The organism is Actinomadura rubrisoli, from assembly GCF_004349215.1.
GTDB lineage: Bacteria > Actinomycetota > Actinomycetes > Streptosporangiales > Streptosporangiaceae > Spirillospora > Spirillospora rubrisoli.
Genome location: NZ_SMKU01000013.1, coordinates 1 through 57,671 on the forward strand (window position 1 = coordinate 1; position 57,671 = coordinate 57,671).

Consider the following 57,671-nt stretch of genomic DNA (forward strand, 5'->3'; position numbering starts at 1 on the left):
GGGTCCAGGAGATCGACCGGAGGGATGCGGGGCGGGGCGGTGATCAGGATGCCGTCGCCGCGGTCCTCGCGGCGGAACTCCCACCAGGGCAGCGCCCCGATCTCAAAGGCTTCGCGCAGTACCGCATGCGTCTGCCTGCGGAAGTGGGACCGGACGGCGTGGTCGCGATACCGAGGCCCGGACGCCACCACGTCCAGCGCCAGCAGCGTGGTGCGCGGCGCCGCTTCTGCCGGGCTGGTGAAGATGGCGGCCGGCGTCGCCTCGGCCCCACCGTCCGGGACGGCCGGCAGCGGATCGGGGCGGCGGCGCCGCGGACGGTCGGTGACCGACCAGAACAGGGCGGGCAGGGCAGTAGCGGTCATGAGCTTCCTCCACAGGCGGGCCCTGCACGGGCCCATTTCGGACGGGCGCCTGGCCCACCCGCTGCGGGGTGGGCCAGTGCGCGCCGGGATGCATGGCATGGAATGAGCCGGCCGACGGTCGTCGCGTCCCGCCGCGGCCGTCGGCCGAACGTCCCAGGGGGCACGTCGCTGCGGGAACCGGTTACGAACATGCCACCGGTGCCGCAGGCGGCGGAACAGGCCGCCCACATCCGCCCGCCGATCACCCGAGGTCATCCGGATGCGCGCGCGATCGTCCAGCGGGCCGCGCGATCGCGTCCGATCGCATCCGTTCGCGTCCAGCGGCGCAAGATGCCAACGGGCCCGCCGACATACGTCGGCGGGCCCGTCAGCACCCGCGTGAGGATCGGGTGTCGTTCCCGGCGAGACCTCCCGAACAGGCCCTGCCGCATACAGGTCGTCGCCCGTCAGACGGATCTCCGCCGGCCCCGGCAGGCCGCCCAGTCGCGAACGCCCTCCGAAAGCCACCACGAATGTGTCATATGACGTGGTGTGGCCTGTCCCATTATGACTGAACCGCGTTCTCATGTCCCACGATGCACGTGCATTAAGCAACTCTTCACTGATCCGCCACTGTCAGGTTTATAGCAATGAATCCCGAACGGCCCGTCTTCGTCCGCGTATGCCAGCTTTCATCCGGACGCAGCCGCGCCGGGGCCGCTGGCCTCGTCCGTCGCCCTCCTGACCGAGCTAAGCCAACATGGTGAAACATTCCGGTCACATCGTGATGAAAGCGGATATTTGGAAAACGTTCGCGCCGGACGCGCCTCTACACGAAATGATGTACCTGAGCGTCTTATTGACCGCATATCGATTTGTCGCTTGCGTGTAACTCCCCTGGACACGCCAGTCGCTGGAAACGTCCGCATACAGGAATCACCGGCGTGTGGCGGGGCCGTCCGGCGAGCACCGCCGGGCGGCCCCGCCGCACGTGAGAGTTCCTGTCCGTCCGAAGGAACGACCATGATCAACATCAAGTGGTGGCACAAGAAGAGCGTCGGCCCTGCCGGCACGCCCCGCCTGGACGTCGGCACCGCCACCCAGGCGAGTCCCGGCGTGGGCATCCTGGACGAGGACGCCGTCCACGAACCGCCCGCGGCCGGCTCCTCCAAGCCCGATCCCGCCGAGGTCCACACCGTGGCGCAGCTTCGCCAGGCCCTGATCCGCTACAAGTCCTGGGCCGACCTGTCCTACCGCGACATCGCCAAGACCTGCGACCACAGCCACTCCACCATCCGCACCGCCGCTACCGGCAACGGCACCACCCCGCCGCGGCTGGGGATCCTGCGCGCCTACGTCCGCGCGTGCGGCGCCGACGACACCGAAGTGGCCCACTGGGACGAGGCGTGGCGGCGCCTCAACCACACCAGCGAGCCCGCAGCCGATGGAACCACCGCTCCCGCAGGGCCCGTCCGGCACGGCGAGTAATCGGCCCCACCCGGCTCGGCCGGCATTGTCCGGGCCGACCCTAGGGGGCCTGTGGGTCGGCCCGGACGTGGTTGGGGGTTACCGCGCGGGAACGGTCGTCTCCTCATGGTCCAGGGACGGCTTCGGCGGGGAGGCCAGGCGGGGCAGGGCGAAGGCGACGAGCATGCCGAGCAGCATGCCCGCCGCGGCGAGGAGCACGGCGATGCGGCCGCCGTCGGCGATGGCGGCGCGCAGCCCTTCGCCGGTCCGGTCGCCGAGGTCGGCGTTGGCGATCGCGATCAGGACGGCGGTGCCGAGCACGCCGACGACGAAGCCGATCAGCAGGGTGGTGCGGGTGCCGATCCGGGTCGTCATGCGCTCACCGAGCTGGGTGCCGCCGGCGATCGAGGGGATGAGGAAGGCCAGGCCCGCCTCCAGGGCGGAGAATCCGTGCACGCTCTGGAAGAGGACCGTGAGGAAGTACGGAAGGGCGCCGAAGGTTCCCATGTAGATGGCCGTCACGACGACGCCCACCACCAGGTTGCGGTTGCCGAACAGGCGGAACGGCATGAGCGGGTCGGCGCTGCGGGACTCGATGGTCGTGAACGCCGCCGGTCGCCGTGAGGGCGCCCGGGATGTCGAACCGGCGCCTCTCGCGGGCGCGCGTGTCGCGCGGGATGATGACGAGCGCGGCGAGGGCGACGAGCCCGGCCAGGGGGACGTTGACGAAGAAGACGGCGGGCCAGCCGAAGCCCTGGGTCAGCACACCGCCGAGCAGCGCGCCCAGGGTCAGGCCGCTGGCTCCCGCGCCGCTCCAGGCCGCCAGCGCCCTGTTGCGCTTGGGGCCCTCCTCGAACAGGGTGTTGATCAGCGAGAGGGTGGACGGCAGGAGCAGCGCGCCGCCGTTTGGTCTTATGACGTAGCGACACCCCTAGTAAACGGGTTGATCGCACCGCAGTACGCCGGGGGGCGAGGTGATGGAGTATCAGCCTTCGGCGCCCGGAAATGAGGCGATTCGTCCTTCGCCCTAGGCAGATCGTTGTGGTGGTTCCAGACGATCGGTGGGGAGGGGCGTCCTGCTCATACGGGTGGCCTCGCGGCGGAGTCGTCGATGGGGATTTCGACATACGAGACGTGGTCCGGGTTCTGGACGAGGCGGATCGTCCCGGGGACGGCGTCCCGTGCGGTCTCGTCGATGGCGCGTCCTCCCGCCTGGAAGTTGGTCTGGTAGTAGCGGTGCGGAGGCCGGATGATCAGAGCGACGCGTTCGCCCGGCTCGATGCGCTGTGACACGAACGGGAAGTCGGTCAGGGTGACGGGGACGTTCGTTCCGGCCGGCCAGGGAGACGACCGCGTCAATGTGTCGCGGTAGCGGGCGCGGAAGACGGTCTCGCCGAGCAGCGGGATAGTGCCGTCGGCCCGGACGAGGTAGAGGCCGACCAGCAGGTCGAAGTCGGGCAGTTCGCTGGACAGCACGAGGTGCGCCCGGAAACGGCCCGACACGTCCATGGCGGCGCGCAGCGGCGAACAGGCGTACACGAGCGCGGTGCCGGTGTCGTCCGGCGGCAGCGCGGGGAGGACGAAACACTGGTCGGGCAGCGGCTCCTCCCGGTCCGGAGCGGCGGCCTCGCGTGGGTCGGCGGACAGTTCGGTGTCCTGCACATTCGAAGGCACGCAGGTGGACAGTTCGCGGTAGTGGCTCGCCGCCGGCCTTTCGGCCATCGGGTAGAGCGTCATCGACCCACGGCCTTGCGGGATCGCGTCGGCCGACCGCCACTGGTCTTCACCCGCGTGGAAATAGGCGACCCGCTTTCGCAGGAAGTCCGGCCTGGAGGCTTTGCCGAGGACCCAGCCATACCACTGGACGTGCAGGTCGATCAGGTCGATCGCGCTTTCCGGCGCGAAGGTGAGGCCGCCGAACGTTCGTGCTCCGCTGCGGGTGCCGTCGTGGTCCCACGGGCCGATGACGACCCGGTGGCGATCGGCGACCTCGGGCGGGACGGCGGCGATGTGCTCGTCGTGATAGCGCAGCGCGCCGAGTTGGTCGTCGTCGTACTGCCCGGTGATGGTCAGCACCGGAACGGTGATCTCGCCGTACTGCCGCTGCGTCGGGACGAGACGGGCCCAATAGGCGTCCAGGCAGGGATGCAGGAGCCATTCTTGGAACACTGGCAGGCGGCGTCCGACCGCCAGCAGATCGAGGTCCCGGTAGGGCCGGTTCCCGTTGATCTGGTCGTGGCTGGCCCTGTGCCATAACGCCTGGTCGGCGTGCGGTCCCTCGTTCTTGCGACGGCCGTCGACCAAGGTCAGCCAGCGGACGGTGTAGCGGAGCGGAACATTGCGCACCATCGGGAAGTCCAACCCGGGATACACCGCAGCGACGGGAGCGATCGCGCGCAGGTGTGAGGGGCCGGTTGCGGCGACAGCCCATTGCACGAAACCGCCGTAGGACCCGCCGTACGTGACGACGTCGCCGGTGCACCACGGACGCTCGCCGAGCCATTCGACGGCGTCATGCCCGTCGGCCCCGTCCGAGACGAATGGCGTGAATCGCCCGTCGGAATCTCCACGGCCGCGCACGTCGAGGCTGACGAAATTGAAGCCGTGCGCGGCGAATCGCATTCCGTCGCGGTGAAATCTGTCGGCACCGTAGGGCGTCAGGCTCAGCACGGTGGGTGCGGGGGAGAAGTCCGGTGCGTAGTGCAGCCCGCGCAGGACGCCGCCGCGCCGCGTCGGCACCTCGATCGTCAAATTGAACATCGGAGCTCCCCGGTCCAGTGAATGCGGCCGAAGTCAAGATCCCGGCGCGCCGCTTCGTGCACCTCTACCGGCACGTCCAAGCCGAGTAGGGCCTGAGCCCGCCGCGCCCCTGCCGTCCGAACTGGAGGTGCCGCCCGCCGACTCGGGACGTACCGGTAGAATCCCAGGTGAGAGGTGTCGGCGCGATGCGGCCGCGGCTCAAGTGTGGGGCAGGGTCTGCGGAGGCGGTGAGGCTATGGGCGCCCTCAAGCGCTTCTCGGTTCTGCGCTCCGCCGCCCTTGACGAGTTCAACGCGTGTGTGTCGCAGTACCTCACGCCGCATCGGCTGGTGCCCGCGGGCCGTGGCGGCGCCGAGATCCGGACCGACCTCTCCAAGGCCGATCTCGGTCCGCTTTCCCTGGTCTACGGGTGGCACCGCAACTGCGAGCTGAACGTCCAGCTGACCGAGGAAGTCGACTACTACGACGTCAACCTCTCGTTCGGCGGGTACAACCGCATCCGGTACGCCGCCGACGAAGTCCTCGTCGACCGCTCGACGGCGGCCATCATCTCGCCCCGTATGCGGGTGGGGATGCGGCTGAGCACCGACTACCGGCAGCTGCACGTCCGGATCGAGCGGTACGCCCTGGAACGCCGCCTTGAGGAGCTGCTCGACCGCTCGGTGCCCGCGCCGATCCGGTTCCAGCCGGACATGGACCTGCGCAGGCCCGCGGCGAACTCGTGGCTCCAGGCGGTCCGGCTGCTGGTCCGCGACCTCGACCAGCCGTCCGGGCTCACCGCCCACCCGGTGGCCGCCGGTCCGTGGGCGGGCATGCTGATGACGGGCCTGCTGCTGGCCCAGCCGCACACTTATTCCGAGCAGCTCGCCGATCGGGGCATCGGTGAGCACCGGCCCGCGCCGCTGCGTCGAGCGATCGCGCACATCGACGCCCGTCCGGAGGAAGAGCTGCCGATCGATCGGCTGGCCCAGGTGGCCGGGGTGACCGCCCGGTCCCTGCAACGGCATTTCCGCGAGCACGTCGGCATCTCGCCCCGCGAGTACGTCCAGCAGACACGGTTGGCGCGGGCACACGACGAGCTGCGGTCGGTTCGGCCGGGCTCCGGCGTCACCGTGGCCGAGGTGGCGTTCCGGTGGGGGTTCACCCATCTGCCGCGTTTCGCCGCCGCGTATCACGCCCGTTACGGTCAGTTGCCGTCCGCGACCCTCCGCGCCGGGACGTAGTCGCCGGGCTCCTCGCGCAACCGTTGTCGCCTGCTGGATCGCGCTGTCGTTCCCCGGATAGGCCCTCCGGCCCGCCGAGCCTACCGTCGTCCCATCATGCGGGGGCTTGGCTCGAAGGGACGTTTCAACCGTGAGTTTCGACTGCGACGTGGCGATCGTGGGCTACGGGCCGACCGGGCTGGTGCTGGCGTCGGCCTTGGGCAAGGCGGGTCACCGCGTGATCGTGTTCGAGCGCTGGCCGGGCCTGTACGGCCTCCCGCGCCTGACGCACATCGACGGCGAGACCGCCCGGATCATCCAATCGGTCGGCGACATCGACCACGCCCTGCGCGACGCCTGGCCGATCCCCGACTACCGCTACCTCAACAGTGCCGGTGAGCTGCTGGTCGAGCTGGACTGGCGCGGCAACAGCTGCGGCTACGCGAGCCACATCTCGATGTATCAGCCCGACATCGAGGACGCCATCGACATGCACGTGCGCGCCACCGGGAACGTGGAGGTCAACCAGGGCTGGTCCGTGGGCAACGTGCACCAGGACGGCGACAGCGTCCAGGTGACCGCGCGTCCATGGACCCAGTCGCGCACCGGGCAGTGGTCGCACAGCGGCGAGGAGCGCACCGTCACCGCGAAATACCTGGTCGGGGCGGACGGGGCCAACAGCTTCGTGCGCGCGGCCCTGGGGATCGAGCGCACCGACCACGGCGTCCACGACCGGTGGCTCAACATCGACACCCAGCGGCTGCGCCCTCTCCCGGAGCGATTCGACCGGCTCACCCAGTTCTGCGACCCCGCTCGGGGCCACATGTACATGCCGATCGGGCGCAGCCGCCAGCGATTCGAGGTGGCCGTGCTGCCCGGCGAGGACCCGGCGGCGTTCGAGGAGCCGGACTACGCCTGGACCTGGCTGCGGGACCGGCATGGCCTCGGCCCCGAGGACGTGAAGATCCTCCGCCAGGTGGTCTATGTCTTCCAGGGCCGCATCGCCCAGGCATGGCGGAAGGGCCGGACGTTCCTGGCCGGCGACGCCGCGCACACCACACCGCCGTACATGGGGCAGGGCGCGTGCTCGGGCATGCGCGACGGCATCACCCTGGGGTGGAAGCTGGACCTGGTGCTGCGCGGCCGCGCGGACGACGCGCTGCTGGACACCTACGAGACCGAGCGCCGGCCGCACGCCACCGCCCTCACCGAGATCTCCATCGCGCTGGGCAAGGTCGCCAATACCCACGACCCCGCCGAGGCCGCCGCCCGCGACGAGGCGTTCCGCTCCGGCGACGTCCCGCCCCCTCCGCCGTTCCCGACCATCGGCGCCGGTGTCGTCCACACCCGTCCCGACGGCACCCCGGCGCCGCTCGCCGGGACGCTGGCGCCGCAGGGCGTCATCGGCAGGGGCGCAGACCAGGGCAGGTGCGATGACGTCATCGGCGGCGGGTTCAGCCTGATCAGCCGTGAGGACGCCCGCCGCGCGCTCACCACCGACCAGACGGCCTTCCTCGACGCGCTCGGCATCCGCTGGGCCTGCCTGGCGGCCGGGTCCCAGGACACCGTCGCGGACATCGATGGAACCTACGCCGCCTACCTCGATCAACACGGGGTGGACGCGTTCATCGGGCGACCGGACTTCCACCTGTACTGGGCGGGGCGCCTCAGCGACCTGCCGCCGGTCGTGGACGGGCTGCGCGCCCGGCTGTCCTGGACGGCCGATCCCGCTCCGGTGGAGGCGGGCGCGTGAGACTCACCGGCACCCCGGCGCCGGCGGACGCGCTGTGGCGGGCCATGCCGTCGACGCGGATGCTCGACTGCGGCATGCTCTACGCCGACGTGCTCGCCCTGCGCCAGGCGACCGAGGCGGGCGATGCGTGGGACGGCGCCGCGGAGGCCCTGGCGGCCGGGCAGCTCGCGCGTGCGGACGCGGCGCGGACCGAGGGCCACATCGTCACCGCGGTCGAGGCATACCGCGCGGCCGCCGCCGACTTCCTGTTCGCGCAGATGGCGTTCAACTTCGACACGCCGCGGAAGATCGAGCTCTACGCCCGGTTCACCAGTGCGATCACCGCCGCGGGTGCCCTGCGCGCCCCCGCGTGGGAGCGGGTGGAACTGCCGTTCGCCGGCGGCCTCCTGTTCGGCTGGCTCGTCCGTCCGGCCGTCCCGGCGGCGGGCACGGTGATCGTCTTCGGAGGGCAGAGCGGATGGGGCGCGGCCTACCAGCGTCAGGCCGACGCGCTGGCGGCGCGCGGACTGGCGGCGCTGCTGGTGGAAGGTCCCGGCCAGGGGGAGACCCGATGGACCGGCGGGCTCCTGCTGGACTCCGACGTCCGCGCCGCGTACAGCACATTCGTGAGCCACGTGCGCGGCCGTCCGGAACTCGGGTCCGGCGTGGGCCTGTGGGGCAACAGCCTCGGCGGGCTCTACGCGGCCACCACCGCCGCGTCCGACCCGCGAGTCTCGGCGGTGTGCGTCAACGGCGCACCCGCCCGTCCCCGCCTGCTGGAGTTCCGCACCTTCACCGAACAGGCGGCCGCCATGCTCGGCACCACCGACCCCGGCGCGATCCAGCGCAACCTCGACCGGATCGCGCTCACGTCCGCCGACCGGATCGCCTGCCCGCTGCTGGTGCTGCACGGCGGGCACGACCCGATCGTCGCCCTCGCCGACCAGCAGCCGTTCCTCGACGCGGCCGGCGACGACGCGGCGATCCGCATCTGGGACGACGGCGAGCACACCATCTACAACCACGCCGACGAGCGCACCGCGTACGTGGCGGACTGGTTCGCCGACCGGTTCGCGCGGGCCTTCACCAAGGAGTGAGTCCCAGTGGACTTCAACGAGAGTACGGCCCTGAACGCTGTGCTGGACAGCTTCGACGGTGCCGCCGATCCGCGCACGAAAGAGATCCTCCTTGCCGTCGCACGGCATCTGCACGCGCTGGTCCGGGACCTGCGTCCGACACTGCACGAATGGGAGCAGGCGATCGCGTTCCTCACCGCGGTCGGGCACAAGTGCGACGACACCCGGCAGGAATTCGTCCTGCTGTCCGACGTGCTCGGCATCTCCATGCTCGTCGAGACCATGAACGCCGACCCGGCCGGGACCGAAGGCACCGTGCTGGGCCCGTTCCACATGGTCGAGTCGCCGGCACGGGAGAACGGTGACTCCATCGACCTCCTCGGCACGGGTACTCCATGCCTGGTGTCCGGCACGGTCACCGACACCACCGGAAACCCGATCGCGGACGCCGAGATCGACGTGTGGCAGTGCGACGAGCACGGTTTCTACGACGTGCAGCAACCCGGCGTCCAGCCGCCGGGCAACGGCCGCGGCCTGTTCCGCGCGGACGATCAGGGCCGTTTCTGGTTCCGTACCGTGGTGCCCAGCCATTATCCCATCCCGACGGACGGTCCGGTCGGCCGGCTGCTCAGCGCGGCAGGCAGGCATCCGTACCGACCCGCACACGTGCACTTCATCGCCGATGCCCCCGGATACCGGCCGGTGACCACGCACATCTTCGTCGCCGACAGCCCCTACCTCGACAGCGACGCCGTCTTCGCGGTCAGGAAGAACCTGATCGTGGACTTCACCGCAGACGGCCCGGACGCCGCAGCACCGTACCGGCGCGCATGCTTCGACATCCGTCTCGCCGAAGAGGCCACGACACGGTGACCGACGAGTTCGCCTACGACGCGCTGCCGATGCGCGTGATCTTCGGCGTCGGCGCGGTACACCGGCTCGCCGAGGAGACCCGGCGCCTCGGCATCCGGCGGGCCGTAGTCCTCGCCACACCCGGGCAGGCAGGCCTCGCCGAGCAGGCCCGCGGCCTCCTCGGCGGCATTGCTGCGGGGTCGTTCGTCCAGGCGCGAATGCACGTGCCGGCACACACTGTGGTGGAGGCCGGACAGGCCGCGACCCAACTCGGTGCCGACGGCTGTGTCGCGATCGGCGGAGGATCCACCATCGGCCTGGCCAAGGCACTCGCGCTACGGCACGGGCTGCCCGCCGTGGCCGTGCCCACCACCTACGCGGGATCGGAGATGACCCCGATCTGGGGGATCACCGACAACGCCCGTAAGCAGACCGGCCGCGACCGCGCCGTGCTGCCCAGAACCGTCATCTACGACCCGGAACTCACCCGCACCCTGCCCGTCCACGTGTCGGGGACCAGCGGTCTCAATGCGATCGCCCATGCCATGGAGGCGCTGTATGCACCGGACGCCTCCCCGGTCATCTCCGCTCTGGCCGAGCGAGGGATCCGCGACCTCGTCCGAGCGCTCCCGGCGATCAAGGCCGACCACACCGACATCACGGCCAGAAGCACCGCTTTGGAAGGCGCTTGGCTGTGCGGCGCGTGTCTGGGAGCGACCACCATGGGCCTGCACCACAAGCTCTGCCACGTCCTCGGCGGCCGGCTGGGCCTGCCCCACGCCGAAACCCACGCGGTCATGCTGCCGCACGTCGCCGCATTCAACCTCACCGCAGCGCCCGCCGCACGCGATGCACTGCGCCGAGCCCTCGCCACCGTCTCACCGGCCCGCGCACTCGCCGAACTCGCCGTCCGACTCGGCACACCCCGCACGCTCAAAGACCTGGGCGTCACCGGACCGGCCTTGCCCGGCGTCATCGACGAGGTCCTCGCCCACCCGTACGCCAACCCGCACCCTCTCAACCGCGAGTCGCTGCGAGCCCTCCTGCAGAACGCACTGGACGGGAGCGCCATCTGAACCCCCCACTCCAGCACCCCGACCGCCCGCGCAACAGCCGCAACCTGCCCCGCCGCGAAACGCCTCCCATGCCCAGAACCGCCGGGCGGGCGCTGCTGACCTTGCTCCTGCGTCCCGGCGTGCCACGTTCCTATTGGCCGGGGCTTATGTCGAAGCCGGCTCCCGTGAGGAGCGGGGCGAGGTCGTCGATCGTGATCGCGAAGGCGATGTCGGGCCGGCTGGGAGGGCCGGTCAGGACGCCCACCGCCTCGCCGAGATCGTTGAGCAGCGGGCCGCCGGCGGCCGCAGGGGGGAGGGTATGGCCGGTGCGGAACAGGTTGAGGTTCTGTTCCGGGAAGGACTCGAACGCGTCCACCACGCCGGGGATCAGGGACTGGTCGGCGGGGTCGGCGGCGTACACGCGGTCGCCGATCCGTACGAGCTTCGCGTGTCCCAGCCTCAGATGTGGCGCCGCGACGGGGGCGGTGAGCTGGAGGACGACCGTGCTGAGGTGCGGCGAGTCAGGGGTGAAGACGTGCTCGACCGCGTGCGTGCCGACCTGGGTCCGCACGTGGACGTCCTCGGCGGCGCCTTCACCAAGGCGCCGCCGGTCGGTGATCACCAGGCGGTCTGAGATCAGGAAGCCGCTGCCGCCGGCGCCGATCTGGACGAGTGCCGATCGCAGGTGCGGAAGGAACGCCTCGGTTCGCGTGGTGTCCAGCACGACGGTGTCCAGCCGGTCGGCGTTGTCGGCGAGGGCGCGCCGGTACTCCTCGGCCGCGCCGGTCTCGGCCAGGCAGTGCAGCCAGCGTCGCACGTCCTGGACGTCGTCCAGCCGGTCCGGCAGGTCGGTGCGCGCTTCGAGCGCGCGGACATAGTCGCCCGTGGCGTGCCGGCTCCGGAATCGGTGCCGCGGGTCGGCCGCGGAGTCGGCGAGCCGGGTCAGCACGGTGTTCCACAGCCTCACCTGGGCCAGCCCGGACCGCAGCCGGGCGACGCTGTCGTCCAGCATGGCCTGAAGGTGCCTGCCCTCGGCGAGGTCGGCGTCCTCGCGACCGAGGTAGGACCGCGCGGCGGCGACCAGGTCGAGCATGGGCGCCCGCAGCCCCAGCAACTCGGTCTCCAGCTCGGTCGGGGCAGGACCGTAGATCTCCGCGAGCACCCGCTCGGTCGCCTCGTCGGGCCGGCCGCGCGTGGCGCGGTGGTCGCCGAGCCGCGTGCGGAACTCCCGGAGGATCGCCTCGGGTTCGGCGCGGTCGGCCTCCTCGACGAGCCGGGTCAGCTCGTCCCGGAGCCGCGCCGCCTCCCGCCGCCTCGCCTCCCGGTCGATCTGGGCCCGGTGCCGCTCGGCCAGCACGCTGATCTCGTCGGGGGAGAGCAGGGTCGTGTCGCGTATCTTGATCGACTTGCGGCCGCCGGTCTTCTTGTTGATCGCGGTGACCTCCAGGACGCAGCTGGCGTCGATGGCGAACGTCACCTCGATCTCAGGCTCGCCCTTGGGCGCGGGCGGGATGTCCAGCCCGAACTGCCCGATCTTGGACTCCGGACGGAGATCGCCGTTGAACACCTCGATGTGGACGCCGTCCTGGTCGTCCCGGGTCGTGGTGTACATGCCGTTCTGGCTGATGGGGATCTTGCTATTGGCCGCGATCAGCGGGGAGAACTCCTCCGCGCCGGGCTCCGGGGAGATCTTGATTCCCAGGGCGATCGGGGTGACGTCGAGCAGGACGTGTTCCTTGAGCACGCCGCTGAGGACGGCGGCCTGCAGCGCGGCGCCCGTCGCCACGGCTGTCCGCGGATCGGCGAGCACCGTGCGCCGAAGCCCGAAGACGTCCTCGACCACGCCCGCCACAAGGGGCGACAGCATCGGGCCGCCGACCAGGACGAGATGGTCCGGCTGCTCCCGCAGCGCGGACCTCAGGCTCTCGCAGGCGTCGCGGAGCCGTTGAAGCCGCTCGGCGAGGATGCCGGCGAGTTCCTCCCGGTCCAGCCCCAGGTGGAAGCCCGGGTCCCCGTTGAATCCGGGCAGCGCGTACTCGGCCTCATGCTCCGCGGACAGGCGGATCTTGAGGGTCTCGGCGGCGATCTCCAGCCGGAGCCGGTCCTTGCCCTTGGCGGGCACTTCGATGCCGTCCCGGACGAGCCGGCCCTCCAGCGCCGTGGCGACCGCCGCGTCGAAGTCCTTGCCGCCGAACGCGGTGTCGCCGCTGACCTGGTGCACGTCGTAGACGTCGTCCTCGACGTTCACCGCGCTGATGTCCAGGGTGCCGGCGCCGAGGTCGACGACGACGACCTCGCCGGTCAGCCGCCGTTGCCGGGTCGCGGTGATGCACGCCGCGGTCGGCTCGTGGATCAGCCGGGCCAGCTCCACCCCGGCGATCTCGCAGGCATTGCGGGTCGCCCGTTTCTGGTTGTTGCGGAAGAAGGCGGGAATGGTCAGCACGGCCCGGGACCGTTCGAGACGGACGTCGTGATCGTCCCGCAACGCCGCCAGCCATTCGCTCCTGACCTCGGTGAGCTCGGCACGCGCCAGTTCGCCCACGCGCTCCAGCACGCGCTCGGCGAGGAAGTCCTCCACCATTTCACGCGCATGGGCGATCAATCGGGCGGCCACCTCCTCGGACCGGTAGACGCGGCCGCGGACGCGGTACTTTGTCAGGCCGCCGATCCGGCGCTTGGCGGCGCTGATGTGTCCTTTCACCCAGCTCGCGAGCATTTCTTCCCCCACGACACCGACACGTTCGTTGCCGTCCTCGTCGACGCTCAGGGTCGACGCGAAGTACGGGTGTCCCTTCCAGGGGCACAGCACCGGCTCGCCCTGTTCGGTGTCGTAGATGGCGGCCGCGGAGGTGGTGGTGCCGAGGTCGAGCGCCCAGATACCGGCGTAGCGCTCGTCGATCTCGCGCCGGGCCCTGGCCACCCACTCGGCGGCCCCCTCCTCGAACGCCGCCCGGTCGTCCGCGCTGAGCAGCTCCAGCCGCCGGCGTGCCTGCTGCTCCAAATGCGGCGGGACGAGAGCGTCCTCCGTCAGCCGCCGGAGCTCCTCGAACCCGGCCGTCCCCCGTCCGCGGACCTCGATGGCCCGCAGGCACAGTCCGACGAGCCGGTCGGTGTCGCCGCTGCGGCGCAGGCAGTCGATCAGCCGGACGTCCTCGATCGCGTCGTCACCGCGCCATTCGATCAGCAGGCGAGCCGCCTCGGCCGGACGGCCGGCCCGCAGGTAGAGCGCGACCGCCTGTTCCGAGCGCCCGGCCCCCGCGTACAGCTCCGCCGCGCCGACCAGGTCGCCGCCCGTCTCCCGGGCGGCCGCCCGGGCCTTCCAGCCGTCGGCGTCGCCGCGCAGCACGCGTTCGGCCTCGCCCAGCCGGCCGGCTTTCAGGTACAGCCCGTGCGCGCGGTACAGATCACCGCCGTCCTCGGCCTGCTGCGCGGCCGCGACGTGCTCGCCCGCGCCTTCCTCGAACCTGCTCCACCGCAGCCGGACCTCGTCCCGGGCGTCCGCCGCGGCGTCCTGGACCGCGGCGCGAAAGTGCAGCCGCCCCGCCGTCACGATCGCCTGGCGGCGGGCGGCCAGTTCCGCGCGGCGCCGCGTCAGGGCCTCGGTCGGTTCCGCGGCCCGGTCGAGGCACTCGATGACCTCTCGCGCCCGCGTGACCGCATCGGCGAACCTCCGTCCCTCGACGAGCGCGTCGACCTCCGGCCACACCTCCGCGGCCAGCCGTTCGAGCCGGGCCGGACGATCCGCCGGGCACGCGTCCAGCGCCTCGCCGATCCGACCGAGCCGCTCGTGGCACTCGCTCACCCGCTCCCACCGTCCCGCGGCCTCGAAGAGGGGTAGCGCCTCGGCCCACTCGCCGGCCCGGAACAGATACTCGGCGGCACGCTCCTGCAGATCGGCGAGGCTCGCGTCGCCCTCGCTGCGCGCCAGCTCGATACCGGCCCGCACGTCCTCGATCCGGGGCGACCCCGCACAGCAGCGCAGCGCCTCCTGCCGTTCGGCGGGCGTCTCCGCCAGCCGGACGGCCCGCGCGCCATGACCAAGGAAGGCGTGCACGGCGAACAGATCCGGCACCGACGACTCCGGCAGCCGCGCGAAGAACGCGTTCCACAGCTGCTCGTCCCGGCTCAGGGGCGACCTCCGGACATGTGCCCGCAACGCGTCCGCAAGGACGTCGCGATCGAGCAGCCCCAGCTCCTGCCAGCGGTTGAGTCCGGTGACCAGGCGGTCGGCGTCGCCCAGGTCGGCCAGCAGCCCGGCAAGCCGGTCCAGTGCGGTCCGCTGGAGATCGGGAAGCCTCAGCCGCGTGGCCGCCTCGAACGCCACGGTCAGCACCTTGGTGTCATTGCCCGAAGCGAACGCCGCAAGCCGTTCCCGGTCCCCGGGCCGGAACACCGACGCGTACACATCGGCGGGGATACGGCCGTCGAACTCGCTGAACAGGCGGCTTGCGACCGGCGGGTCGTCTTCTAGCGCCTGAAGGAGAACACGGACGTAACCGCGCGCCGCCTTCTCCATTCCCCTGCCGTTGAGCGAGGTCTCGGCGAATGCGGCCTCCAGCTTGCGCAGCCGCCGATCCCGACTCCGTCCCAGCCCCGGCATGGCCGCCACCTTCCAGATCTTCAGATGTGCAGTACCGCTGATGCTACAAAGCCGCTTTGGTCCGGGGTTGTCATCCTTGATCTTCGGCACGGTGGCCGGCCGCCCACTGGCCACCTCCGGCCGGGCGTGCTGGAACGCGAGCTCCTCCTCCCTGCAGGCTCGCCGGACGGGGCCTGCCGCCTTGGACCGCACTGAACAACCCCATCGAACGCGCCTCCGCCGCCTTGGTGGAACCGCCGTCAGGACAAGCACTGATGCGGACCGACGAACGCATCGCCGCCCAGGAACGGTCGGCCGAGCCTAGCTCCCGAGGCGCACCAGAGCAGTCGGAGTCCCGGTTCGCCCACCTCTGGGGCCGCCCTGCGAGTTGGAGATCCAGAGCGTTTCTCGTCCTGCCCGTGTCCGCCCTGCCCGCCGCCTCGGCCGACAAGCCGGGCCGGGCTCCGGCCCACGCCGCCCTCCGCGGTCCCGGGACCGCCACCCGCACACTCACGCTCGTCACCGGTGACCGGGTACAGATCCGCGATGGCGCTGCGCCGAGGACGGTGGCCTGACCTCGACCTCTCTGGCGGGTGTCCCCACCGGCGCCCGCGCCACCGCGACGTGCGAAGTGGCGTAGCCCAGCCTCAGTTGGGGCGAAAGGTCTCGTAGAAGGCAGCGAAGGTGTCCCGGCTGTGGTCCCAGTCGTCCAGAGGAGTACACATGTATACGCTGTACGCCTTGGTGGTGAGCGAGAAGGCGCGGAACAGACAGTGGTACGAGGCCTTCGTGGACTCGTTGTAGTGGCTGTATTCCAGGTCTACCACCGCCGGGCCGTAGGCCACGGGTGAGAGCCGCAGGCGGCGGTACTGGCTATAGTTGGAGTCGTTTTTGAGCAATTCCTCCACGCTAAAGACTTCTCCCAACGGATCAATTTCGTTCAAGCCGACCCAGATCGACTCGCCTTCATCGCTGTAGAAGTCGCGCGTCTCGTTCTTGGCGTCCCATGAGATCTTCCAGTCCGCCGGTACGGCGACCGAATAGCCGAGCTTGTCGTCGCGGTAGATCTGGAAGCCGACCGGGGTGGTCGGCGGCCCGGTCGGCAGCCCGGACGGGCCGAGCAAAGGGGAGGGCGTGGGAGAGGGCGCGGCGGCGCCACTTGAATTCGACGACCGCTTAGTCCCCGGTACGACGGGCACGCCCAGCGCCACCGCAACACAGACCCCTACGGCGACAACGGCCGCAATCCCTGCGTACAGGACATGACGCTTTGTGGACCTGCGATGCGAAGCCTCGGCCGGGGACGGGTCGCCGAAAGCGACCCGATCCAACATCTCCGCTGTCTGACTGGCCGTGGCGCGGGCCGTGGGGTCACGCTGGAGCAGTGCGGTCAGCAGTGGTGCCAGCGGCCCGGCTTTGGTCATGGGGTCGGGTGGTTCCGTTAACTTAGCAGGGCCGAGAGGATGGACATGAAGGTGTCTCGGACGTAGGGGGGTGGCCTTCTACGGTGGTGTAGAGGGTTGCGCCGAGTGCCCAGAGGTCGGCGGTGGGGCCGACGTTGTGGCCTTGGGCTTGTTCGGGTGCCATGTAGGCGGGTGTGCCCAGGACGGTGCCTGATCGGGTGATGCTGGGGTCTCCGGCCAGGGCGGCGACGCCGAAGTCGGTGATGACGGTGCGGCGGTCGGTGATCAGGACGTTGGCGGGTTTGAGGTCACGGTGCACGATTCCCGCCTGGTGCGCCGTCTGGAGCGCGTCCAGCAGGGCAAGGCCGAGACGGGCCACGTCCTTGGGCGGAAGGGGCCCGTCCTGCTCGATGATGTCGGCGAGCGAGCGGCCCTTGACGAACTCCATCACGATGACCGGCGCACCGTCGTACTTGGTGACGTCGAAGACCTTGACGATGCCGGGATGGACCAGCCTGGCCGCGGCGTCCAGCGTCGTGAGTTCACCGCAACCGCTTAGAAGCGCCAGCGGGTGGCGCTGAACCCTTTCTCCTTGCCGAATGCCAACACCTGAGCCGGCTCAATCGCGTAGACGTGCCGAGGATCGCTGAGGGCGGTGTCGGCCGGATCGTAGAACTCGCCCTCTCTCACGAACGGATGCCACCACGGATACTCAATGACGCTACGTGAGTCGGCGCATTACGAAAAGCGACGATTTTCGATCAAGTCAATCGTCATGGGCGATGCTATGATCGCCACACCGGGCAAGCGCCGGCACACGCGACCAAGAGCTCATCACCGCAGCCCCCTGGATCAGCTCCTGACTACGAGAAGACCTCTGGAAAGGCGCTTGGCTAGGGGAGGGTCTCGGGAAGGGCGCATCGGGCCTGCGGATCAGCTACGGCCGGATGCTGGAACAGGGCACCGGATCTGCGGTGCTCCAGTTCGGCGGTCCGCAGATGAGTCCAGCCGGCATCACGGTAGAAATCATGCAGCCGCTGGTTAGTGCGCCACGCATCGAGCCGGATCCACTGGGCGCCTTGGCGGGCGCCCAGGTCGATCGTCCAGCGAAGCAGCAGTTCTCCCAGCCCCTGACCGGCGTATTCGCGGGCGGTGGCGAGTTTGGCTACGTAGCGCGCCGGTTCTGCGAGTTCCTCGGCGGTCCAGAAGTCGGCGTCCCCGTGAGTGGAGACGGTGACGGTGGCGATCGCGGATCCGTTCTCGCGGACCAGGTACAACTCGCCGCGTTCGATTATCGGCGCGATCCGCTCGACGCTGAATCCGGCGGCCCATTGGTTCACGCCCCGGGAGGTCAACCATGACGCCACGCCGTTCAGCAACGCCAGGACCTCGGCGAGGTCGTCAGGGGCGGCGGGGCCGATGCTCCTCATGCGGGCAGCTCATAGACCATGCTGGCGCGGTCGCCGGGCAAGGTCGTGATCGTCACCCGCGCCGGCCGTTGGGTGGTGTAGGCCGTGCGGACCTGCAACAGCGCCGGGACGCCGTCCTCCACGTTGAGCTTGCCGATCTCCTCGGGGGTGGGCATCCGCCAGAAGAGCTCATCGCGATAGCGGACCTGTTCGTGGCCCAACTCCCGCATCAGCGCGGTGACACCGGGCTTGACGTCATCGGGGTACATGATCGCGGTGCCCTCGGCGATGTCGAGCGGATAGTAGGAGTCGTTGAGGTTGTGGGGAGCGCCGTCGACGGTCCGCAATCGGCGGCGGACCACGACTGCGGCGCCTTCCTCTATCTCCAGCCGGCGAGTGATGGGCTCGCCGGGCTTCATGATCGCTGTCTCGATGCGCTGGCCTGGTGTGTGGCCCTGATCGCTGACATCCGCCACCCATGTGTCAACACCGGTCACCCGGCACTCGTCCGCACGGTTCGGCGACCGCGACCTGGATCCGTGGACGGCGAACTGGAGACGGTCGCGGACACGTCGGCCGCAACGCCCGCGCCCGGCCGTGATCAGCCCTTCATTGACCAGGACGCTCAGTGCGTCGCGCACCGTGTTGCGGCTGACCTCGTAGCGCTCGGCGAGCTCCGATTCCGGGGGGACGAGCGCGCCGGGCGCCAGCTCCCCTCCAATGATCGCCGCGCGCAGCTCCATGGCGAGCTCACGGTAGCGGGGTGTCTGCCCGCGCGAAGGGGCCACGTCGCCCTCCTCCTGGCTCGCCTCGAAGTTCTGTACCAACAAATCTATCTATTCCACCCTTAACTTCGCAAACGATCATAAGCCTCGTCCTTGGAGGGCCTGGCCTACGCGCAGCGGCATGGGTCGGCGGCGAGAGCCGAACGACGCTGGCCTTCGTGCGTGACGGGACCGTTCTGATGGGTAGCCGCCGCGGCATGCCCGAGCCATAATCTAGGCGGCACAGTCAGCGGCTATTCACGGTCGGCAGGGCCGAACGCATACCTCCCGTGCTGTACGCCGAGGCGCCAATCGGTGACGAGGAGGCCGATGTGGCAAGACGAAGGCGGAACCGGCACACCCGAGCAGCGGCCTTAGCGGCCAGTATCGTCGTCCTGACGGCGCCTGTGGTCACCGTCGGTGCGGCAACGGGCAACGGTGCCGCACTCGGCGACGCAGGCGACCGGGCGACACCGGCCGACATCGCTGAGTGGGTGGTGAACATGGACGCCACCAAGTTGCGCGAACGACTGGCGAGCGGCCAGGTCACCTCGGTCCGATTGGTCAAGGCGTACCAGGCACGCATCGATGCCTACGAGCAGGCGTATGCCGACCAGCCTGGTGTCAACGCGGTCATTCGCAGGGACCCGACGGCGATAGCCGATGCCGCCCGGCTCGACGCCGAACGCCGGCAGGGGCGCGTCCGCGGCCCGCTGCACGGCATCCCGATCCTGATCAAGGACAACCACGATACCGAGGACCTGCCCACATCCAACGGCTCGCTGGCGCTCAGGCACTGGCGCACCGCCGATGACGCCGAGCAGGTCGCGCGGCTGCGCGCGGCCGGCGCGATCATCGTCGCCAAGACCAACCTGCACGAGTTCGCCGCCGGCGTCGAGACCATCAGCTCGCTTGGTGGGCAAACCCGCAACCCCTATGACCAGACCCGCAACCCGGGCGGCTCCAGCGGCGGCACGGGTGCCGGCATCGCGGCCGGCTTCGGCGCGGCCGGCCTGGGCTCAGACACCTGCGGCTCCATCCGCAGCCCGGCGGCCCACAACAGCCTGGTCGGGTTGCGGCCGAGCCAGGGCCTGTCCAGCCGCGACGGCATCGCGCCTCTCTCCGACACCCAGGACGTCGGCGGCCCCATCGCCAAGTCGGTCAGCGACATCGCACTGATCCTGGACGCCACCGCCGGATACGACCCGGACGACCCGTCCACCAAGGCGTCCATCGGACGGATCCCCCGCACCTACACCGCCGCTCTCGACGGCGCCGCTCTGGCCAACGCCCGCATCGGCGTGTTCACCGACTACCTGAGTACATCGGGGCCCGCGCTGGCGACGACGGCGCTGGTCCGGGCGGCCGCCCGGGACATGGCCTCGCGGGGCGCGACCATCGTCGATCTGCCGGCCCAACCCGCGCTGGTGTCGGCGGTGGACGCCTCCAGCGTGTTCGCCGACGAGACCGAACGCGACCTCAACCGCTACCTGGCGGCGCCGGGCTCACGATTCCCACGCTCACTGGCCCGGCTGGAGCCACCGGCCGACATCGTGACCCTGGCCGACATCGTCACCTCCGGCAAGGTCACGCCCACGGTCCTGAAGCGGCTCAAGGAACGGCTGGGCACCTCGACCGGCCCGCAGGACGCCTACCACCAGCGGCTGGCCCGGCGTAAGCAGGCGCAACAGCTGCTCCACAAGCTGTTGAAGGACAACGCCCTGGACGCACTGCTCTACCCGGCGGTCTCACAGCAGGCCGCGCCGATCGGACAGCCTCAGGAGGGGCTCAGAGTCTGCGCACTTGCCGCCAATACCGGGTTCCCCGCCCTGACGATCCCAGCCGGCTTCACACCCGACGGAATGCCGGTGGGAGTCGAACTGCTAGGACGGCCGTTCAGCGAACCGAGACTGCTCGGGCTCGGTTTCGCCTACCAGCGAGCGACAGATCACCGCCGTCCACCGGCAAGTACCCCGCCCCTGAACTGACCTCGCCGCCGCAAACGCCTGTGCGGCGCCGATATCGAAGCGCCCCCGGTTTCGATAGAGGCTCGGTCGCGTCGTAGCAGCGTCATGTCCGGTGCGTCCAGCATCAGGTGGGTCCGCTTGCTGGTCGCGCCCAGATGACGATGGCGCGGGAGAAGATGTCGACCACGTACGCGCCGTAGACGACGTCGGCCCGCACCCGCGCGCGGGGAGCGACGATCTCAGCCCTTGCGGTGTCGGCATCCAGGGTCGGCCCTGACCCAGCGCGGGCGGGTATCGACCGTAACTGCCGCCGGGAGGGGTACGGGCGGTGCCGCCGGGCTCCAGAGCGGCTCCGCCGGACGGATCGGCGCTGGCCGGCGGCGCCCCGGCGGCGATGCGAACTGCCGCTCCCGGCTGGAGGCACGCTGAAGATCGGCGCACAACGGTCCTTCCTAGATTGAGGGCGGCGAGAAAGGGGTGCTCGCCGTCACGCGTTTGCCGGCCTTCATGGTCCGGGCACGAAAACAGGGGGGACGAGTCTTGCGAGTGCAATTCCAAGAGGCCGATGCGTTCGAGGAGGAGGCCGCTTCAGACGGTTCGGCGACGCCCGCGCGAAAAGCGCCGGGCGATGCCGAGAACCGTCTCATGGTCGCCTCCCTGCAATCGCTCGCGCAGGAGATGGACGAGATCGCGAGAGAGGCTTCCTCGGTCCTGGAGGATCCGGCGCGGATCCTTTCGGCGGAGCCCGGGGCGTTCGCGCGGATCGCCGCGCGGACCGTGCCGCGCTGGCATTTCGCGATGCTGAACGACGGCGAGCGCAACAGCGCCCTCGTGGCGGCGCTGAAGCGGCGCGTCCCGGCGGGCGCGAGCGTGCTCGACATCGGCTCGGGCAGCGGGCTGCTCGCCATGGCGGCGGTGCGGGCCGGCGCCGGGCGGGTCTACACCTGCGAGGCGAACCCGCTGCTGGCGGAGATCGCCCGGCAGACGATCGCGGCGCACGGTATGTCCGGCACCGTCACCGTGCTCGCGAAGCGGTCGGACGCGCTGCGGGTCGGCGTGGACCTCGACCGGCCCGTCGACGTGCTGGTGTCGGAGATCGTCGACTGCGGCCTGATCGGCGAGGGGCTGCTGCCCGCCTTCCGGGACGCGCGCGAGCGGCTGCTCGCCCCCGGCGGGGTGCTGATCCCGTCCGCGGCGCGGCTCTACGGGCGGCTCGTGCGCAGCGAGGCCGTCGCCGCGCTGAACCAGGTCGGCAAGGCCGACGAGTTCGACGTCTCGCTGATGAACGCGCTGGCCACCCGCGGGCACTTCCCGGTGCGGCTGAACACCTGGCCGCACGCGATGGTGTCGGAGACCGTCCGGCTGCTCGACCTCGACCTGCGCCGCGACGCGCTGGAGCCCGGTGAGCGCGCGGTGTCCCTGACGGCCACCGGCGACGGCGAGGCGCACGCGCTCGCCGTCTGGTTCGAACTCGACCTCGGCGGCGGCATGGTGCTGCGCAACTCGCCGGCCGACTCCGGCTCCCACTGGATGCAGGGCGTGATCCCGTTCGCCGAGCCCGTCCCGACCAAGGTCGGGGAGCCGGTCTCGTTCCGGCTGCGCTGGAGCGACACCCGCCTGAGCATCCGCTGAGCGGCGACCACCGCCGCTTCGCCCTACCCGTCCGCCTTTCATGAGAGAGAGCGATCGATGAGTGCTGTGCCGGAACACCGGCCTTTCCAGCTCGACGGCGCCGCACTGCGTGACGCCGTCGTGCAGTACGCCACCAATCCCATCTATCTCGACAACGAGGAATGGGAGAACGACGACAACCCCTATCGGCGGCAGCTCCGCCCGCAGGTGCTTCCGCATCTCGACTACGACAAGGTGCCCAACCGCGACGAGATCCTGGATTACAAGAGCCTGGCCGTCCAGCGCCTTCTCACCAGCATCTACGAGGCCGACCTGGTCTTCCTTCCCAAGTTCGGTCTGGAGGGCAAGGAGGACGACTTCCGCGCGTTCTACAGCCCGGGCAACCGGGCGCTCGGCGAGCGGATCCGCCCGGCGCTGGAGCGGCAGGCGTTCGGCTTCCTCGACGACGAGATCGAGACGTCCGGGACGTGGACGCGGGCGAGCCTCGCGTCCTACCTGGACTCGCTCGGTACGGACGGCAGCGAGGCGTCGCCGTCCGAGGAGGCCATCGTGAAGTCCACCGACCCGCGGCGGGCGGCGCGCATGTGGCTCGCGCAGTTCGCGCCGGACTTCCTCTCCGAGGCGTCGCCGATGATGCGGAATCTGCTCGGCTACTACGGCGCCCCGCAATCCGAATGGTTCAAGGTCGTCATCGACGAGTACGGCTACGGCGTCCACGAGACCAAGCACAGCAGCCTGTTCGAGAAGACCCTGCAGACGGCGGGCCTGAAAGCCGACCTTCACCGGTACTGGCAGTTCTACCTGAACAGCAGCCTGCTGCTGAACAACTACTTCCACTACCTGGGCAAGAACCACGAGCTCTTTTTCCGGTACGCGGGCGCGCTGTACTACACCGAGAGCTCGCTGGTCGACTTCTGCCGCCGCGCGGACGCGATGCTGCGCACCGTCTTCGACGGATCCGTGGACACCGGCTACTTCACCGAGCACGTTCACATCGACCAACACCACGGGCGGATGGCCCGCGACAAGATCATTTTGCCGCTGGTGGAGGCGCACGGCGACGGCGTCATCCCCGAGATCGTCCGCGGGATCGAGGAGTACCGGACGCTCGTCGGCATCGCCGACGCCGACTTCTCCGAGCAGATCGCCTGGATGGACGGCGGCCCCCGGTTCAAGACGCTGCACGACCCGGTCTATGACGGCATCCGGCGCGGCCTCGTGGACGCGCCCGTCGCGCGCCTGGTGGAGCCGCGCGGCGAGCTGTCCAACACCCACTGCCACGACGGCGACGAGCTGTGCCACATCGTGTCGGGGACGATGCGCTTCGTCAACGGCCTCGACTCCTACCAGATCCTGGAGGCCGGCGAGGGAACCGTGATCCAGCGCAACCGGCTGCACGGCGCGATCATCGAGTCGGAGGAGTGCGTCTACGAGATCCACTCCGTCGGGGACCACCGCAAATGCCTGTCGTGACGTTCCCCGTCGAGGGACGGGACAACTGCGCCGTCGTGGACGGGACCCCCTACGTGTACGCCACGGTGAGGGGTGAAGGGTTCGTCATGCGGGCCCGCTGCGCCCACCGCGGCGGCCCGCTCCACTTGGCCGCCGTCGCCGCGGAATCCGCCCGGCTGGTGTGCCCATGGCACGAGCGGAAGACGTCGCTGACGCGGCTGCGGGCGGAGATCCCCGCGGTCCGGACGGGCGGCCGGGTGACGGCCGTCATCCCCGATCGGCGCCTCGCGCTGGTCCGCCCGTGCTCCGCGCCGCCCGCGCCGCCCGCACTGGCCGCGCCGTCCGCGCCGTCCGTCGAGTTGGAGCACCGGCCGTTGTCACGGGACCTGGCCCGCGCCGCGGGCTGTGGATGACGGGAGGAGGACCATGACGCACAACGGAGACAGGACACGCGATGACGGCACGGCGAGCAACGGCGACAAGCCGCTGCTGCTGCTGATCGGGAGCAGCGGCCGGCTCAGCAGGGAGTTCGTGCTGGAGTCGGTGAGCCGGAGGTACGGGCTATGGCTGCTCCAACCGGCCGACGTCACTTGGGAGGGACCGTACGTCGCCGGGAGCACGATCGTCGACAACACCGATCCGGTGGCGCTGGCCAAGGCCGCCCAAGACGTCGCCGCGCGACACCGCGTGGCGGGCGTCTTCTGCTATGACGAGGGGCTCGTCACCCCCGCCGCCCACGTGGCGCGGGCGCTCGGCCTGCCCGGGAACACTCCCGAGGCCATCGCGGCCTGCCGGGACAAGAAGGCCACCCGCGACGCGATGGACCGGGCCGGGGTCGCCCAGCCGGTGTCGGCCGGGGTCTCCGCCCTCTCGGAGGCGCTCGCCGCCGCCCGCCGGATCGGCTACCCCGTGGTGCTGAAGCCCCGGGGCCTCGCGGGCAGCATGGGCGTCCGGCTGGCGCGGGACGAGGACGAGGCGGCGTCCGCCTACGCGGCCGCGGCCGCGGCGTCCTACCCGGGCGTGCCCGTCTTCGACGTGCCGGTGCTGGTGGAGGAGTACGTCTCAGGCCCGGAGATCAGCGTGGACGCGGCCTTCTTCGACGGCGAGTGCGTGCCGCTTGTCGTCGCCCGCAAGCAGGTCGGGATGGACCCGTTCTTCGAGGAGGTCGGTCACGAGGTGGACGGCGGCGATCCGCTGCTGGGCGATCCGAACCTCGTCCAGGTGCTCCGGCGCGCGCACGCCGCGCTCGGCTTCCACACCGGCGTCACCCACACCGAGTTCCGGCTCACCCCGCACGGCCTGCGGCTGATGGAGGTCAACGCCCGCCTCGGCGGCGACATGATCCCCTACCTCGGCCGGCTCACCACCGGCGTTGACGTCGCGCTCGCCGCCGCCGACATGGCTGCGGGCCGCCGTCCGGATGTCGGCGCCAAGCACTCCCGCGCCGCGGCGATCGCGTTCCTGTACCCGGAGCGGGACGTCGAGGTCGAGTCGGTGACCGTGCGAGAGGACCGGCTCGTCCCGGGCATCCACAGCGCGGAGGCGATGGCGGGTCCCGGCACGGTGCTGCGGCTGCCGCCGCGCGGCTACATCTCCCGCTACGCCCGCGTCATCGCCCTCGCCGACTCGATGGACGGGGCCCGGGCCGCGCTGGCCCGCGCACCGGAGATCGTCGAGCTGGTGGGACGTCCGGCCGAGGTCGCGGTTCGATGACGCCGACCGGCCATCCGTCGATCAGGGAGACTCTGCGGCGGATCTCCTGGAGCACCTGGCTCGTGCTGGCGGGGATGCTCGTCAACCGGCTGGGCAGCTTCTTGCAGGTCTACCTGGTCCTGTACCTGACCGCCAAGGGGTTCTCCGCGACCGCGGCGGGCATCGCGCTCGGCGCCTATGGTGCCGGGTCGGTGGCCGGCGTGCTGCTCGGCGGCGCGGCGTCCGACCGGTTCGGGCACGCGTGGACGATCGTCGGGTCGATGGCGCTCGCCGGGGTGCTCACACTCGGCCTCGTGCACCTCGGCAGCCTGCCCGCCATCGTGCTGGTGACGGCCGTCATCGGAATGGCGGCGCAGGCGTACCGGCCCGCCTCGTCCGCGCTGCTGGTGCGGCGCACGCCGGAGGAGCAGCACGTCATGGTGTTCGCCGTCTACCGGATGGCGTTCAACCTCGGCACCGTCGGCGGCCCGCTGCTCGGCGCGCTGCTGATCACCTTCTCCTACGAGCTGATGTTCTACGCCGACGCGGTCACCTCGGTCGGATTCGCGCTGCTCGCCCTCGTCCTCGTCCGGTCCGGTGACCGCGCCGAGGACGGCGCGGACGACGGCGAGGACGACGGCGCAGGCGCGGGGGACAGCGACGGCGCCGGGCCCCGCAGGTCGTACCGCGCCGTGCTGGCCGACCGCAGGTTCATGCTGTTCATGCTGGCGTTGTTCCTCAACGCCGTCGTGTACATCCAGAGCACCGCCGCGCTGCCGCTGCAGGTCGCGGCGGACGGGCACGCTCCGGCGTTCTACGCCGCGCTGCTCTCGCTCAACGCGTTCCTGGTGATCTGCCTGGAGCTGCCGTTCACCAAGTACGTCCAGCGGCTGCCCGCCGGGATCGCCGTCGCCACGGGGATCGGCCTGGTGGGCGTCGGGATGAACCTGTACGCGGCCGGTGCGTGGGCGGCGGTGTTCGTCGCCGCCACCGTGGTCTGGACGGTCGGCGAGATGGTCGGCACGCCGACCGCGTCGGCCCATCCCGGCCGGGTCGCGCCGCCCCGGCTGCGCGGCCGCTACATCGCGGCGGGCGTGTTCTCCATGCAGATCGGTTACGCGGTCGGCCCGGTCATCGGCGTCGCGGTCTGGCAGGCATGGGCGCCCGGCGCGTGGTGGCTGTGCGGCCTGCTCACCGTGGTCGCCGTCGCCGCCACCCTGCCCGGCATGGCCGGCAACCGCACGAACGCGCGCACCACCGACCAGGACGCGTCGGGGACGCGTCCCGACCATCAGGAAGGCAGCGGGCCATGGCCTACGCAGCAGGAATCCAGCAGTTCGTCGACGAAGTGAACGGCGCGCTCCCACCCGACTTCTACACCTATCCACTCGACCGCCAGCGCACCCTCTACGACGGGCTGACCGAGGTGCTCCCGATCCCCGTCCCGGACGGCGTGCGGCACCACGACGTGGAGCTCACGCACGGCGGGCGCCGCGCGCGCGCCCGCGTCTACCGGCCCCCGGTGCGGCGCGGCGACGGTGTGCTGTTCTACGTGCGCGGCGGCGGCTTCGTCATCGGCTCGCTCACGAGCCACCACAGCCTGGTCGCGGAGCTCGCCGCCCGAACGGGCCTGGTATCGGTCGCCCTCGATTTCGGGATGGCGCCGGAGAACCCGTTCCCCGGCCCGGTCGAGGACTGCTTCACCGGACTGTCGGCGGCTCTCGCCGACCCGTCCGCGCTGGGCGCGGGCGACCTGGACGCCGGCGCCGCGGTGGTGTGCGGGGAGAGCTCCGGCGCGAACATGGCGGTCGTGCTGTCGATGATGGCGCGCGACCGGGGCGGCCCGGCGCTGCGCGGGCAGGCGCTCATCAGCCCGGTGCTGGACTTCACCCGCTGGCGGCATGGCGGGGAGGACGCGCCGCTGCTGTCCGGGGGCGAGATGGAGTTCTTCACGGCCTGCTACTGCCCCGATCCCGAGCAGGCCCGGCACCGCTACGTGTCCCCCTTGCTCGAAGGAGAGTTCCACGCCCTGCCGCCCGCCTACGTCGTGGGCTGTTCTCTGGACTCTCTGCGCGTGGACGCCGAGAGCTACACCGAGCGGTTGCGCAAGGAGGGGGTGCCCGTCCAGTACGTGCTGGAAGAGGGGATGGTGCACGCGCCCGTCCGGGCGCGCGGCCTCAGCGAACCCGCGGCCGACCTGTTCGCGCGGTTCTGCACGGCCGCCGCCCAGCTGGCAGGCGACACCTCCGCGCTCCCGAAGGGCGCCCGCGCGGAGGGAGCGCGCAGTGGCGGTTCCTGAGCCGGACGGCCCTGCTGTCATCGTCGACCCGTACTCGTCGGGCGCGCTCTTCGCCGAGCCCCTCGGGCGGCACGGCGTGCCCGTCGTGGCGGTCGTCACCGGCCCGCGGCCACCGGACGCGTACGCGTCGTCCTACCGGCCCGGCGACTACCCCGAGACCGTCGTGTACGACGGCGACCTCGACGCCGTCGCGCGGCGGCTGCGGGCGCTCGGCCCGCGCTGCGTCATTGCCGGCTGCGAGTCCGGCGTCGAGCTGGCCGAACGTCTCGCGCCGCTGGTGGTGCCCGCGCTGGCCAACGTCCCGGAGCTGGCCGCGGCGCGCCGCGACAAGGCCGCCATGGCGGCGGCGGTCGCCGCGGCGGGGCTGCCCGTCATCCCGCAGATCTGCGCGGCCCGCGCCGACGAGGTGGCAGGCTGGCTGCACCAGGAGCGGCTGCACGGCGCCGACCTCGTCCTCAAGCCGCCGAAGAGCGCCAGCACCGACGGTGTCGTCAAGCTCCCCGGCGGGCGGGACTGGCGGACGGCGTTCGAGCGCGGGCTCGGCCGCGTCAACCAGTTCGGCGAGCGGGACGACCGGCTGATCGTGCAGAAGTTCGTCACCGGCACCGAGTACGTCGTCGACACCTTCAGCCACGGCGGCCGGCACGCCCTCGTCGACGTGTGCGCCTACCAGAAGGTCGACAACGGCCCCTACATGGCGGTGTACGACACCATGCGGTGGCTGGCGCCGGACGACCCGGCCGTCCCGGACCTCGCAGAGTACGTGTCCGGCGTGCTGGACGCGGTCGGGATGCGCAACGGCTCCGCGCACGTGGAGGTCATGGGCACCGCGGACGGTCCGGTGCTCATCGAGATCGGCGCGCGCCCGCACGGCGGCGGCCACCCGCGGTACAACTGGGTCGCGACCGGCGACAGCCAGATCGACCGGACCGTCCGGTGGCTCACCGGCGGCGCGCTGCCCGGCGGCTACGAGCTGGTCCGGCACCAGGCGTGCGTCTTCCACATCGCTCCGCGCGCCGGGGTGCTGCGCGGGACGGACGTGCTCGGCGGCGTCCGGGACCTCGCGAGCCACCACTTCGCCGTGCTGAACGTCGCCGACGGGGACCTCGTTCCGGCGACCAGGACCCTCGTGGACAGCCTGGACTTCGGGTTCGTGATCCTCTCGCACCCCGACGCGGAGCAGGTCGAGCGGGACCGGCGGGCCGTGCGCGCCCTTGAGCGGCGGCTCGTCATCGAGGCGCCGGTGGCCGCCGACGTCCTGGAACCGTAGCCCGGCCCGGTCGGGGAGGAGGCCCCGGTGGGCACCGCAGTCGCCTTCCTGGCGAGTTCCCTGCTGGTGATCGTGACGCCGGGGCCCGACCTCGCGCTGATCACCCGGCTGATGCTGGAGCGCCGCACGCCGCGCCCGGCCGCCGCCGCGGCGGCCGGCATGATCACGGCCGGAGCCGCCCAGGCGGCGCTGGGCGCGGCCGGGCTCGCCGCGTTCTTCGGCGCCCACCCGGACGGCTTCACCGCCTTCCGCCGCATCGGCGCCGCCGTCCTACTGGGCTGGGCGTTCGTCGCCCTGCGCTCCGCCCTCCACCGCCCGGCGGGCACACCGGACGCAGCGCTGGCGCACGGTCCCGCCACCGAGCCGGGGCTGTTGCGGGGTGGGTTCATACAAGGGCTGCTCTGCACCGGGTCCAATCCCAAGGTGGGCGTGTTCCTGATGGCCTTCCTGCCGCAGTTCGTCCCGCCGGGCGTGGACCCGGTGGCGGGGGTGGCCTTCCTCGCGGCCTGCTACCTCACGCTGGGGCTGCTCTGGCTCGCGACGTGGATCCTGCTCGTCGGCAGGCTGGCCCCGTTCCTGCGCTCGGCGCGCGCCATGCGCCTCGTCCACGGCACGACCGCCCTCGTGTTCGGCGCGTTCGCGCTCCGGCTAGTACTGGTCTGACGGCACCGCCTCACGGCGCTCCGCAAGTTCGGCCACATAGCCGCGGAGCAGATCGGGCATGACGAACCGGTCCCGGGCGCGCTGCTCCAGCAGGCTGGCGTCGACCAGGCCGCGCAGCATGCGCCGTGCCTCGTCCGGGGGGCTCCCCGCCAATTCGGCCGCGACGCCCACCGTCACGTGCAGGCCCGGCGTCATGCCGAGCAGGCGGAGGAGGCGCCGGGACGGCTCCGGCAGCGCCGCGTGGGACGCGTCGAAGGCGAAGCGGAGCGAGGACGGCAGGTCCGCTCCGTCCAACTCGTGGAAGACCCCGCTCTCGCGGAGCTTCGCGCAGTACTGCGCGAGGTCGGCGCCGGGACTCTCCGCCATCCGCGCCGCGGCGACGCGCAACGCGAGCGGCAGCCCCCCGCACAGCATGCCGAGCGCCGCGGCCGCGGCGGGCTCGGCGTCGACCCGCTCCCGGCCGAGCAGCTCGGCGAGCAGCGCGTACGTCTCGCCGGACGTCAGGACGCCGAGGTCCATGCGCCGCGCCCCGTCCCGCGCGACGAGCCCCGGCATCCTGGCGCGGCTCGTGACGAGCACGGCGCTGTGCCCACCGCCGGGGATCAGCGGACGCACCTGGTCCTCGTCGCGCGCGTCGTCCAGCACGACCAGCATGCGCCGGCCGGCGAGCTGCGACCGGTACAGGGCCGCCGCCTCGTCCACGTCGGCCGGGACCTGACCGTCCGGGACGGCGAGCGCGCGCAGGAACTGGCGCAGCGCCTCGTGCGCGGTCACCGCCCGCCGGACGGAATGGCCGCGCAGGTCGGCGTAGAGCTGCCCGTCCGGGAAGCGGTCCCGCATCCGGTGCGCCCAGCGCACGGCCAGCGCCGTCTTGCCGACGCCGGGCTGCCCGCTGACCAGCGTGACGGGTGCCCGGCCGGCGGCCGCCCGCGGGTCCGGGAGCAGCCGGCGGCTCAGCTCCGCCAGTGGCGCGGCCCGCCCGACGAAGACCCCGGCCGCGTTGGGCAGCTGCGACGGCGCCGCGTGCCGCACCGGCGCGGACGGCGGCTCGCGGTGGCGGCGCGCGGGCGGCTCGGCCTCGTCCGGCCACGGGAGCTGCTGCCGGAGCACCCGCAGATGCGCGCGGCGGATCTCGTCGCCGGGCTCGACGCCCAGCTCGTCCATCAGGCGCCGCCGCACGCAGGCGAACACGCCGAGCGCCTCGGACTGCTCGCCGCAGCTCGCCAGCACCAGCATCAGCCGCGCCTGCAGGCCCTCGTGGAGCGGCTCCTCTCGGGCGACGGACCGCAGTGTGTGCAGCGCCTGCCGGGGCCGCCGCAGCTCCATGGCGAGGTCCGCGTACGCCAGTACGCTCTCCACCCGCAATCCCGCGACGGCCACGGCCGCCGGATCCTGCCTGAGCTGCGGCACGTCCGCCAGCAGGGAGCCGTGCCAGCGGTCCAGCGCGCGGCGCGTCAGCGCGAGGGCCTCCGCGGCCCTGCCCGCCGTGCGGGCTTCGCGGGTCCGCGCCACCAGATCCTCGAAACGCGTCCGGTCGACGTGCGCCCGGTCGGTGACCAGCCGGTACCCGCCGTGGGTCCGCGCCAGCTCAAGCGGGCCGGGCGATGGCTCGCCGGACCGCATCAGGCCGCGGAGCTGGCTGACGTAGGTGTAGATCAGGCCCTGGTGCGACCGCGGCGGTCCGTCCGGCCACAGCGCCTGGGTGATCTCCTCGAACCCGGCCGCCTGCGGGAACCGCAGGGCCAGCAGCGCCAGCAGGAGCCGCAGCTTGGGCGCCTGCACGTCCGTCACGGCGCCGTCCCGCCGGATGTACAGCGGGCCGAGGATGCCGATGCCGGGCAGGTCGTTCGGGCCCGGGCGCGGCTCCTGCCTCGGTCTTCGCTGCCACCACGCGTCGTCACCGTCCAGCCCGAGCGCGCCGCCGAGCCGCGCCAGCGTCACCGTACGCGGCCTGCGCACACGTCCCTGCTCGATGTCGCGGACCGCGCGCACACTGATGCCCGCGAGCTCTGACAGGTCGTACTGCGTGAGCCTCGCGCGCCGCCGTAACCAGCGCACCCGTTCCCCGAGCGGCTGCCCCGCCCCGTTCTCCATGGTCTCCGCGTCCCCCCGCTGGAGCCTCTCCGGATGACACCGACACTAACTCCGGAGTAAAGACGGCGGCATCACTTCACCGGCACCACACCCGGAGCGGGGCACCAGGGCGCACATCACAGAAAAGCGCCCAGGACAGGGGGTGGCGCGGAAAGCGAGCGAAACCGCCACTCCGGGCGTCGGGACCAGCAAGATCAAACCCGAGCCCGCGGCCGGGCCCGGATCGGCCGCCGCCGCACCTGCCGGCGCTCCCGGCCCAGGCCGGCGGGACCAGCAGCATGCACACCGCGGACAACGGTGAACCAGCCAATGATCTTCGCATCGGATACCTCGACATCGAGCGACATATCGAACACCTGGTATTCGCCGCTCGACACCGCTCGGATGAAAGCCATCGGACCGCCGCCGGAGATGACCGAGTCCGGACACGGTTGAACCTGAACCAATGAGGTACGTGTCCCGGGCTTCGGACAGATCTGGTCACGCTTATTGAAATCAATTTCTCGCAGTGCCCAGCACACCACGCGGTGTTCTCCGGCCACTCGCGGTGACCGGGATACGTCAACCTGCCGGAGGCGGCCAGCGCGAAGTCCTCCACGCTAGGCCCGGACCGTGCCCGCGAGCCAACATGGAGCCGACGGGCGGACGTACCGGGGCGAAGCCGTGGCGAGGCCGTGGCGTTTTCGCGCTTGCCCAGGTCGGCAGGGGTGGGTCGGTCGCCGGTGTGTTGGGCTGGGTACCGTGACTTATTACCGGATTCCTCCGGAGGGGTGGTGAGTTATCGACATAACGTGGTAAGCAACTCTCAGTTGAGTCGGCCAACGACCGCTCTCCGCTCGGCCTCGGGGATGGTTCTGCTGGCCGCCATGAAGGGAGTGGCCGTGAACCGGGTCAGCCCGTGGGTAGGGGTCAAGGCGTTCGAGGAAAAGGACTGGGGTCGCTTCTTCGGACGTCAGGCTGAGATCCGTCAGGTGGCGGACCGGTGGCGACAGGGCCGCTTGACGATCGTGGCCGGTGAGCCCGGGATCGGGAAGACGTCTTTGCTGCGAGCCGGAGTAGTTCGGCGGTTGCAGGACGACGGGGCTCGGGTTCTGCCGATCGGAGATACCGGGGACGGGGGAGTGACCGGGTCTCCGGCGCCTGCGGCAGTGGCGCGCAATCCCTATGTCACGGCCTTGTTGTTGTCCTGGCAGCGGAACGAGGGGCCGCAGGATATGGGGCTGATCTCGTTTTTACGCGGACAGGAGCAGTACGGCCGGCGCGGTCTGCCCTTTCCTGTGCTCGTGGCTGTTGATCATTTTCATCATGTGCTGCCCGAAGCGGAGCGCCGTGGGTTTCTGGAGGAACTCGCGGAGGCCATGGCGGCGGTGCAGAACGTTCATCTGCTCATGTCGGTGCGGACCCTGGAGCTCGGTGAGCTCGGCCCGCTGCGGGATGTCCTTGGGCACAGTGATCCTTTCGTGCTCGGGCCGCTCGACCGGGACGGTGCGCTCGACGCTGTGGTGCTGCCGACAATCGGGTCCACGCTGGACTTCGCTTCCGGGGTGGCGGGGCGGTTGGTCGACGTCTTGGGCGGCCCCGCGGTGGAGCCACTGTTGTTGCAGGTCGCGCTTGGAGCGGTGTGGGACGAGTTGTCCCCCGGAGAGGTAATGGTTTCCGCTGGGCATTTGCCGGAGCCGGAGCTGGCCCTGGCGGCGTACTGCGTTCCAGCGCTGGACGGCATTACCGGCGAGCACGGAATGCAGACCTGCGAGGTCGGTACGTGGATGCGCCGCACTCTGGTCGACCCGGACGGGAGACCGCGCGCGGCGGCGGAGGCGGTGGTGCGGGAAGAGATGCCCGGGTCGGTGCTTCGGGCGCTGGAGAATCAGTACCTGATCCGGAGAAGTCAGACGGGGGTCGCTCTGCGTTTTCCGCTGATCGCCGAGGCGCTGCGCCGGATCCCGGACGTACGTGCCTCTGCGGGCAGGGCCGACCCGCATGACAGCCTGATCGCCGCGCGACTGGCGATGTCAGCAGACGACCTCCCTATCGCGACCTGGCACGCCCAGGTGGCGCTGCGGAGCGGTGGTCCGGACCGTCGGATCGTGGCCGAGGCACGGTCGCTGCTGGGCGACATCGCCTTCTACCGGCGGCGATTGGAGGACGCCGAGGAGCACTACCGGGTGGCTGCCGAGGAGTACGTGTACGTCGGTGACCTGCCCCAGGCCGGGCGATTGCTCGCCGCCATCGGGCGTCTGCGGTTGGAGCAGGGCGACCACCAGGGGGCGATGGAGAAGTTGAGTACCGCGGCTTATAGGGCGCCTGCCGATCCGCTGGTGCAGATGGGGCTGGCCAGGGCGTTCTGGACCACCGGTTCTACGAACTCAGCGCTCACGGCTTTGGACAATGTCTTGAGGCAGAGCGGTCTGGGCAACGTTGAGGCGCGGCGGTTGCGGGGAGAACTGCGGGCGGACCTCGGGCAGGCTCAGCAAGCCCTGGCGGATCTGGCGCACGTCGACCGGCACGCTCCGGCGGCGCAGCGGGCTGCGCGGCTGCTGGCCCTGGCCATGCACATGGACGGGAGCGGCCACCTGCTGGACGAACTGGACGAGATCATCGCCGCGGCGCCCCGGAGCGGTCCGGTGCTGCTTCGCGCGGCACGGGCCTGTGCGCTCTCGGGTGACGCCGCGCGCGCGGCCGACTTGGCCACCAGGGCCCGAGTAGCGGAGGATCCTCCTCTGCCCGGACACCAGTACGCACTGGTCGAACAGCTGCTCATCGGTTCTTAAAGGTGCGGCGGTCGCGAGTGTCACGGATTTCGCGGAGCGTGGTGAGCGTGGCGATGTACACGGTGGCGAGTGCGGCCACCGCTCCGGCCAGCGCGGGGCGCTGGCTGAGAAGTATCAGACCTGTCGGCGCCGCACCGCCCGCTGCTCCGACACCGAGCATCCAGGACCGTACCGGGCGGCCTGGGTACCGGGCGGGTCCTGGCATCGGGGATCGCGGCTGCGGCTGCTCAGTGCGGACCTGCGGCGCGGCCTTGGCGGGCGCCGGGCGAACGTCGGCCTGGTCGATCCGGTCGGGTCCGGACTGTTTCGCGCTGGCCTTGGTGGGCTCGGCGGGGTGCACCGAACGGCTGTCGCCGACTACTTCAGCAGCGCGCGGGAACACGTTGGACTCTGGGCGCGTCACAGGGGTGGGAGCGGTCGGCCGCTGTGGTTCGGGCATTTGTCGCGCCATGTGTGTCTCCTGACATGGTGATCGGGCTCGGTTCCATCCTTGATCTGGAGAGAGGTGTCCTGTGCCGTCAGGCACACCGATCCCAGGTCAGCGCGCCTGCACATCAGGACGAACGGCGGACGTCCGGTGTCCGGGCCTTGGACGGAGGCGGGATGGCGAGATGGGCCGAACTCCGCGGTGACTACGTCGAGCCCCGGGAGCTCGCGCAATTCCTACGGAACGTCGTCGACGACTATCGGCTGTCGATTCGCCAGCTCGCAGAACGCATGCCCTATTCAAAGTCCGTCATCTCCGAACGACTGTCCGGAAAGGCACGCCCCGAATGGAAGTTCGTCGAGGCCCTGATCGACGCGTGCGCGAGGAGCGACATGAGGGCCAAAGCCCGGTTGAAAGCCGACGCCCAGGAGAAGTGGGAGGCGGCCGACCGGATTCGACTGACCCCAGTGGATGATGAGGTCGCCGAGGGGCTGGGGTCCCTGGATCTGCTCGTGGAACGAATCGTCGAGCGGCTTCAGAATCCGTCGTCCCACGCGGCGCCCACCGAGCCGCAGACCTTCTCTGGTAGTGCAGGTCCTTTCGAGGGGCCGGTCCCGGAGCATAACCAGCACTTCACCGGCAGGGCCGGGCTGCCGGAGCTCCTCGCCGCAGGCTTCTCCACAGGCCGGGTACAGGTGTTGCACGGTTTGCTCGGCGTCGGCAAGACCCAGCTCGCGGTGGAGTACGCGCGACGCGCCGACTCCGGGTACGAGCTGGTGGTCTGGATTCCGGCCGGTGAACCATCCCATGCAGGCTCGTCACTGGCCGCGCTGGCGCCCCGGCTCGGCCTGGAGTTCACCGGTCCGATCCTCATCATGGAAGCGGCGCGGGCGGTGCTGGCCGCGCTGCGGGACGGTGCGTTCGGCGACCGCTGGCTGATGGTCTTCGACAACGCCGGCCATGTCACCGACGATCTCCTTGGGCTGATACCGCACGGCGGCGGCCACGTGCTCATCACTTCACGCGACCCAGCGTGGGCGTGCGTCGACAGGGTCGACGGAGCTGTCGAGGTCGAATGCTTCAGCCGTGCCGAGAGCGTCGAGTTCTTCGGACGGCGGCTGCGCCGCGGTCTGGACCAGCAGCGCTACGACCTCGCCGACGCGGAGCACTTCGCCGAAGCGCTGGGAGACCTGCCGCTTGGCATGGAACAGGGGGCCACTCTTCTCGACCGATTTCCCCGCCTGAGCGTCGCCGACTGCCTGGCCCGGCTGTCGCGCGAACCTGGCAGGGCGCTGAACGTGGCCGCTCCGACCGCCTATCCGGTGACCCTTAAGATCGCCTGGAGCCTGGCGGCCAACAAGCTCGGCACGCGTTCACCGGAGGCGCTCAACCTGTTGCGGCACTGCGCACACTGCCCGCTTGACCCGATTCCGCTCCCGGCCTCGGACTCGGGTGAGTCGGCCGAGTCATTCGTGAAGAATCTGGACGGGGAGTTCACCGCCTTGCTGGCCGACCGGTTCGGGGCGGTCGAAGAGCTGCGGCGGTCCGGGCTCGCCCGCGTTGCCGACGACGAGATCCGGGTGCACCGGCTGGTCCGCGCGCTCGTACTGGAGGAATAGCCAGGTCCTGTGGCCGGCGCGTGAAGCGGCCACGAGACATGCCGCAAACATGCCCAAACTGGGGTTGTGAACTTGCAGCCCGAAATCGTGTCATCATCTGCATCTGCGCTGACTGGACCAGGGATGATTCCCGCTGCACAGCGCCGCATGCGGATCCCACCGTGGAGGTTGGCGTGGCTCTGAAGCCCGAAGCTAATGCCGTGCTGGAGGGGCCTGAGTGGCCGGCCCGCCTGGATGTGCGCGCGCTTCTAGAAGACGGCTGGCGGCCGACGCCGTTCCGTGAGTTCGTCATCAAGATTCATAGCAGGTGCAATTTAGCCTGCTCGTACTGCTATATGTACGAGATGGCCGACCAGAGCTGGCGTAGCCAGCCGCGGCGGATGGCGGACGCGACCATCGAGACGGTCGCCAGGCGCATCGCCGAACACGTCGAGTCGAACGGCCTGACCCGCATCGAGCTGATCCTCCACGGCGGCGAACCACTGCTCGCCGGGCCTCAGAGCCTGCGGCACGCCGTGACCGCCGTCCGGTCGGCGGTCGGCGGCGGAGTTACCGTGAGCGCCAGTCTCCAGACGAACGGAATGCTGCTCGATTCGGAGCATCTCGACCTGTTCGCCGAGCTGGGTGTGCGCGTGAGCATCAGCCTGGACGGTGACGAGGAAGGCCACGATCGCCACCGGCGGGCACCCAATGGAAGTGGCAGTCACCGCCGGGTGGTGGCCGGCCTGGAGCGGCTCCTGGAGCCGCAGTACCGGCATCTGTTCGCCGGGTTACTAAGTGCGATCGACCTGCGCAACGAACCGGTGACCACCTACGAGGCATTGCTGGACTTCGGGCCGCCGTCGTTAGACTTCCTCCTCCCTCACGGTACGTGGGACAGCCCTCCCCCAAGAGCCTTCTCCGCCGCTTCGGCAGCCGCCTCGGCCGACGCGCCGTACGGCGATTGGCTCATCCAGGTTTTCGACCGGTGGTATAAGGCGCCGGTCAGCGAGACGCGTGTCCGGCTGTTCAACGAGATCATCCGGATGGTGTTCGGCCGCCCGTCACGGACGGAGTCGGTCGGTCTTTCCCCCTTCGCCGCAGTCGTCGTCGAGACCAACGGGGCCATCGAGCAGGTGGACACGCTCAAGGCCGCCTACGAAGGTGCGGCCCGTACACCCCTGCATGTCTCGCGCGACAGCTTCGACAAGACCCTGATGCTGCCGTCGTTCGCGGCCCGCCAGATCGGCCTGCGCGCGCTTTCGGACGAGTGCCTGGACTGTGATCTGGTCCGGATCTGCGGCGGCGGTCTCTATCCGCATCGCTACCGGGCGGGCAGCGGGTTCGCCAATCCGAGTGTCTACTGCCGGGACCTGTTTCGGCTCATCTCGCACATCGCCACGACCGTGCGCCGGGACGTGTCCGAATTGCGAGAGAACGGTCAGCGCCGCATCGACGTCAATGGTCGGACGGAAGGAACCAAGTGACGAATCCGCCTCGCCACACCGTGCCCGATAAGATACTCCTCGAACTGGCGTCCGGCGGTGGCGGCGCCGATGCCGTTGCGATGCTCCAGGCGGCCCAGCAGAGTAAGCGACTCTTGCTTTTGCGCGGCATGCAGGACCTCGCTACGCGGATCGATCCGGATCGCGCCCGTCCGGTACGGGAGGCGTACAAGCTGATTGCGGCGGTGCAACGCGCCGATCCGGCGGCGGCTCAGGCCGTTCTCGGATACCCGACCGTCGCGTCCTCGGCGTTGCGGGCCGCGTTGAATCTGTCTGGCGAGTCACCTGACCTTCAGGTCTGCGCCGACCGGCTGGGCGCGATCGCCGCCGCGGCCGCGATCCGGACCGGGTTCCCGGCCGCCGTCGAGCTCCCGGCGACGGAGGGACGGGTCGTCCTGCCGTCTCTGGGCGTCGTGACCGAAGCGGGGAGCGACCGCGTCGTCGTCCGTTCGGGGCCGGACGGCGCCGCGGTGGGCACAGTCGAGTTGCCGGCGGTTCTGGAAGAGGACGGGCCAGGCTGGACCGCCCTGTATCGCCTTGCCGCCGAGCATGAGGGCGTGCCGGTCAGCTTCACGCTGGACGAGTTGGACCCCGACCGGATGCCCGGCGCCAACCTCGCGTCCCAGCCGCTGACGGACAAGGAACTCGCGCGCTGGCGGACCACCCTGGACGCGGCGTGGGCTCTGCTGGTCGGCAGGCACCGCGCGGTCGCCGACGAGATCCGGTCCCTCATCACCGCACTGACGCCGCTGGCCGCACCGGCCTCAGGTGAGAGCAGCGCGACCTCGAAGGAGGCCGTCGGGAACGTCGGGGTTTCGACTCCGCGCGACGTTCACGGGCTGGCCGTGACGCTGGCGCACGAGGTTCAGCACGTCAAGCTCACGGCACTGATCGACATCGTTTCCCTGACGCTGCCGGACGACGGCAGCCGGTACTACGCGCCTTGGCGGGAGGACCCGCGTCCGCTCGCGGGGTTGCTCCAGGGCGCCTACGCGCACCTTGGCATCGCCGGCTTCTGGAGGCGCGAACGGGCCACGGAGAACGACGACATCGCGAGGCGCGCGCACGTCGAGTTCGCCCGGTGGCGGACGGCCACGGCACGGACGATCTCGACGCTGCTGGAGAGCGGACGGCTCACCGGTGCCGGCGAGGTATTCGTCACCGAGATGGGCCGGACGCTCAAAGTATGGTGCGCTGAGCCCGTCCCGGCGGACGCCGAGGTGCAGGCCGCCAAAGCAGCCGACCGGCACCTCACGGGCTGGCGAGAACGGCGAGCCGGCGAAGCCGTCCTCTTGGACACCACCTCCCAGGACGTGGCCGTCCTACCGATCAGAGGCTCGTTCACGCGGCATTCAGACGGTCCCTCGGACGGCATCAGATCGGTGGCGGATCGAAGTCGAGGTCCAGGTGCCGATGCTCTTTGAAGGTGCGGACGTCCGGGTGTTCGTGCGGAAGCGTCCGGCCGTAACGCGCCTCGGTGTCAGCGGCCAGTTGCTCCGCGTCCTCGACCCGGCCGAGCATGCGGAGGTCCGCGGAGAGATTGCCGGCGCAGGCCAGCGTCATCGGGTGGTCTTCGCGAACCAGGCGGCGCAGTCGCGGCATCGTGCTCTCGCCGATCGCGACGGCCCGTGCGAAGTCACGGAGTTCGGCGTAGTCGCTCGCGAGGTTGGTCGCCACGGTCAGGTAGTAGTGGTGGTCCTTGCCCACCGCCGTCTCCAGAGACGCGAGTGTGCGCTCGTTGAGATCACGTGCCTCCTGCGGAGAGACGATCAGCCGCAGCAACAGCGCGTGGTTACCGGCACAGGCCAGCGTGTACGGGTGATCGGGGCCGTAGACCTCTCGGTAAAGCTGCGCGGTATGGGCCGCGAGCTCCAGACCCTCTTGCGCCCGTTTCGTGTTGCGCCGCACATTGGCCAGCGACATCGCCGCCGCCAGCGTGTCCGGCTGGTTGAGGCCGAACAAACGGACGCATCGGCCGTGGACATCGCGCGCCAACTCCTCGGCACGGGCCAATTCACCGAACCGCCGCAACGCGGTGGAGAGGTCCTTTGCGGTCCGGAGCGTCCATGGGTGGTCGCGGCCCAGGTAGTCGATGCCGTAGGCGTATGCCTCCTCACCGACGTCGCAGGCTTGGCCGTACTCGCCGTTGAGGCGGGTGGCTCGTGCGAGCCCGTTCCAGGTGGCCACCAGGAACGCGGCCCCCATCGTCCGGCCCACCTCGTCGGCCAGCTTGAACGCCTGCTCGTGAAGGTGGACCGATTCGGAGAACCGGCTGTTGAGGCTGTTGTCCACGGCCAGGTTGTTCGTGGCCCGCAGGGTCCGCGGGTCATCGAGGCCGAAAGCCTCGATATGCGCGTTCCGCGAGTCCTCGTCGTGGGCGAGCGCCTCGCGGAACCGCCCGCTGGCCCGCAGATCGGCACCGATGCTGTTGATCAGCGGGAAGGTGTCGTCCTTGGGCAGTTCGGCGGCGCGCATCTTCTGCAACGTGTCCTGGTTGAGGTTGTACGCCTCGCCGTATTTGCCCAACTCACGGAGGATGTTGCCCTTCTCACGCAGACCCCGCAGAGCGTCGGCGCCCGGCGCCTCGGGGCTCTCCGACCAGTGCTCGATAAAGCGGTCGGCGTATTGGAGGGCCGACGAGAGATCGCCGGAGAGGTACAGATACCGGATCATGTCCAGGGCCATGGACCGAACGTTGTCGCACGCACTGATCTCCAGCCGGGTCGGTTCGAGATGCGTGACCAGGTTGCGGAAGGTCTCCCAGTTGGCGGCCTCGTCGGGGTTCTGCGGCAACGCCCCGACCAGCAACTGGTGCACGTCCGCCCGGATCTCCTCCTGCTCGGACGGCGGGAGCGCCTCCCGGACCAGCGCCTGGATCAGCCGGTGGACCTGCACGGTGCGGCTGCCCAGGTCGACCCTCAACAGCGCGTACCGGCCCAGCTCGCCGATCGCCTGGCTGAGCTGGATCGGCCTCGACAGCAACTCGGCGAGCTGCGGACGCTGGACGCCGCCCGCCCGGAACACATCGCGCGGGATCGGCTCTGGACCGAACAGCGCGCAACAGCGCAATAGCTCGACCGCCTCGGGCATCCGCTGGTCAAGGTTGGTGACCGAGATGCTCCACGCGGCGGTCATCGACATCGGGTACTCGTTCGGCTTGCCGACCGAGAGCAGGTGTCCGGTTTCGCGGCTCAATGCCTCCAGGTAGTCGGACGGCGTCATGCCGGTCTGTGCCAGCAGCGCACCGGCCTGCTCCAGGGCGAGCGGAAGGTCGCCCAACTCCTCGGCGAGCTTGTCGGCGTAGTCCGGGCCGATCGAGGTTGAGACCCGCTTGTGCAGGAACTCGATGCTCTCCTCTCGCGTGAACACGTCGACGGAGATCGTCTCGACGATGTCTCCCCAGCGGTTGTTGCGCGAGGTGAGAAGCACGTGCCCAGGCCCGCGAGGCATCAGCTCGTTGATGTCCTCGGGCTGGTCGGCATTGTCGAAGATCAGTAGCCAGCGGTCGTACGGCTCGCCGCGGCGCAGCGCCTCAAGCACGGCGGTCGCGGCGTCACCGACGCTGCTCGCGGCCGCCTGGGGAAGATCGAGGGACGGAGCGAGTTGAGCAAGCGCCGAACGGATCATCATGGGCTGGTCGGCCGGCACCCACCAGACCAGGTCGTACCAGTCCTGGTAGCGCCAGGCGTACTCGATCGCCATCTGGGTCTTGCCCACGCCGCCCATGCCGTGGAGGGCGTGCAACGCGACCGTGGTCGAAGACTCCTCGATCTTCGCGCGTAATGCCTCAAGCAGTTCCCCGCGCCCCGTGAAGTTCTTGTTGCGCAGCGGCACCTTCCCCCACACCGCCGGACCCCGTCGCTGGACTTCCCCGGTCTGCAAACGGTCCACGAGTCGCCTCCGTGGGTTAGCTTTTTGCACAGAATAGCGGAAGAGCGACCGGCTCCATAGTGTACTTTTGCCGCCTTTCAAGCAGGAATCGGTTAAGTGCGGAGCATTACTGGCGAAGGCCCCTACCGGACATCGCCGAGCTCACGTACGGTTCCGTGAGTTAAGCTCGTCCTGTTGAGACCGGAGAACCGGCGTGAGGAGAGCTCCGTGCATCCCCAGCAGCACAATGCCGTGCAGAGCGGGCTGATCGACGTGTCGACGCTGTCGCTCGATGATCTTGAAGGCGTTGATCGGTCCGTGCTCGGACTGGCCGTCCAGGAGCTCCTCGATCCCAACCGGCGCGATGGCGCACCCGTCGCAGGGTTCACTTCGTACACCGAGGACGTCGACTGACGCCAATATTGGCCATAGGTGTTCCAGACGCTGTCGGCTCGTTGAATGCCGACGCTTGTTGCGCAACTAAAGGCGCCAGACATGAAATAGCTGCGGGTTAAGAATCTCCCGTCTAACCTTTAAGTGCGGCTGAGTGCAATCGGACATCCTCCGGCCTCTCGTCTCACGCCGAAGACGCCGTACAGCAACCGGGTGATCGCGCTGGACCGCATCATCATGGCGGCGCTGCGTATCCTAAGGCTGGGGTCATTTGAGGCTTCCGGCGGTGACGCCGCCCACTACCCATCGGTTGAAGACCACGTAGATCACGATCATCGGCAGTGTGATGATGGAGAGGGCGGAGAAGAGGAGCCCGTAGTCGGTGGAGTGCCGTCCGGTGAAGGCCAGCAGGCCGGTCGGGATCGTCTTCAGGGCGTCGTCCTGAATGTAGAGCAGGGCCAGGAGGAACTCGTTCCAGCTGGCGAGTGCGGAGAAGATGGCCACGGTGGCCAGGCCCGGTTTCAGGAGCGGGACCACGATCATCAGGAAGACGCGCAGGTCGCCGGCGCCGTCGACGCGGGCGGCCTCGAAGAGTTCGGCCGGCAGCGCGTCCAGGTAGACCTTGAGCAGGTACGTCGCCAGCGGCAGGCCCATCGCGGTGTACGGGACGATGAGCGCCCAGCGGGTGTCGGTGAGGCCGAGGTCGGTGAACATCGTGTTCTGCGCGATGAAATACGACTGCAATGGGAGCAGGAGTCCCAGTGCCAGCAAGGCCATAAAGGCGCCGCGACCGCGGAACCGGAATCTGCTGAACGCGTAGGCGGCGGCGGATCCCAGTATCAGGATCGCCAGCACCGAGGCAGCGGTGACGACGACGCTGTTGACCACGTATTGGCCGAGCCCGCCGACCTGCCAGGCGGTCTTCCATTGGCCGAAGTCGATGTCGTCCGGTGGTGCGAACGGGTGGGAGAAGATGTCGGAGTTCGATTTGAAGCCGGACAGCGTCATCCAGATCATCGGGAGGAAGAAGACCAGGGCGAGCAGTCCGAAGCAGAGGCCGAAGAGCGAGCGGGAGATTCGCCGGGCCCGGACGGCCGGGGGGACGGCCACCGCCGTGCCGCGCGTCCGGGTTCTCTCCACGGTTCCGTTCATGCCGCCGTCCTCTCGCTCCGGGCACGCAGACGCATGAAGACGAGGCCCGCGAGCACGACCAGCGCGGTCATCATCACGGCCATCGCGGACCCGTAGCCGACCTCGCCGTCGGTGAAGGCGACGCGGGTGAGGTACGTCGTCGGGATCTCGGTCGCGTTGTACGGGCCGCCGTTGGTGAGGACGTAGAACAGGTCGAAGCTCTGAAATCCTCCGGTCACGCACAACAGCAGGCACGCCTCGACGGCCCTGCGGATCACCGGGACCTTCACGCGCCAGAAGATCTGCAGCTCTCCGGCGCCGTCCAGCCGGGCCGCCTCGATCACCTCCTCGGGGACCTGCCGCAGCGCGGCGTAGAAGATGGCCATGTAGAAGCCCGCGTACACCCAGCCGGAGACGACGCAGACCGCGGCCAGGGCGGTGCCGCTCTCGCCCAGCCACACGTGCCGCAGGCCGTCCAGCCCGACGGCTCCGAGGGCGGCGTTGGCCAGGCCGAAGTCGCCGTTGTAGACGAAGGACCACAGCACCGCGACGACCACCATCGGCAGCATCACGGGTGTGAAGAGGGCCACCCGGAACCAGGTCGACTCGCCGCGCCGCGCCGCGAGCACGCCCGCGAGGGCCAGGCCCACCAGGACTTCCAGGACGATCGTGGCCGCGATGTAGAGGGCGATGTGCGCGAAGGAGTCCATGAAGACCGTGTCGCGGAAGGCGCGGGTGTAGTTGTCGAAGCCGACGAACTCCATGGGCCCGAAACCGGACCATTCGGTGAAGCTGAACGCGCCGGTGGCGATCATCGGGCCCAGTACGGCGAAGCCGAAGACGAGCAGGGCGGGGCCGGCGAACAGGTAGGGCGTCGCGCGGTGGTTCGGCTTCACGAGGTGCCCGCCTTGCGTGCGGCGGCGGCGAGCGCGTCCTGCGGCTTGTTCTTCCCGCCGAGGACGAGGGAGACCGCCCGGTAGAACGCTTCCGCGCGCTTGAGCTCGTAGCCGGTGTCGGGCGGCAGGACGAGCGTCTTGGCGCCCGAGAGCAGGGCGTTGAGGCGGGTCGTGCGCGGGTCGACAGGCGGGCCGCCGGGGGCGGGCTTGGCCTGCGGGACGGTCCCGGACTTGGTGAACGCGGTCACGTTGGCGCCGGAGTTGGCCAGCGCGAGGAAGTCGGCGGACTCCTTGATCTTCTTGCTCTTGGCGTTGATCACGTAGCCGGTGGCGACGCCGATGACGCTGTTCTGGTCGCCCGAGCCGGGTACGGACGGGAGGTTGACGTAGTCGATCTCCAGCTTGGGGGCCTCCTCGATCGAGGCGCTCACCAGCCACGAGCCGATCGGGTGCATGGCCGCCTTCCCCTGGAGGAACATCTGGTCGCCCTCGGTGTCGTTGAGCGCGCTGGCCGTGTCATTGAGGCACTTGTGGTCGCGCAGCTGCGCCACGTGCCCGAGCGCGTCGCTCCAGCCGGGGCTGTCGAAGCCCGCCTTCCCCGACAGGACCTGGGCGTAGGAGGACTCGCCCGCCACCCGGGAGACCAGGTGCGCGATCCAGTTGCCGACGGGCCACAGGTCCTTGTTGCCGGCGGCGATGGGGGTGATCCCCTTGGACCTCAGGGTGTCGCAGGCCGCGAGCAGCTCGTCCCAGGTCTTCGGCGGCGCCACCCCGGCCCCGGACATGACCTTGGTGTTGTACCAGAGCACGTTGGTGACGTCGGACGCGAACGGCACCATGACCGTCTTCCCGCCGACCTTCATCAGGTTGTAGGCGGAGTCGCCGATCAGTCCCTTGAGCGGGCCGTTGCCGACGTAGGAGCCGACGTCGGCGGCGAACCCGTCCTTGACGCGGGTGGCGAGCCGGTCGCCGGCCCATTCGAAGTAGATGTCGGGGGCCTTCCGGCCGTTCAGCAGGCTCGGCAGGCCCACGCTCTGGTACAGGTCGTCGTCCTGGAAGTTGAGCTGCACCTTCATGCCGGGGTGCGCCTTCTCGTACTGCTTGGCGATGTCTTTCCAGACCCGGATCTGCGCCTCGCCCGGCGAGACCATGGCGATCCGCAGGACGTCGTCGTCCGCCCCCTGGCCGCCGCCGTTACCGCATGCCGCGAACATCATCATGGTGGAGGCGGCACCGGCCAGCAGACCGATCGTCCTCTTCAGTCGGTTCATGAGGACTCCTTTCGCAGACCCAGTAAAGAGTCTTTATCTACTCTAGGCAAGAGTCTTTACTAAATTTCCCGACGGCCTCCACCACGGGGCGCCGCACGTCAGGACGCAACGACCGGGAGAAGGCGGCTCTGAGCCGTTCCTCCGCCGCTCGGCCGCCGAGTCCGAGCTCGTCAAAGCCGTGAAGTGCGGAGCCGACGATCGGTGGGGCGGTCAGGATACGCAGGTCGACGTCGGCCCCCGAGGCGCGGAACCGCGCTTCGACGCGGTTCAGCAGCAGCGGATGGGACGCGGTGAGCACCCCGCCGCCCAGCACCACCGGCACGGGCGCCCGGTCGAAGGCGAGCCGGTCCAGCGCCGCGAGGGCCATTCCGGCCACCTCGTCCCCGAGACGTTCCACGAGGGACCTCGCCACCACGTCACCGCCGCCGGCGACCTCGAACAGCAGCGGCACCAGCTCGTGCAGCCGTTCGCCGGGCAGTTCACGCAGGTGGAACGCGATGCACACGGCGGTGACGTCGGGCAGGTCGAAGTGCGCGGCGACGGCTTCCCGCAGGTCGGTACGGGGGCCTCGTCCGTCCTCGTCGCGCACCGCGCACCAGAGCACCTCCTCGCCGAGGAACTCCCCGCCACCCCAATCGCCCGACCGACGTCCTAGAGCGAGGTAGCGGACGGTCCGTCCGCTGGGTGAGCGGGCGACACAGTTCATGCCGGCCCCGCACACGACCGCGACCCCGTAGGGAACCCCGGATCCGGCGCGCAGGACCGCGAACGTGTCATTGTCGACCGTCACGTCCGGCGCCCACCCTTGGGCCGTGATCGCCTTCGTCAGGGTCTCGCGCTCCTCCGGCAGGTCGCAGTTGGCGAGGAGGGCCGTGACATGGTCGGCCACCGGCCCCCCTCCCGCCTCGGAGGCGGCCGCGCGAACGAGGTCCGCCAGGCCGCCGATCGCCTTGCCCAGCCCTTGGCTGTGGGGCTCGAAGCCGCCACCGCGTACCCAGGCGAGCACGTCGCCGGTGGCCGCCACCAACGCCACGTCCGTTTTGCTGTTGCCTGCGTCGACGGCGAGCACCGCGGGTCGTTGAGCCTGCCGGTTCACGCGGCCCACGGCAGGTGCTCGCGGTTGGCGGCCAGCAACCGGTCCGCCAGGTCACGGGCCAGGTCGTACTGTCCGACCAGCGGATGGGCCAGCAGCGCCGCCTCCACCCGTGCCCTCCCCCCGTGCAGGGCCGCCGCCAAAGCGAGTTCCTCGTACGCGGTGACATGCGCGATCAGCCCTGCGAACAGCGGTTCGACCCGACGCACCGGTACCGGCACCGGACCCGTCTCGTTGATCGTCGCCGGAACCTCGATCACCGCCGACTCCGGCAGGAACGGCAGCGTGATGCCGTTGCGCACGTTCACCACCTGGCGGTCGCCACGGTCTTCGAGCAGCGATGTCAACAGCTCGACGGCGGCCGTCGAGTAGTACGCGCCGCCGCGCTCCTCCAGCAGCGCCGGCTTCTCCGCCAGTTCAGGGTCGGCGTACATCGCGAGCAGCCGTTCTTCGATCGACAGCACCTGCTCCGCCCGGCGCGGCCCGCGGCGCTGCTCGTCCACCACCCGGTCGTGCGCGTAGTAGTAGCGCAGGTAGTAGGACGGGACGACACCAAGCGCGCGCATCAGGGCAAGGGACAGCTCGGTCTCGTCGACCAGGTCCCGTCCGTCGCCCGCCAGCAGCGCCGGCAGGACGTCCACGCCGTCCACCCATGCGGCGCGTTCCCACGACAGGTGGTTGAGCCCGACATGCTCCAGCGACAGTTCGGCGGGGTCACAGCCGTGGAGCCGGGCGAACAGCCGCTGGAAGCCCATCGCCACGTTGCACAGGCCCACCGCGCGGTGACCGGCATCCAGGAGTGCGCGGGTGACGATGCCGACCGGGTTGGTGAAGTCGATGATCCACGCCTTGGGCGCCAGCGCGCGCGCCCGCTCGGCGATCCGGAGGACGGCTGGGACGGTGCGCAGCGCCTTCGCCAGGCCGCCCGCACCGGTCGTCTCCTGGCCCACGCAGCCGCACTCCAGCGGCCAGGTCTCGTCGCCGAGCCGGGCCCGCTGGCCGCCGATACGGAGCTGGAGCAGCACCGCCGTCGCGCCCTCGACGGCGTCGTCGAGGCCGGTGGTCCAGCGCACCCGGCCGGGGTGACCGGCCCGTGCGAACATCCGCTGCGCGAGGCCCCCGACGAGGTCGAGCCGGTCGGCGGCGGGGTCCATGAGGACGAGTTCGCCGACCGGCAGGCGGGTCAGGCCGTCCACCAGCTCGGGGGTGTAGGTGGACCCCCCGCCGATCACCGCGATCTTCATGAGCGGCCCGCCGTGACGCCGGAGATGCACCGCTCCGCGAAGCGCTGCCGTGCCAGCCGGGACCCCATGGCCATGGCCCCGACCAGGACGGGCGCGTCGCCGAGGCTGGAGACGGCCACTCTCGGCGGATGGCGGAGGAGGATCGCCAGCTCGGCCTCGATCCGTGGCAGGATCTGCGTGCAGGCGAGGCCGACCCCGCCGCCGAGGACGACCAGCTCGACATCGGTCACCCGGACGATCTCGGCGATCCGGACGGCCGTCCGCCGCGCCTGCTCGACCAGGATCCGGGCGGCGAGCGGATCGCCGGCGCGGTCCGCGGCGAAGATCGCCTCGGCGGTGACACGGCCGGGCCGGGCCGACGCCAGCGCCGATCCGGCCTTCGCCCGGGCGGAGATCCACTCGGCGGCCCAGGTCAGCAGGGCGTCCGCCGAGGGGCTGTCCGGCGCGATCGCCGTGCCGGGCGCGGGGTTGTCCACCTCGCCCGCCGCGCCCCTGCTCCCACGGTGCGGACGGCCGCCGAGGATGAGCCCGGCCCCGACCCCGGTGCCGATCGACAGGAACACGAAGTCGTCCACCTCCCGGCCGGCCCCGGACGCGTGCTCGCCGATGGCGGCCAGGTTGATGTCGTTCTCCACCTCGGTCGCGACGCCGAGCACCGCGCCGAGCTCCGTCCTGATCGCCATGCCCTCCAGCGCGGCCCGGTTGCTCTCCCTGATCACGCCCTCCTCGGGGTCGACCACGCCGGGCACGCCGGCCACGGCCAGTTCGAGCGGCGGGCCGTCCCTGGTCAGGCGGTCGCGGACGGCGCGGGCGCCGGCCAGTACCACGTCGGGCGCGGGTCCGTCGATCCGCTCGTCATAGCGGGCGACGACGGCGCCGCTCAGGTCGGAGACGGCGCCCCGGACGAACCGGGTCCCGATGTCGAGGGCGAGGACGTGCGCGAGCGTGTCCAGCGGCTCGAAGTAGACCGCGCCGTAGTGCGTCTCGCCCGCCGGGGGCTCGGTCTCCCGGACGAGCCCGGCGGCGAGCAGCAGGTCGAGCGCGTTGGCGACGGTCGGCTTGGTCATGCCGGTCCGGCGGCTCACCTCGGCCCGGGAGAGCGGCGGGTCGGTGCGGATTGCGTCGAGGACCACGGAGGCGTTGATCTCGCGCATGGTCGTGAGCGTCGCGTGCTGGGCCATGGCGAAGATTCTAGTAAAGAGTCTTGCCTGAATGCAATAAAGACTCTTTACTATGCTTGCCAGCCTGTTCGCTCATTCCCGCATCCTGGAGGAAGCCCATGGCACGCACCAAGAGGCTCCTACTAGCCACCGCGCTCGCCATCTCACTCGGACCGGCCGCGGCCGGGACCAGCCCCGCGGGCGCGGACACCGTCGTCGCCCCGTTCTTGCTCCAGGTCGGCAGCACGATGCCCGGCCTGCCCGGCAAGGCGGTCGCGCTCGCCGCGGGCCCGGGCGGAACGATCGCCGCCGCGCACACCAAGGGCGTCGCCGTCTGGGACTCCGGCCGCTGGACCGAGGTGTCGGGCGAGGCCGCCCACAAGGTCGCCTGGCACGGCGACGCCCTGGTCGCGCTCACGGCGAAGGGCCTGCTCACCGCGCGACGCACCGGCGCCGGGCGCTGGCAGGCGTCGACCGACCGGCTTCCACACCATGTGGACGCCGCCACCGCGCTGCTCGCCGGCGGGTCCGACGTGGTGCTCGTCCAGGGCGAGAGGCTCTACCGGCACAAGTCCGGCCGGAACTGGGAACGCGAGCGGCTGCCGGGCACGGCCGTCGCGCTGGCCCGCGCCAAGACGGGCACGATCGCCGTCGCCACCACCGGCGGTCTCTTCGAACAGCAGGGCCGCCGCGGCTGGCAGCCCGTGACGCTTGCCGGAGACACCGGCCCATGGGCGTCCACCGCGATCACTCACCTGACCTACGACAGCAAGGGCCGGCTCTGGATCGCCGGGGCGCAGGGCATCGGCGTCCGCGACGGCAAGTGGAGACTCTACGACCCGTCGCGCGGCCTGCCGCTGCTCGGATTCACCGCTCTGGCGCCGGGGGCGGACGGTGACGTATGGCTCGGGACGTCCCGCGGAGCGATCCGCTTCGACGGCGAGCACTGGGAGTACCGCCAGGGCCGCCGCTGGCTGCCGGACGACGCGGTCTCCGCCGTCGCCGTGGACGGCAAGGCCAACGCCTACTTCGGCACGGCGGGCGCGGTCGGCCTCATCGAGGCGCGCCGCACGACGCTGGCGCAGAAGGCCGACGTCTACGAGCAGGCCATCGACGCCAGGCACAAGCGGACGCCGTACGGGTTCGTCGAGGGCGCCGACCTGGAGCGGCCGGGCGACCTCACCAAGTGGACGCAGAGCGACAGCGACAACGACGGCCTCTGGACCGGGATGTACGGCGCCGCCGAGTCGTTCAGGTTCGCCGCGTCCAAGGACCCGCGCGCGCGGGAGAACGCCCGCAAGGTGTTCGAGGCGCTGAAGTTCCTTGGCGACGTCACCCAGGGAGGCTCGCATCCGGCCCCGCCCGGCTTCTTCGCCCGCACCGTCCGCAGCACCGCCGACGGCGACCCCAATCTGAAGGACCGCCCGGAGCACGACAAGGAGAAGCAGAAGGGCGACGCCTACTGGAAGATCTCGCCCAAGCGGTGGCCCACGAGCGCCGACGGCAAGTGGTACTGGAAGAGCGACACCAGCTCCGACGAGCTGGTCGGGCACTACTTCTTCAACGCGCTCTACTACGACCTGGTCGCCAAGGACGAGGCGGAGAAGAACAAGGTCGCGGCCGTCATCACCCGGACCACCGACCACTTCCTCACGCACGACCTGTCCTTCGTCGACCACGACGGCAAGCCCACCCGCTGGGGCTTCTTCAACCCGCGCGAGCTGAACGGCAACCCGTGGCGGCGCGAGGAGCGCGGCCTCAACAGCCAGACCATGCTCACGTTCCTGACGATCGCCGACCACGTGTCCGACGACGGCAAGTACGCGGCGGCCAAGAAGAAGCTCATCGACGAGCACGGCTACGGGATGAACACCCTGGCGCCCAAGGTGACGCCCGGAGTCGGCGGAGGCAACCAGTCCGACGACGAGATGGCGTTCATGAACTACTACCACCTGCTCAAGTACGAGGGCGATCCCGCGCTCAAGCGCTCGTGGGCGCGCTCGCTCTACGACTACTGGCAACTTGAGCAGTACGAGCTGAACCCGCTCTTCAACTTCATCGCCGGGGTCCACCTCAAGGGCGCGACCTGGACCGACGCGTACGGACCCTTCGACCTCGACCCGACCGGGCCGTGGCTGACGCAGTCGGTCGACACGCTCAAGCGGTTCCCGCTCAACCTGATCAACTGGAAGCAGACCAACAGCGGGCGGCTCGACGTCGTCAACCTCAACCGGCACGTTCGGCCCGACGCCGACCCAGCGAAGCTCGGCATGCTGCGAAGCGGGACGGTGCTCCCCGTGGACGAGCGAGTGGTCAGCCACTGGAACCATGACCCGTACAAGCTCGACCAGGGCAGCGCGGGCACCACCGAGGACGACGGCGCCTCCTATCTCCTGCCCTACTGGATGGGCCGCTACCACGAGTTCATCACCGAGAAATAGCCGTCCGGGGCGGGCGTCCCAGATGCTTCTCTTCGACGCCCGCCCCGCCGTGGCCCTACCTTTCCGATCACCGCACCGAATTGATCAGCGCCGTTCGACGCCGTCTCGGGCCGGGTGGTCGATGCCGACCGTCGCCGTAGCCCTCGGTTTTTCTCTGATGAGAGCCTTCCGGAGGCGGCAGTGATTTAGGAAGGGAGTCTGGGGAAGATCGGCTTTTCGTCCAGTTTCCTGCCGATCGTGGGCGGGATGTCGTTCCCGACGCGGTCGGCGTTCCAGTCGGAGGTCAGATCGCCAGAGAAGCCCAATGCCCATTTGCCCTCGAAGCTGAGCGTCTTTGCTGATCGTAGGATCCGGAACCGGACGCGTCCGGTCGGCTCGCTGCTCGGCCCTTCGGAGTAGACGGCGTTGATCACGTCTCCGGTCACGGTGCCCCGGACGCGGCTGAGCCCGCCCCACTCATAGAGCATGCGGATCTCGTCGCCGTCGACCCGGACGTACATGGCGCCATAGGTGCTGGTCCAGCGTCCTTCCAGCTCCTTGTTGCCGCCGCCCGTCGTGCGCGGCGGCCTCGACTCGGGTGTGCCGTGGCCGCCGCTCCGAAGCAAAGGCACCGCGACCAGGCCGAACACAAGGGCCAGCGCGGCCGCGACACCGCCCCACAGGAGCCCGCGCCGACGCAGCCGGCCTGTGTCGGTCGGCGGCGTCGGCGCTTCTCTTGCGATCCGGCCGCCTCCCGGGCCCAAGGCCGAGGTCGGCGGAGGTAAGCCCGGCGGCGTGCTCTGGTGGGTGCCGGGTGGGTGCCCGAGCGAGGGGCCCGCGGGCGCCCGTCCAAGGCGTCGAGCCGCGCCATCGGCCGGATCGCCATCGGCCACGCCCAGCCGCGCCAGCAACTCGCGGGCGCTGGGACGGCGGGCCGGATCCTTGTTCAGCGCGGCCGAGATGACGGTACGCAGCGGGCCGTCGTCCAGGCCCTCCATGTCCGGCTCACCGTGAACGATGCGGTAAGCGATGGCCTGTACCGGGCCGGCGCCGAACGGCCGCCGCCCGGTTGCCGCGAACGCCATCACCGCACCCCAGGCAAAGATATCGGCGGGCTGCCGCGTCTCCCCGCTCTCGAACTGCTCAGGTGCCATGAATCCGGGCGTACCAACGATCTGGCCGGTGCCTGTCAGGCCGAAGGCGGCGTCGACTGCGCTGGCGATGCCAAAGTCGATGACGCGCGGGCCCGTCCGCGACAGCAGCACATTGGCCGGCTTGAGGTCCCGGTGGACGACCCCGACCCCGTGCACTCCGGCCAGCGCCACCGCCATGCTCACGCCGAGCTGCTCCAGTTCCGCGCGGCGCAGCGGCCCGCCGGCCGCCACGACCTCGTCCAGGGTGGGGCCGTCGATGAACTCGGTCACCAGGTAGGGCGGGTCGGCGTCCGGGTCGGCGGCCAGAACCTCCGCGGTGCAGAATCGAGGCACCCGCAGCGCGCTGTGCGCCTCGCGACGGAACCGTTCGCGGAACTGCGCGTGCCGGGCGTAGTCGGCCCGTACGACCTTCACCGCCACTAAACCACCCGGGCTCCGGGCCAGAAAGACCGAGCCCATTCCGCCCTCGCCCAGGAAGCCGATCACCTCGTACGAGCCGATCCGTGCAGGGTCCCCGGGCCGCAGCGGACCCGCCTTGGCAGGCAACGCCTCAGAAGAGCCACCTGGCGAACTGGTCATAGAGTCTCCAGCGGGGGTTCGAGGGTCGCACTACAGCATTGCGGCCATGCGCAGACCCGGCAAGCCGGTCCGGCTCAGGATGATCTTTCCCTCGTTTCCAAACTCGGCGGAGGCGAGGCGGTAGGACTATCGCGAAGGACAAGGAGATCAACTAGCGGCGCTCGCCCTCGTGGCTCCGTTGGTGAGGTGGGACGACGCGATCTGCTCGCATTAGAGCGGGGCTGTTTCGTGCGACCCGGCGCTACCGGAAGGGGAGCCACCGAAGTCGCCCTGACGGGGCCAGTCGAAAGTCGTAGGGGCGCTGCCCGGTTGGCCTTGCGCACTATGGACCCCAAACGGGACGGGGAATGACCGATGGTCCTGAGAGTGGGTGCTGTTTGTTCGGTTGGCCCGTGGGTCGATCTCCGTCCGAGCTGCCAGGACCGAAGCCGGGTGCTCGGCCTACGGGAGCGTGTTCGGACGGCATCGCCCATGGTCCTTTCGGGTGGGTCTGAGTACGGGTACTCAGGCGGCCGGGCCGCCAGGGCTGGCACAGTCGGCCCGTGAGCGATTTACAGGAACGCCCCGTTGCGCTGCGGGTGCTGCTGGCAGGGGTCGTGGGCGGTGGGCTTGTCCTTGTCGCGGTGCTGGTCGCGTTCGCGCTGGCGGCCGCGGTGCCCTGCCACGGTGAGGGTTGGGACTGCCTGGGGTGGTCTCTGCTGATCGGATTCGGCTGCCTGGCCGGGGCGGCGGTCGCGTCCTGGCCCGCGCTGTGGTGGGTGGGCGTCCGCCCGGCGCTTCCGGTGGCGGCGGTCGGGGTCGTCCTGTCGATCCTCGTCGGCTGGTTGAGCGTGGAGGCGCGGCTGCCGGTGGGCTTCGCCGTACCCGGGTTCTTCCTGTTCGCTCTCGTCGGTTTCGCAGCGGCCGCCCTGGTGTGCGGCCGCGGGATTGCGCGGCCGTGGCGGATCGGCGGGATCGTCACCACCCTTCTACTGCTCCTTGGGCTCCGCCTCGTCGCTGCGTTCCACGACGGGCAGGCCAGGGACGACTACCTTGCCGACGCCGGAGTCCCACTGCTGGCCCCGGACCTGCCCGGCTATGTGATCAAGGATCCGTCCGCAGCCCCCGGCGCGTTCCGCTACACGCTCCTGCCCGCCGGTCTGGTCTCGGTGAACCCGGCAGTGGACGGCTACACGGTGGCCACCTCGTCCATCAGTGTGGGCGTCCTACGGCTCCCGGCCGGCTTCGCACCGCCGAAGCGCTGCAACTGGGACTCCTATGCACAAGACCTGCCCTGCACGGCGGCCGGGCCGGACCTATGGCGGCGGTCGGAGGATGCCAGGAGCGTCCTGTACCTGGCCCGGAAGAACTCCGTCCTGGTCACCGTCTCGCAGACCAGCGATACCCCAGACGAGAAAACACTGCGCCGAATCGCCCGTACCCTGGCCCCGCATCCCGCCTCCCGCTTCCGACCCTCGCCAAGCTGAACAACCCGATGGTGAAGAGGGCATAGTGGCCATGCATGCGGACCAGCAAGCCGCTCGGCAGGTATTCCACGCAGATCGGTGGTCGTCCTCCCGGGTCAGGCGAATTCAGGTTACGTCGCCACAACGCTGCAATAGGCCGACAGTAGATCGCTTGCGATGGTGGTCGGCTCGCCCTCGATCATCGCGGTGTTTCGGCTGATGCACAGTTCGCTCTCGCGCCCGACGTCGGCGGTGAAGTCGTCGAGAGTACCCACGACGACCTCGGCCTGGTAAGCCTTAGCCCTGTCGGTGTCGGAGCTATCCCGAGATAACCTGGCAACGGTGATCTCCAGCCCGCTACCGAGGCGACTCAGGTATCCGAAATGTGCGGTTGCGCTCTGCTCCCCCGCAGTGATCATATGCACGAGCCCCGGCGTCACGCACGCCGCAGCGAGGTGCACCTCGACTACGGCCGCGAATATCTCTATCTGCTCCAGTTCCTCCTGGGAGAACGAGGACTCAGAATCGCCTCGTGACCGCTTCCACTGGTTGAACATGCCGTACTTCCTTGTCTCGTCGGATCAACTCGCTGCCGAACCACTGCGGCGTCTTTCTCGACCCCAGCGCACCATGCCGGCAGGCATCGAGCGGGAACCCTGCCGCCAGGACACAGAGGACCAGGCCAACTCACGAGGCCGGTCGAGGTGGCTATGAAGTCCCACAGATCTAGCCAGCGTGCTCTCGGGCGCGGGTCTGGGCGAGCCGGTGGGAGTCGTTGTCGGTCTCCATGGTGGTGCCGCCGAAGGTGAGGCGGTCGACGATGGCGCCGCAGAGACGGGGGTCGGTGAAGGTCCTGGCCCAGCCGCTGAAGGCTTCGTTGGAGGCGATGGCCAGGCTGACGCGTCATGCTCGTCGGCGAGCCGGTCGAAGATCCGCCTGACGGTGTGACGCTGTTTGCGCGGCGCGTCCAGACGTGCCCGCAGCATCGCATGGATCACCGGCTTGTATGGATCCAGCCGCCTCGCCCGCGGGACCATCTTCTTGCGCGGCTTCGGCCACGCCGTCTCCAGCGCCTGACGCACCGTGGGGTGCGAGAGGCCGTGCTTGCGCATCACCGCCCGGATCGACAGCCCCGTCCGCACATCACGACGGATGGCCGCGTACAGCTCGGTCTTGGACTGCCGCGCCATCCAAGCCCCCTCACGGTGGGTGACACAGCAGATACTCCCACCGCAAGCCCGGGAGTATTGCTGAAACACGTCAAAACAGCAACCCGACGATCAGGGGTGTTGCCCAAACTCATCCGACAAACGTTGCTGCTAGACGCGGACGAAACCAACCTGGTACTGGGGCCAGGCCGCACGGGCGCTTTCCGGCCTGGGTTGCCTGGATGCTCCAGCGGCGGCCCGCAACGGTGACCAGGTCTGGACGGGGACGGGACGGGAGGCGTAGCAGCGCCAGCTCACCGGTGCGGCGGTTGCGGCGGATCAGCAGTCACCGGCAGCCGGATTGTCCGCGGTCGATGTCGACCAGCGCCCATTGGTAAAGCCGCCCCTTGGCGCCGGTTCCGGCCGAGAGGGTCTGCCAGGCCCGCCTGGGCAGAGCGGTGGCGGCCTGGTCGGAGCGGCGGGATCGGGTGCCCAAGATGACGCGGTGGCTGGACGCGACCGCCAGCACCTAGCCGATGCCGCGCTGTTCTAGCTCGCGCCGCAGGTCCGGGCTCTGGCCGTAGACCTCGTCACCGGTGGCCCAGTGCGCGTCCGCTCCAGCGACCAATGCGCGGGCGACTATTCGGCGGGCCAGTTCGGGCTTGGTGGCGATCTGCCGGTCGGCGGGCACTCCGGCGGTTGACGCCGTCCCGGGGTCGCTGGCCCAGGACTCGGGCAGGTAGAGCTCGCGGTCGATGAAGGCGTGCCCGGTGTCGGTGGCATAGGTCAGAGACACCGCGACCAGGCTGTTTTCGTTGCGGCCCGCGGTGCCGGTGTCTTGGCGCTGCCGGTGCCCTTCTTCAGATCCCCGGTCTCGTCCATCACTAGGACCGCCCCGGCCCAACCGAGCTGTTCGGTGACATAGCCGCGCAGGTCATCGCGTATGGCGTCGGCGTCCCACACCGTCCGGCTCAGCAGGTACCCCGTCCCTTACGGGCTGGGGTCCTGCGTCGCACTGTCTGACCTTGTGCCTGGATGCGGTCTCATCCGATATTGTTTGGCTGCAAACGACATCGGGTCGTCGTCGCACCGGAGGGCAGCGTGCGGGATCTGGTCATCGGGCAGGACGCCTTGTTCCCGGACGCATCGGTCAGTGAACGGCCGATGCGGCACGGGTTCGTGATCAACGAACTGGGTCGCAGTCCCGGCCAAGCGCCGCCGCGCTCCCGCCAGGGATGCGGACCTCCACGATGCGTCCGCTGGCAGCCCTTTCCATGAACCAGCCGCGGTGCAGCCTGCCCGGAAACCAAGGAGGTCACCTATGGCGCTCGACATGCGCTTCTTCCCCGTACCCGACACGTATCCCCTGAGCAACGACCTGGTCGGAATTCGCGCCAACTTCCACTACGGATCCGGCAACGTACTGCAACAGCACTACGCGGATGAGTCGACCATCGTGTGGAGCGGCGTGGCCGGCGACTTCACCGGTGTGCAGCAGACGGAGCCGACACTGCGCGTCTTCAAGACCGCGCCGGCGCAGTACTTCATCACCTGGTACGAGGCCGGGACGGTCGCCACGGCCGCGCACGGCGAGGTCTTCGACCAGGGCTACCCGATCGCGGTGGTGGCGGACTTCCACCGGCTCGTGGCAACCGCCGCCTACACCAACCCCCGCGAGGACGGGGGCCAGTACTTCCTCGTCGACCAGGCCACGATCGAGGTTCTCGAAGACCCGCAGGGGCTCATCGCCACGATCGCTCAGGAAGCGGCTTCCTGACGCCGTCGTCGCGGCAGTGACGGGCGGTGCCGGTGCGCTCCCTGCCTCGGACGGCACCGTCCCGGACGATTCGGCGTTCGC

45 protein-coding genes and 2 pseudogenes are annotated in these 57,671 nt (G+C 70.1%); 24 read left to right on the forward strand and 23 right to left on the reverse strand.

What is annotated here, in order from left to right; all coding sequences use genetic code 11:
* Positions 1 to 362, reverse strand: a 362-nt coding sequence (locus E1298_RS05315; RefSeq protein ID WP_207944453.1) for a hypothetical protein, incomplete at its 3' end; no start/stop codon positions are given.
* A 1,002-nt stretch (positions 363 to 1,364) separates the two neighbouring features.
* Between E1298_RS05315 and E1298_RS05320 the strand changes: the two genes are divergently transcribed.
* Entirely contained in the window at positions 1,365 to 1,829 is a 465-nt protein-coding gene (locus E1298_RS05320) for a helix-turn-helix domain-containing protein (RefSeq protein ID WP_131889623.1), read from the forward strand.
* Positions 1,830 to 1,907: 78 nt separating this feature from the next.
* Here E1298_RS05320 and E1298_RS49295 read toward each other — a convergent pair whose 3' ends face one another.
* From E1298_RS49295 to E1298_RS05330, 3 genes and pseudogenes are all read right to left on the reverse strand, one after another.
* Positions 1,908 to 2,378, reverse strand: coding sequence for an MFS transporter (locus tag E1298_RS49295; protein WP_341770593.1), 471 nt, complete (start codon positions 2,376 to 2,378; stop codon positions 1,908 to 1,910).
* A 130-nt stretch (positions 2,379 to 2,508) separates the two neighbouring features.
* A pseudogene (locus E1298_RS51715) lies at positions 2,509 to 2,724 on the reverse strand (MFS transporter); the annotation flags it as partial.
* A 164-nt stretch (positions 2,725 to 2,888) separates the two neighbouring features.
* Entirely contained in the window at positions 2,889 to 4,568 is a 1,680-nt protein-coding gene (locus tag E1298_RS05330; RefSeq protein ID WP_131889624.1) for a CocE/NonD family hydrolase, read from the reverse strand.
* Positions 4,569 to 4,803: 235 nt separating this feature from the next.
* On the opposite strand from E1298_RS05330, the gene E1298_RS05335 reads away from it, so the two are divergent.
* From E1298_RS05335 to E1298_RS05355, 5 genes are all read left to right on the forward strand, one after another.
* Positions 4,804 to 5,790, forward strand: a complete 987-nt coding sequence (locus tag E1298_RS05335) for an AraC-like ligand-binding domain-containing protein (protein WP_131889625.1) — start codon at positions 4,804 to 4,806, stop codon at positions 5,788 to 5,790.
* A gap of 130 nt (positions 5,791 to 5,920) precedes the next feature.
* Positions 5,921 to 7,522: a bifunctional 3-(3-hydroxy-phenyl)propionate/3-hydroxycinnamic acid hydroxylase MhpA gene (gene mhpA / locus E1298_RS05340; RefSeq protein ID WP_131889626.1), complete on the forward strand. Its 1,602-nt coding sequence runs from the start codon at positions 5,921 to 5,923 to the stop codon at positions 7,520 to 7,522.
* A complete protein-coding gene (locus E1298_RS05345; RefSeq protein ID WP_207944454.1) occupies positions 7,519 to 8,598 on the forward strand; it encodes an alpha/beta hydrolase in 1,080 nt (359 codons plus the stop codon). Before mhpA ends, E1298_RS05345 begins: the two co-directional genes overlap by 4 nt.
* A 6-nt stretch (positions 8,599 to 8,604) precedes the next feature.
* On the forward strand, positions 8,605 to 9,450 hold the full coding sequence (locus tag E1298_RS05350) for a dioxygenase family protein (protein WP_131889627.1): 846 nt from the start codon (positions 8,605 to 8,607) through the stop codon (positions 9,448 to 9,450).
* The gene (locus E1298_RS05355) at positions 9,447 to 10,505 is read left to right on the forward strand and encodes a maleylacetate reductase (protein ID WP_207944455.1); all 1,059 of its coding nucleotides are present in this window, start codon (positions 9,447 to 9,449) and stop codon (positions 10,503 to 10,505) included. Before E1298_RS05350 ends, E1298_RS05355 begins: the two co-directional genes overlap by 4 nt.
* A 130-nt stretch (positions 10,506 to 10,635) precedes the next feature.
* On the opposite strand, the gene E1298_RS05360 is transcribed toward E1298_RS05355, so the two are convergent.
* Entirely contained in the window at positions 10,636 to 15,084 is a 4,449-nt protein-coding gene (locus tag E1298_RS05360; protein ID WP_131889629.1) for an Hsp70 family protein, read from the reverse strand.
* A gap of 398 nt (positions 15,085 to 15,482) precedes the next feature.
* Between E1298_RS05360 and E1298_RS47745 the strand changes: the two genes are divergently transcribed.
* Positions 15,483 to 15,638: a hypothetical protein gene (locus tag E1298_RS47745; protein WP_165975307.1), complete on the forward strand. Its 156-nt coding sequence runs from the start codon at positions 15,483 to 15,485 to the stop codon at positions 15,636 to 15,638.
* 72 nt (positions 15,639 to 15,710) lie between these two features.
* Here the strand turns inward: E1298_RS47745 and E1298_RS05365 are convergent, their stop codons facing one another.
* The 5 genes from E1298_RS05365 to E1298_RS05380 form a co-directional block, all read right to left on the reverse strand.
* Positions 15,711 to 16,487 carry a hypothetical protein gene (locus E1298_RS05365; RefSeq protein WP_131889630.1) on the reverse strand — a complete coding sequence of 259 codons (777 nt, stop codon included), beginning with the start codon at positions 16,485 to 16,487 and terminating at the stop codon, positions 15,711 to 15,713.
* Between the two features lie 22 nt (positions 16,488 to 16,509).
* Entirely contained in the window at positions 16,510 to 17,067 is a 558-nt protein-coding gene (locus E1298_RS05370; RefSeq protein WP_131889631.1) for a serine/threonine-protein kinase, read from the reverse strand.
* Positions 17,022 to 17,156 carry a hypothetical protein gene (locus E1298_RS51110; RefSeq protein ID WP_279497815.1) on the reverse strand — a complete coding sequence of 45 codons (135 nt, stop codon included), beginning with the start codon at positions 17,154 to 17,156 and terminating at the stop codon, positions 17,022 to 17,024. The genes E1298_RS05370 and E1298_RS51110 overlap by 46 nt, the downstream gene beginning before the upstream one ends.
* A gap of 203 nt (positions 17,157 to 17,359) precedes the next feature.
* Entirely contained in the window at positions 17,360 to 17,896 is a 537-nt protein-coding gene (locus E1298_RS05375) for a GNAT family N-acetyltransferase (protein ID WP_131889632.1), read from the reverse strand.
* Positions 17,893 to 18,663: a GntR family transcriptional regulator gene (locus E1298_RS05380; RefSeq protein WP_131889633.1), complete on the reverse strand. Its 771-nt coding sequence runs from the start codon at positions 18,661 to 18,663 to the stop codon at positions 17,893 to 17,895. The genes E1298_RS05375 and E1298_RS05380 overlap by 4 nt, the downstream gene beginning before the upstream one ends.
* A 479-nt stretch (positions 18,664 to 19,142) precedes the next feature.
* On the opposite strand from E1298_RS05380, the gene E1298_RS05385 reads away from it, so the two are divergent.
* From E1298_RS05385 to E1298_RS05425, 9 genes are all read left to right on the forward strand, one after another.
* On the forward strand, positions 19,143 to 20,627 hold the full coding sequence (locus tag E1298_RS05385; RefSeq protein ID WP_207944456.1) for an amidase: 1,485 nt from the start codon (positions 19,143 to 19,145) through the stop codon (positions 20,625 to 20,627).
* A 525-nt stretch (positions 20,628 to 21,152) separates the two neighbouring features.
* The gene (locus tag E1298_RS05390; RefSeq protein ID WP_207944457.1) at positions 21,153 to 22,238 is read left to right on the forward strand and encodes a class I SAM-dependent methyltransferase; all 1,086 of its coding nucleotides are present in this window, start codon (positions 21,153 to 21,155) and stop codon (positions 22,236 to 22,238) included.
* A 57-nt stretch (positions 22,239 to 22,295) separates the two neighbouring features.
* Positions 22,296 to 23,711, forward strand: coding sequence for an iron-containing redox enzyme family protein (locus tag E1298_RS05395; protein ID WP_131889635.1), 1,416 nt, complete (start codon positions 22,296 to 22,298; stop codon positions 23,709 to 23,711).
* Complete coding sequence (locus E1298_RS05400; protein WP_131889636.1) at positions 23,699 to 24,103, forward strand: Rieske 2Fe-2S domain-containing protein; 405 nt, start codon at positions 23,699 to 23,701, stop codon at positions 24,101 to 24,103. Before E1298_RS05395 ends, E1298_RS05400 begins: the two co-directional genes overlap by 13 nt.
* A gap of 13 nt (positions 24,104 to 24,116) precedes the next feature.
* The gene (locus E1298_RS05405; protein ID WP_131889637.1) at positions 24,117 to 25,403 is read left to right on the forward strand and encodes an ATP-grasp domain-containing protein; all 1,287 of its coding nucleotides are present in this window, start codon (positions 24,117 to 24,119) and stop codon (positions 25,401 to 25,403) included.
* On the forward strand, positions 25,400 to 26,734 hold the full coding sequence (locus E1298_RS05410; protein ID WP_131889638.1) for an MFS transporter: 1,335 nt from the start codon (positions 25,400 to 25,402) through the stop codon (positions 26,732 to 26,734). The genes E1298_RS05405 and E1298_RS05410 overlap by 4 nt, the downstream gene beginning before the upstream one ends.
* Positions 26,692 to 27,681, forward strand: a complete 990-nt coding sequence (locus E1298_RS05415; protein ID WP_131889639.1) for an alpha/beta hydrolase — start codon at positions 26,692 to 26,694, stop codon at positions 27,679 to 27,681. Before E1298_RS05410 ends, E1298_RS05415 begins: the two co-directional genes overlap by 43 nt.
* Positions 27,668 to 28,951 (forward strand): ATP-grasp domain-containing protein, encoded by a 1,284-nt coding sequence (locus tag E1298_RS05420; RefSeq protein WP_131889640.1) that lies wholly within the window; start codon positions 27,668 to 27,670, stop codon positions 28,949 to 28,951. The genes E1298_RS05415 and E1298_RS05420 overlap by 14 nt, the downstream gene beginning before the upstream one ends.
* Positions 28,952 to 28,978: 27 nt before the next feature.
* Positions 28,979 to 29,614, forward strand: coding sequence for a LysE family translocator (locus E1298_RS05425; RefSeq protein WP_131889641.1), 636 nt, complete (start codon positions 28,979 to 28,981; stop codon positions 29,612 to 29,614).
* Here E1298_RS05425 and E1298_RS05430 read toward each other — a convergent pair.
* Positions 29,600 to 31,708 carry a BTAD domain-containing putative transcriptional regulator gene (locus E1298_RS05430; RefSeq protein ID WP_131889642.1) on the reverse strand — a complete coding sequence of 703 codons (2,109 nt, stop codon included), beginning with the start codon at positions 31,706 to 31,708 and terminating at the stop codon, positions 29,600 to 29,602. The two genes, E1298_RS05425 and E1298_RS05430, sit on opposite strands and share 15 nt — an antisense overlap.
* Positions 31,709 to 31,902: 194 nt before the next feature.
* Positions 31,903 to 32,250, reverse strand: coding sequence for a hypothetical protein (locus E1298_RS05435; protein WP_131889643.1), 348 nt, complete (start codon positions 32,248 to 32,250; stop codon positions 31,903 to 31,905).
* A gap of 306 nt (positions 32,251 to 32,556) precedes the next feature.
* Between E1298_RS05435 and E1298_RS05440 the strand changes: the two genes are divergently transcribed.
* The 4 genes from E1298_RS05440 to E1298_RS05455 all read left to right on the forward strand — a co-directional run bounded on the left by E1298_RS05440 (position 32,557) and on the right by E1298_RS05455 (position 39,433).
* The gene (locus E1298_RS05440; protein ID WP_131889644.1) at positions 32,557 to 34,479 is read left to right on the forward strand and encodes an ATP-binding protein; all 1,923 of its coding nucleotides are present in this window, start codon (positions 32,557 to 32,559) and stop codon (positions 34,477 to 34,479) included.
* Positions 34,480 to 35,082: 603 nt separating this feature from the next.
* On the forward strand, positions 35,083 to 36,525 hold the full coding sequence (locus E1298_RS05445; RefSeq protein WP_131889645.1) for a helix-turn-helix domain-containing protein: 1,443 nt from the start codon (positions 35,083 to 35,085) through the stop codon (positions 36,523 to 36,525).
* 173 nt (positions 36,526 to 36,698) lie between these two features.
* Positions 36,699 to 37,991 carry an FxsB family cyclophane-forming radical SAM/SPASM peptide maturase gene (locus E1298_RS05450; RefSeq protein ID WP_243725403.1) on the forward strand — a complete coding sequence of 431 codons (1,293 nt, stop codon included), beginning with the start codon at positions 36,699 to 36,701 and terminating at the stop codon, positions 37,989 to 37,991.
* 128 nt (positions 37,992 to 38,119) lie between these two features.
* The gene (locus E1298_RS05455) at positions 38,120 to 39,433 is read left to right on the forward strand and encodes an HEXXH motif domain-containing protein (RefSeq protein ID WP_243725404.1); all 1,314 of its coding nucleotides are present in this window, start codon (positions 38,120 to 38,122) and stop codon (positions 39,431 to 39,433) included.
* Here E1298_RS05455 and fxsT read toward each other — a convergent pair.
* On the reverse strand, positions 39,384 to 41,981 hold the full coding sequence (fxsT, locus tag E1298_RS05460) for an FxSxx-COOH system tetratricopeptide repeat protein (RefSeq protein WP_243725405.1): 2,598 nt from the start codon (positions 41,979 to 41,981) through the stop codon (positions 39,384 to 39,386). The two genes, E1298_RS05455 and fxsT, sit on opposite strands and share 50 nt — an antisense overlap.
* A 126-nt stretch (positions 41,982 to 42,107) precedes the next feature.
* Here fxsT and fxsA point away from each other — a divergent pair, with 126 nt between their 5' ends.
* The gene (fxsA, locus tag E1298_RS05465; RefSeq protein ID WP_131889648.1) at positions 42,108 to 42,293 is read left to right on the forward strand and encodes an FxSxx-COOH cyclophane-containing RiPP peptide; all 186 of its coding nucleotides are present in this window, start codon (positions 42,108 to 42,110) and stop codon (positions 42,291 to 42,293) included.
* Positions 42,294 to 42,539: 246 nt separating this feature from the next.
* Here the strand turns inward: fxsA and E1298_RS05470 are convergent, their stop codons facing one another.
* From E1298_RS05470 to E1298_RS05495, 6 genes are read right to left on the reverse strand one after another with little or no spacing between them, the layout of a single operon-like run.
* Complete coding sequence (locus tag E1298_RS05470) at positions 42,540 to 43,424, reverse strand: carbohydrate ABC transporter permease (protein ID WP_131889649.1); 885 nt, start codon at positions 43,422 to 43,424, stop codon at positions 42,540 to 42,542.
* Positions 43,421 to 44,299 carry a carbohydrate ABC transporter permease gene (locus tag E1298_RS05475; protein ID WP_207944458.1) on the reverse strand — a complete coding sequence of 293 codons (879 nt, stop codon included), beginning with the start codon at positions 44,297 to 44,299 and terminating at the stop codon, positions 43,421 to 43,423. The genes E1298_RS05470 and E1298_RS05475 overlap by 4 nt, the downstream gene beginning before the upstream one ends.
* On the reverse strand, positions 44,296 to 45,570 hold the full coding sequence (locus E1298_RS05480) for an ABC transporter substrate-binding protein (RefSeq protein ID WP_131889650.1): 1,275 nt from the start codon (positions 45,568 to 45,570) through the stop codon (positions 44,296 to 44,298). The genes E1298_RS05475 and E1298_RS05480 overlap by 4 nt, the downstream gene beginning before the upstream one ends.
* A gap of 37 nt (positions 45,571 to 45,607) precedes the next feature.
* On the reverse strand, positions 45,608 to 46,666 hold the full coding sequence (locus tag E1298_RS05485; protein WP_243725406.1) for an N-acetylglucosamine kinase: 1,059 nt from the start codon (positions 46,664 to 46,666) through the stop codon (positions 45,608 to 45,610).
* A complete protein-coding gene (locus E1298_RS05490) occupies positions 46,663 to 47,907 on the reverse strand; it encodes a 6-phospho-beta-glucosidase (protein WP_131889651.1) in 1,245 nt (414 codons plus the stop codon). The genes E1298_RS05485 and E1298_RS05490 overlap by 4 nt, the downstream gene beginning before the upstream one ends.
* Complete coding sequence (locus E1298_RS05495; RefSeq protein ID WP_131889652.1) at positions 47,904 to 49,088, reverse strand: ROK family protein; 1,185 nt, start codon at positions 49,086 to 49,088, stop codon at positions 47,904 to 47,906. The genes E1298_RS05490 and E1298_RS05495 overlap by 4 nt, the downstream gene beginning before the upstream one ends.
* A 98-nt stretch (positions 49,089 to 49,186) precedes the next feature.
* On the opposite strand from E1298_RS05495, the gene E1298_RS05500 reads away from it, so the two are divergent.
* The gene (locus tag E1298_RS05500) at positions 49,187 to 51,508 is read left to right on the forward strand and encodes a hypothetical protein (protein ID WP_131889653.1); all 2,322 of its coding nucleotides are present in this window, start codon (positions 49,187 to 49,189) and stop codon (positions 51,506 to 51,508) included.
* A gap of 185 nt (positions 51,509 to 51,693) precedes the next feature.
* On the opposite strand, the gene E1298_RS05505 is transcribed toward E1298_RS05500, so the two are convergent.
* The gene (locus tag E1298_RS05505; protein ID WP_165975309.1) at positions 51,694 to 53,187 is read right to left on the reverse strand and encodes a serine/threonine-protein kinase; all 1,494 of its coding nucleotides are present in this window, start codon (positions 53,185 to 53,187) and stop codon (positions 51,694 to 51,696) included.
* A gap of 575 nt (positions 53,188 to 53,762) precedes the next feature.
* Here E1298_RS05505 and E1298_RS05510 point away from each other — a divergent pair.
* Positions 53,763 to 54,686 (forward strand): hypothetical protein, encoded by a 924-nt coding sequence (locus tag E1298_RS05510; RefSeq protein WP_131889655.1) that lies wholly within the window; start codon positions 53,763 to 53,765, stop codon positions 54,684 to 54,686.
* A 110-nt stretch (positions 54,687 to 54,796) separates the two neighbouring features.
* Here the strand turns inward: E1298_RS05510 and E1298_RS05515 are convergent, their stop codons facing one another.
* The 3 genes and pseudogenes from E1298_RS05515 to E1298_RS51720 form a co-directional block, all read right to left on the reverse strand.
* The gene (locus E1298_RS05515) at positions 54,797 to 55,222 is read right to left on the reverse strand and encodes a hypothetical protein (protein ID WP_131889656.1); all 426 of its coding nucleotides are present in this window, start codon (positions 55,220 to 55,222) and stop codon (positions 54,797 to 54,799) included.
* Positions 55,223 to 55,391: 169 nt separating this feature from the next.
* Positions 55,392 to 55,559: an ATP-binding protein gene (locus E1298_RS05520; protein WP_131889668.1), complete on the reverse strand. Its 168-nt coding sequence runs from the start codon at positions 55,557 to 55,559 to the stop codon at positions 55,392 to 55,394.
* Positions 55,560 to 56,018: 459 nt separating this feature from the next.
* Positions 56,019 to 56,803: pseudogene (locus tag E1298_RS51720) on the reverse strand (IS701 family transposase); the annotation flags it as partial.
* A gap of 331 nt (positions 56,804 to 57,134) precedes the next feature.
* Here E1298_RS51720 and E1298_RS05535 point away from each other — a divergent pair.
* The gene (locus tag E1298_RS05535) at positions 57,135 to 57,590 is read left to right on the forward strand and encodes a MoaF C-terminal domain-containing protein (protein WP_131889659.1); all 456 of its coding nucleotides are present in this window, start codon (positions 57,135 to 57,137) and stop codon (positions 57,588 to 57,590) included.
* Positions 57,591 to 57,671: the final 81 nt, after the last annotated feature.

Coding starts and splice junctions, on each gene's coding strand:
- E1298_RS05320 (WP_131889623.1), top strand. CDS start 1,365: ATGATCAACATCAAGTGGTGGCACAAGAAGAGCGTCGGCCCTGCCGGC.
- E1298_RS49295 (WP_341770593.1), bottom strand. CDS start 2,378: ATGCCGTTCCGCCTGTTCGGCAACCGCAACCTGGTGGTGGGCGTCGTC.
- E1298_RS05330 (WP_131889624.1), bottom strand. CDS start 4,568: ATGTTCAATTTGACGATCGAGGTGCCGACGCGGCGCGGCGGCGTCCTG.
- E1298_RS05335 (WP_131889625.1), top strand. CDS start 4,804: ATGGGCGCCCTCAAGCGCTTCTCGGTTCTGCGCTCCGCCGCCCTTGAC.
- E1298_RS05360 (WP_131889629.1), bottom strand. CDS start 15,084: ATGCCGGGGCTGGGACGGAGTCGGGATCGGCGGCTGCGCAAGCTGGAG.
- E1298_RS05365 (WP_131889630.1), bottom strand. CDS start 16,487: ATGACCAAAGCCGGGCCGCTGGCACCACTGCTGACCGCACTGCTCCAG.
- E1298_RS05375 (WP_131889632.1), bottom strand. CDS start 17,896: ATGAGGAGCATCGGCCCCGCCGCCCCTGACGACCTCGCCGAGGTCCTG.
- E1298_RS05385 (WP_207944456.1), top strand. CDS start 19,143: ATGGACGCCACCAAGTTGCGCGAACGACTGGCGAGCGGCCAGGTCACC.
- E1298_RS05395 (WP_131889635.1), top strand. CDS start 22,296: ATGAGTGCTGTGCCGGAACACCGGCCTTTCCAGCTCGACGGCGCCGCA.
- E1298_RS05400 (WP_131889636.1), top strand. CDS start 23,699: ATGCCTGTCGTGACGTTCCCCGTCGAGGGACGGGACAACTGCGCCGTC.
- E1298_RS05405 (WP_131889637.1), top strand. CDS start 24,117: ATGACGCACAACGGAGACAGGACACGCGATGACGGCACGGCGAGCAAC.
- E1298_RS05410 (WP_131889638.1), top strand. CDS start 25,400: ATGACGCCGACCGGCCATCCGTCGATCAGGGAGACTCTGCGGCGGATC.
- E1298_RS05415 (WP_131889639.1), top strand. CDS start 26,692: ATGGCCTACGCAGCAGGAATCCAGCAGTTCGTCGACGAAGTGAACGGC.
- E1298_RS05430 (WP_131889642.1), bottom strand. CDS start 31,708: ATGGAGAACGGGGCGGGGCAGCCGCTCGGGGAACGGGTGCGCTGGTTA.
- E1298_RS05440 (WP_131889644.1), top strand. CDS start 32,557: ATGGTTCTGCTGGCCGCCATGAAGGGAGTGGCCGTGAACCGGGTCAGC.
- E1298_RS05445 (WP_131889645.1), top strand. CDS start 35,083: ATGGCGAGATGGGCCGAACTCCGCGGTGACTACGTCGAGCCCCGGGAG.
- E1298_RS05455 (WP_243725404.1), top strand. CDS start 38,120: ATGCAGGACCTCGCTACGCGGATCGATCCGGATCGCGCCCGTCCGGTA.
- E1298_RS05470 (WP_131889649.1), bottom strand. CDS start 43,424: ATGAACGGAACCGTGGAGAGAACCCGGACGCGCGGCACGGCGGTGGCC.
- E1298_RS05480 (WP_131889650.1), bottom strand. CDS start 45,570: ATGAACCGACTGAAGAGGACGATCGGTCTGCTGGCCGGTGCCGCCTCC.
- E1298_RS05490 (WP_131889651.1), bottom strand. CDS start 47,907: ATGAAGATCGCGGTGATCGGCGGGGGGTCCACCTACACCCCCGAGCTG.
- E1298_RS05495 (WP_131889652.1), bottom strand. CDS start 49,088: ATGGCCCAGCACGCGACGCTCACGACCATGCGCGAGATCAACGCCTCC.
- E1298_RS05500 (WP_131889653.1), top strand. CDS start 49,187: ATGGCACGCACCAAGAGGCTCCTACTAGCCACCGCGCTCGCCATCTCA.
- E1298_RS05515 (WP_131889656.1), bottom strand. CDS start 55,222: ATGTTCAACCAGTGGAAGCGGTCACGAGGCGATTCTGAGTCCTCGTTC.
- E1298_RS05535 (WP_131889659.1), top strand. CDS start 57,135: ATGGCGCTCGACATGCGCTTCTTCCCCGTACCCGACACGTATCCCCTG.